The organism is Ruminococcus sp. AF37-20 (assembly GCF_003460465.1).
Classification (GTDB): Bacteria; Bacillota; Clostridia; order Oscillospirales; family Ruminococcaceae; genus Hominimerdicola; species Hominimerdicola aceti.
Genome location: NZ_QTVE01000003.1, coordinates 1 through 57,671, shown reverse-complemented (window position 1 = coordinate 57,671; position 57,671 = coordinate 1). Strand labels below are relative to the sequence as shown.

At 43.2% G+C, this 57,671-nt stretch carries 52 protein-coding genes and 4 tRNA genes (1 of these 56 running past the window's edge); 43 read left to right on the top strand and 13 right to left on the bottom strand.

The genetic code is table 11. The features are described from left to right. Nucleotides 1-870, bottom strand: the beginning of a protein-coding gene (locus DW015_RS02605) for an Ig-like domain-containing protein (protein WP_117903984.1). It extends 1,287 nt beyond the left edge of the window; the window shows 870 of its 2,157 coding nt (coding positions 1-870); its start codon is at nt 868-870; the stop codon falls past the left edge of the window. A 495-nt stretch (nt 871-1,365) separates the two neighbouring features. On the opposite strand from DW015_RS02605, the gene DW015_RS02600 reads away from it, so the two are divergent. Then, nucleotides 1,366-2,883, top strand: a complete 1,518-nt coding sequence (locus DW015_RS02600) for a glycoside hydrolase family 43 protein (protein WP_117903982.1) — start codon at nt 1,366-1,368, stop codon at nt 2,881-2,883. Nucleotides 2,884-2,933: 50 nt separating this feature from the next. Here the strand turns inward: DW015_RS02600 and putP are convergent, their stop codons facing one another. The 3 genes from putP to DW015_RS02585 form a co-directional block, all read right to left on the bottom strand. Next, nucleotides 2,934-4,484 carry a sodium/proline symporter PutP gene (gene putP / locus DW015_RS02595; RefSeq protein ID WP_117903980.1) on the bottom strand — a complete coding sequence of 517 codons (1,551 nt, stop codon included), beginning with the start codon at nt 4,482-4,484 and terminating at the stop codon, nt 2,934-2,936. Between the two features lie 123 nt (nt 4,485-4,607). After that, nucleotides 4,608-6,554, bottom strand: a complete 1,947-nt coding sequence (gene thrS, locus DW015_RS02590; RefSeq protein WP_117876308.1) for a threonine--tRNA ligase — start codon at nt 6,552-6,554, stop codon at nt 4,608-4,610. A 133-nt stretch (nt 6,555-6,687) separates the two neighbouring features. After that, entirely contained in the window at nt 6,688-7,044 is a 357-nt protein-coding gene (locus tag DW015_RS02585; RefSeq protein ID WP_051706305.1) for a hypothetical protein, read from the bottom strand. Between the two features lie 615 nt (nt 7,045-7,659). Here DW015_RS02585 and rny point away from each other — a divergent pair. From rny to rpiB, 13 genes are all read left to right on the top strand, one after another. Further along, a complete protein-coding gene (gene rny, locus DW015_RS02580) occupies nt 7,660-9,225 on the top strand; it encodes a ribonuclease Y (RefSeq protein ID WP_022288004.1) in 1,566 nt (521 codons plus the stop codon). A gap of 180 nt (nt 9,226-9,405) precedes the next feature. After that, a complete protein-coding gene (locus DW015_RS02575) occupies nt 9,406-10,905 on the top strand; it encodes a hypothetical protein (protein ID WP_117903977.1) in 1,500 nt (499 codons plus the stop codon). 407 nt (nt 10,906-11,312) lie between these two features. Then, the gene (locus DW015_RS02570) at nt 11,313-12,182 is read left to right on the top strand and encodes a prohibitin family protein (RefSeq protein WP_051706308.1); all 870 of its coding nucleotides are present in this window, start codon (nt 11,313-11,315) and stop codon (nt 12,180-12,182) included. Nucleotides 12,183-12,380: 198 nt separating this feature from the next. Beyond that, nucleotides 12,381-12,665 (top strand): hypothetical protein, encoded by a 285-nt coding sequence (locus tag DW015_RS02565; protein WP_117903975.1) that lies wholly within the window; start codon nt 12,381-12,383, stop codon nt 12,663-12,665. A 15-nt stretch (nt 12,666-12,680) separates the two neighbouring features. Then, the gene (locus DW015_RS02560; protein ID WP_117903973.1) at nt 12,681-13,781 is read left to right on the top strand and encodes a hypothetical protein; all 1,101 of its coding nucleotides are present in this window, start codon (nt 12,681-12,683) and stop codon (nt 13,779-13,781) included. Between the two features lie 17 nt (nt 13,782-13,798). Next, nucleotides 13,799-14,518, top strand: coding sequence for a hypothetical protein (locus DW015_RS02555; protein ID WP_117903971.1), 720 nt, complete (start codon nt 13,799-13,801; stop codon nt 14,516-14,518). 55 nt (nt 14,519-14,573) lie between these two features. Further along, a complete protein-coding gene (locus DW015_RS02550) occupies nt 14,574-16,034 on the top strand; it encodes an SPFH domain-containing protein (protein WP_117903969.1) in 1,461 nt (486 codons plus the stop codon). 205 nt (nt 16,035-16,239) lie between these two features. Next, nucleotides 16,240-17,910: a formate--tetrahydrofolate ligase gene (locus DW015_RS02545; protein ID WP_117903968.1), complete on the top strand. Its 1,671-nt coding sequence runs from the start codon at nt 16,240-16,242 to the stop codon at nt 17,908-17,910. Nucleotides 17,911-18,213: 303 nt separating this feature from the next. Further along, the gene (locus tag DW015_RS02540) at nt 18,214-19,392 is read left to right on the top strand and encodes a DUF3810 domain-containing protein (protein ID WP_242993200.1); all 1,179 of its coding nucleotides are present in this window, start codon (nt 18,214-18,216) and stop codon (nt 19,390-19,392) included. Continuing rightward, complete coding sequence (locus tag DW015_RS02535) at nt 19,392-20,189, top strand: hypothetical protein (protein ID WP_117903966.1); 798 nt, start codon at nt 19,392-19,394, stop codon at nt 20,187-20,189. The genes DW015_RS02540 and DW015_RS02535 overlap by 1 nt, the downstream gene beginning before the upstream one ends. 4 nt (nt 20,190-20,193) lie before the next feature. Beyond that, a complete protein-coding gene (gene tsaE, locus DW015_RS02530; RefSeq protein ID WP_022287994.1) occupies nt 20,194-20,649 on the top strand; it encodes a tRNA (adenosine(37)-N6)-threonylcarbamoyltransferase complex ATPase subunit type 1 TsaE in 456 nt (151 codons plus the stop codon). Continuing rightward, nucleotides 20,630-21,319, top strand: coding sequence for a tRNA (adenosine(37)-N6)-threonylcarbamoyltransferase complex dimerization subunit type 1 TsaB (tsaB, locus tag DW015_RS02525; protein ID WP_117903964.1), 690 nt, complete (start codon nt 20,630-20,632; stop codon nt 21,317-21,319). Before tsaE ends, tsaB begins: the two co-directional genes overlap by 20 nt. Before the next feature lie 12 nt (nt 21,320-21,331). Next, a complete protein-coding gene (gene rpiB / locus DW015_RS02520) occupies nt 21,332-21,769 on the top strand; it encodes a ribose 5-phosphate isomerase B (protein ID WP_022287992.1) in 438 nt (145 codons plus the stop codon). A 209-nt stretch (nt 21,770-21,978) separates the two neighbouring features. Here rpiB and DW015_RS02515 read toward each other — a convergent pair whose 3' ends face one another. Next, nucleotides 21,979-23,277 (bottom strand): O-acetylhomoserine aminocarboxypropyltransferase/cysteine synthase family protein, encoded by a 1,299-nt coding sequence (locus DW015_RS02515; protein ID WP_117903962.1) that lies wholly within the window; start codon nt 23,275-23,277, stop codon nt 21,979-21,981. A gap of 644 nt (nt 23,278-23,921) precedes the next feature. Here DW015_RS02515 and DW015_RS02510 point away from each other — a divergent pair. Both DW015_RS02510 and DW015_RS02505 read left to right on the top strand, forming a co-directional pair. Continuing rightward, nucleotides 23,922-24,497 carry a biotin transporter BioY gene (locus DW015_RS02510; RefSeq protein WP_117903960.1) on the top strand — a complete coding sequence of 192 codons (576 nt, stop codon included), beginning with the start codon at nt 23,922-23,924 and terminating at the stop codon, nt 24,495-24,497. Continuing rightward, nucleotides 24,478-24,909, top strand: coding sequence for a DUF1284 domain-containing protein (locus DW015_RS02505; RefSeq protein ID WP_117903958.1), 432 nt, complete (start codon nt 24,478-24,480; stop codon nt 24,907-24,909). Before DW015_RS02510 ends, DW015_RS02505 begins: the two co-directional genes overlap by 20 nt. A gap of 74 nt (nt 24,910-24,983) precedes the next feature. Here DW015_RS02505 and DW015_RS02500 read toward each other — a convergent pair whose 3' ends face one another. The 7 genes from DW015_RS02500 to DW015_RS02470 all read right to left on the bottom strand — a co-directional run bounded on the left by DW015_RS02500 (nt 24,984) and on the right by DW015_RS02470 (nt 31,177). Next, nucleotides 24,984-25,412 carry a thioesterase family protein gene (locus DW015_RS02500; RefSeq protein WP_117903956.1) on the bottom strand — a complete coding sequence of 143 codons (429 nt, stop codon included), beginning with the start codon at nt 25,410-25,412 and terminating at the stop codon, nt 24,984-24,986. A 95-nt stretch (nt 25,413-25,507) separates the two neighbouring features. Then, nucleotides 25,508-26,641, bottom strand: coding sequence for a DHHW family protein (locus DW015_RS02495; RefSeq protein WP_117903954.1), 1,134 nt, complete (start codon nt 26,639-26,641; stop codon nt 25,508-25,510). A 15-nt stretch (nt 26,642-26,656) separates the two neighbouring features. Next, nucleotides 26,657-28,072: an MBOAT family protein gene (locus tag DW015_RS02490; RefSeq protein WP_117903952.1), complete on the bottom strand. Its 1,416-nt coding sequence runs from the start codon at nt 28,070-28,072 to the stop codon at nt 26,657-26,659. Between the two features lie 13 nt (nt 28,073-28,085). Then, nucleotides 28,086-28,601, bottom strand: a complete 516-nt coding sequence (locus tag DW015_RS02485; protein WP_117903950.1) for a DUF4358 domain-containing protein — start codon at nt 28,599-28,601, stop codon at nt 28,086-28,088. A gap of 17 nt (nt 28,602-28,618) precedes the next feature. Continuing rightward, nucleotides 28,619-29,458 (bottom strand): GDSL-type esterase/lipase family protein, encoded by an 840-nt coding sequence (locus DW015_RS02480; protein ID WP_207659346.1) that lies wholly within the window; start codon nt 29,456-29,458, stop codon nt 28,619-28,621. 237 nt (nt 29,459-29,695) lie between these two features. Beyond that, on the bottom strand, nt 29,696-30,604 hold the full coding sequence (locus DW015_RS02475; protein ID WP_117903946.1) for a nucleotidyltransferase: 909 nt from the start codon (nt 30,602-30,604) through the stop codon (nt 29,696-29,698). 45 nt (nt 30,605-30,649) lie between these two features. Next, complete coding sequence (locus DW015_RS02470) at nt 30,650-31,177, bottom strand: hypothetical protein (protein WP_117903944.1); 528 nt, start codon at nt 31,175-31,177, stop codon at nt 30,650-30,652. Nucleotides 31,178-31,410: 233 nt separating this feature from the next. Between DW015_RS02470 and DW015_RS02465 the strand changes: the two genes are divergently transcribed. The 23 genes from DW015_RS02465 (at nt 31,411) to DW015_RS02355 (ending at nt 53,735) form a co-directional block, all read left to right on the top strand. After that, the gene (locus tag DW015_RS02465; RefSeq protein WP_117903942.1) at nt 31,411-32,175 is read left to right on the top strand and encodes an SDR family oxidoreductase; all 765 of its coding nucleotides are present in this window, start codon (nt 31,411-31,413) and stop codon (nt 32,173-32,175) included. Nucleotides 32,176-32,370: 195 nt separating this feature from the next. Then, a complete protein-coding gene (locus tag DW015_RS02460) occupies nt 32,371-33,306 on the top strand; it encodes an NPXTG-anchored protein (RefSeq protein WP_117903940.1) in 936 nt (311 codons plus the stop codon). A gap of 176 nt (nt 33,307-33,482) precedes the next feature. Continuing rightward, complete coding sequence (gene rsmD / locus DW015_RS02455; protein ID WP_038670722.1) at nt 33,483-34,037, top strand: 16S rRNA (guanine(966)-N(2))-methyltransferase RsmD; 555 nt, start codon at nt 33,483-33,485, stop codon at nt 34,035-34,037. Next, complete coding sequence (gene coaD, locus DW015_RS02450; RefSeq protein WP_022288083.1) at nt 34,037-34,540, top strand: pantetheine-phosphate adenylyltransferase; 504 nt, start codon at nt 34,037-34,039, stop codon at nt 34,538-34,540. Before rsmD ends, coaD begins: the two co-directional genes overlap by 1 nt. 16 nt (nt 34,541-34,556) lie before the next feature. Beyond that, nucleotides 34,557-35,048: a hypothetical protein gene (locus tag DW015_RS02445; protein ID WP_022288084.1), complete on the top strand. Its 492-nt coding sequence runs from the start codon at nt 34,557-34,559 to the stop codon at nt 35,046-35,048. 197 nt (nt 35,049-35,245) lie between these two features. Continuing rightward, nucleotides 35,246-36,604, top strand: a complete 1,359-nt coding sequence (locus DW015_RS02440) for a hemolysin family protein (protein ID WP_117903938.1) — start codon at nt 35,246-35,248, stop codon at nt 36,602-36,604. Nucleotides 36,605-36,652: 48 nt separating this feature from the next. After that, nucleotides 36,653-37,906, top strand: coding sequence for a transglutaminase domain-containing protein (locus DW015_RS02435; protein ID WP_117903936.1), 1,254 nt, complete (start codon nt 36,653-36,655; stop codon nt 37,904-37,906). 127 nt (nt 37,907-38,033) lie between these two features. After that, the gene (locus DW015_RS02430; protein ID WP_117903934.1) at nt 38,034-39,056 is read left to right on the top strand and encodes a hypothetical protein; all 1,023 of its coding nucleotides are present in this window, start codon (nt 38,034-38,036) and stop codon (nt 39,054-39,056) included. A gap of 273 nt (nt 39,057-39,329) precedes the next feature. After that, a tRNA-Val gene (locus tag DW015_RS02425) sits at nt 39,330-39,405 on the top strand. Between the two features lie 101 nt (nt 39,406-39,506). Next, a tRNA-Asp gene (locus DW015_RS02420) sits at nt 39,507-39,583 on the top strand. A 7-nt stretch (nt 39,584-39,590) separates the two neighbouring features. Further along, nucleotides 39,591-39,666, top strand: a tRNA-Phe gene (locus tag DW015_RS02415). Nucleotides 39,667-39,669: 3 nt separating this feature from the next. Next, a tRNA-Gly gene (locus tag DW015_RS02410) sits at nt 39,670-39,745 on the top strand. Nucleotides 39,746-40,068: 323 nt separating this feature from the next. Then, nucleotides 40,069-41,082 carry a helix-turn-helix transcriptional regulator gene (locus DW015_RS02405; RefSeq protein ID WP_117903932.1) on the top strand — a complete coding sequence of 338 codons (1,014 nt, stop codon included), beginning with the start codon at nt 40,069-40,071 and terminating at the stop codon, nt 41,080-41,082. A gap of 278 nt (nt 41,083-41,360) precedes the next feature. Beyond that, nucleotides 41,361-42,029, top strand: a complete 669-nt coding sequence (locus DW015_RS02400) for a M23 family metallopeptidase (protein WP_117904220.1) — start codon at nt 41,361-41,363, stop codon at nt 42,027-42,029. Nucleotides 42,030-42,285: 256 nt separating this feature from the next. Next, nucleotides 42,286-43,512 (top strand): class I SAM-dependent rRNA methyltransferase, encoded by a 1,227-nt coding sequence (locus tag DW015_RS02395; RefSeq protein ID WP_117903930.1) that lies wholly within the window; start codon nt 42,286-42,288, stop codon nt 43,510-43,512. A gap of 759 nt (nt 43,513-44,271) precedes the next feature. Next, complete coding sequence (ppdK, locus tag DW015_RS02390) at nt 44,272-46,899, top strand: pyruvate, phosphate dikinase (RefSeq protein WP_117903928.1); 2,628 nt, start codon at nt 44,272-44,274, stop codon at nt 46,897-46,899. 334 nt (nt 46,900-47,233) lie between these two features. After that, entirely contained in the window at nt 47,234-47,650 is a 417-nt protein-coding gene (locus tag DW015_RS02385) for a very short patch repair endonuclease (protein WP_278305893.1), read from the top strand. Next, on the top strand, nt 47,643-48,593 hold the full coding sequence (dcm, locus tag DW015_RS02380; protein ID WP_117903924.1) for a DNA (cytosine-5-)-methyltransferase: 951 nt from the start codon (nt 47,643-47,645) through the stop codon (nt 48,591-48,593). Before DW015_RS02385 ends, dcm (DW015_RS02380) begins: the two co-directional genes overlap by 8 nt. Before the next feature lie 6 nt (nt 48,594-48,599). Further along, nucleotides 48,600-49,721: a DNA (cytosine-5-)-methyltransferase gene (gene dcm, locus DW015_RS02375; protein ID WP_117903922.1), complete on the top strand. Its 1,122-nt coding sequence runs from the start codon at nt 48,600-48,602 to the stop codon at nt 49,719-49,721. A 23-nt stretch (nt 49,722-49,744) separates the two neighbouring features. Beyond that, on the top strand, nt 49,745-50,359 hold the full coding sequence (locus DW015_RS02370; protein WP_117903920.1) for a hypothetical protein: 615 nt from the start codon (nt 49,745-49,747) through the stop codon (nt 50,357-50,359). A gap of 15 nt (nt 50,360-50,374) precedes the next feature. Beyond that, complete coding sequence (locus DW015_RS02365) at nt 50,375-51,448, top strand: HpaII family restriction endonuclease (RefSeq protein ID WP_117903918.1); 1,074 nt, start codon at nt 50,375-50,377, stop codon at nt 51,446-51,448. 27 nt (nt 51,449-51,475) lie between these two features. Further along, nucleotides 51,476-52,915 carry an ATP-binding protein gene (locus tag DW015_RS02360; RefSeq protein ID WP_117903916.1) on the top strand — a complete coding sequence of 480 codons (1,440 nt, stop codon included), beginning with the start codon at nt 51,476-51,478 and terminating at the stop codon, nt 52,913-52,915. Between the two features lie 88 nt (nt 52,916-53,003). Further along, a complete protein-coding gene (locus DW015_RS02355; RefSeq protein ID WP_117903914.1) occupies nt 53,004-53,735 on the top strand; it encodes an HNH endonuclease in 732 nt (243 codons plus the stop codon). 239 nt (nt 53,736-53,974) lie between these two features. Here DW015_RS02355 and DW015_RS02350 read toward each other — a convergent pair whose 3' ends face one another. Next, a complete protein-coding gene (locus DW015_RS02350) occupies nt 53,975-55,093 on the bottom strand; it encodes a DUF6076 domain-containing protein (protein WP_117903912.1) in 1,119 nt (372 codons plus the stop codon). Nucleotides 55,094-55,362: 269 nt separating this feature from the next. Between DW015_RS02350 and DW015_RS02345 the strand changes: the two genes are divergently transcribed. From DW015_RS02345 to DW015_RS02335, 4 genes are all read left to right on the top strand, one after another. Then, entirely contained in the window at nt 55,363-55,806 is a 444-nt protein-coding gene (locus DW015_RS02345) for a hypothetical protein (protein WP_117903910.1), read from the top strand. Nucleotides 55,807-56,464: 658 nt separating this feature from the next. After that, a complete protein-coding gene (locus DW015_RS02340) occupies nt 56,465-56,860 on the top strand; it encodes a hypothetical protein (protein WP_117903908.1) in 396 nt (131 codons plus the stop codon). Between the two features lie 130 nt (nt 56,861-56,990). Next, nucleotides 56,991-57,119: a hypothetical protein gene (locus tag DW015_RS13840; RefSeq protein ID WP_256320378.1), complete on the top strand. Its 129-nt coding sequence runs from the start codon at nt 56,991-56,993 to the stop codon at nt 57,117-57,119. A 22-nt stretch (nt 57,120-57,141) separates the two neighbouring features. Next, on the top strand, nt 57,142-57,671 hold a 530-nt coding region (locus tag DW015_RS02335; RefSeq protein WP_147338130.1), incomplete at its 3' end, for a recombinase family protein.

Below are 57,671 nucleotides of genomic sequence, written 5' to 3'. Positions count from 1 at the left end.
CTTTGCCCCTGATATGGTCGGCGCAGTTGTGTCAACATAAGTCTTTATGACTTGCTCAGAGCTGTTCCCAGCCTCGTCAGTAGCCGTTATGGTTGTAATATAATATCCGTCCTTGCTCCCAAGGTCAGTTACCTTTACTGGGTGTGAAAGCGAGTTCACCGCCGATGTGTAAACACGGCTTATAGTCTTTGCCTTGTTGCCCTCAAAATAAGTGGACACCTTTACCGAAGCCACAGCCCTGTTGTCAGAAATATCCGCTTTAACAGTGTAGCCTTTTCCAGTGATGTTCTCACAGCCTGCGTTTGCGATAACAGGTCTTGTTGTGTCGATGTCAAGGCTTTGCGCAACGCCGTTTATGTAAAGTCTGTAGAAATAGTGATTGTTAGTAAGTACCTTTCTGTTTTTCACAGTGTAAACAGTGTCGTTCCAAGTCCATTTGTAGTTCTGCTCGATAAGAGTAGCCGTCGTACCCTGACAGTCCTTTACAATGGCAACATGAGAGTAATCCTTGTCCTGCATTATGTCCCCGGCCTGCGGAGTTTTCACTTCACGAAGCTCCGCCCTTTTGCCGTAGCAGTACACGCTAGGCTTGTCGTCCGCCATGTTTATGTTGTATACTGTAACGCCGAACTTTTCTTCATAAAAACGTGAAACATATCCTGCACAGCAGTAATAACCGGTGTCGGAATAGCCGAGAACGTATTTAGCGTCAACGCCCTCAAAAGAGTCTATGACCTGATAATCATAGTCCACAGTAACGGTCTGTTCGCTGTAGCTCACCGCATTTGTCACCTGACAAAGCATTATCATCATAACAGCACAAAATACTGCGCCCATAGCCGAAAAAACTTTTTTCAGCCCCTTTTCCATTCCAAACGCCCCCTAACTGACAGAATTATCTTATACGTTTTCGTATATCAACTTCATAATATCATAAAGGTTACAATTTGGCAACAGATTTTATCGTTTTTTGCCGAAATGACTAAAATATTTGTTTGTTTTCACAGGGAACACAAGTTCTATATTCAAATATATCCCCAAAATATAGACTGTTATATGCCATACGAACAAATGTCGGAGCAAAAATTACAATTTGTAACTTTTATACTGAACACGCTATCAATAACGTTTAAATTAACATATATCCCCACAAAAAACTGTAGGGGCGAACATCGTTCGCCCGTCAAAGCTACTATCCCACTTAGATATCCGTATCAATTGATCGCTTTACCCCAACGCAAAGATCGTAAACTGAAATTTGTTTTTCATTTGCACAAAAATTCACCGATCCTGCACGAGAAGATATTGAAAAGCCTTCTGAAATAGATTATAATGGCTGTAAAATAAAAAAACGGAGGTCACAATATGAAGTACATAAATCCGGTCATATCAGGCTTTTATCCTGACCCTAGCATCTGTAAGGCTGAGGGCAAATATTATCTTGTTTGCAGCTCTTTTCAGTTCTTCCCGGGCGTTCCCCTCTATGAAAGCGACGACCTTGTGAACTGGAAGCAGATAGGTCATGTTCTCACAAGAAAAAGTCAGCTCCCATTGGAGGGCGCAGGCTCTTGGGGCGGCATCTATGCCCCAACTATCAGATACAATAACGGCAGATTTTACATGGTAACGACTAACGTCACAAATGGCGGAAACTTCTATGTCTATACTGACGATATCCACGGTGAATGGTCTGAGCCTGTTTATGTTCAGCAGGGCGGTATCGACCCGTCACTGTATTTTGAGAACGGCAAAGCCTACTTTATGTCCAATGGTGAAGACGATGAGGGCAACCATGGCGTTACACAGTGCGAAATAGATATCGAAACAGGCAAAAAGCTCACGCCAAGCAAGACCATATGGACAGGTGCAGGCGGACGTTTCCTTGAAAGCCCGCACCTCTACAAAATAAAGGGCGAATACTATCTTATGGCGGCTGAGGGCGGTACGGAATACGGTCATATGATAGTCTACGCCAAGGGCAAGACCCCTTACGGTCCTTTTGAGAATTATCCTCACAACCCAGTCCTCACAAACAGAAATCTCGGTGGATACGAGATACAAGGGTGCGGTCATGGTGACCTTGTGGAGGACGAAAACGGCAGATTCTGGTGTGTTCATCTTGCTTTCAGAATGATAAATATGTGGGTGATGCACCACATTACAGGCAGAGAAGTCTATCTCGTACCGGTGACGTTCGACGAGAACGGCTGGTTCACAATGGGTGATAACGGCACAACTCGAAAGGAAGTCGAAACTGACAAACTCAGGGATATCAGGCAGGAGTTTTGGAAGGAATACACTTTTGAGAATACCAAAGTCGGACGTGAGTGGTGCTTTATGCAGAATCCCGATATGACCCTCTATAAACTCGATAAAAACCGCTTTGAACTTACCCCTAACGAGCATACGATCTTTGAGGCGGACGGTTCGCCAGCTTTTGTCTGCATAAGACAGAAAGAAATGAATTTATCAGTGGAGTGCAAAGTCGAGATAACCGAGGGCGAAGCAGGATTGGTGTTCTACATGACACCCGAACAGCATTATGAGATAGCATTAAGACGCACGGATAAAGGTGTCGAGCTGTTCCGCAGACTTTGCATAGGCGATATTCGCCATGAGGATCATGTCATAGCATTGCCGCAGGGAGAAAGCTCGGCTATGCTTTGCTGTAATGCCTCCAACTTTACATACAATTTCTCGGCGAAAACGCATTCGGCAGATATAGACTTGGGCGGAGCACAAACGAAGTTTTTGTCTACTGAGCTTGCAGGTAATTTCACGGGAGTTGTTATTGGTCTTTATGCTCAGAAATATGAGGATAAAGGCAATAAAGCGGTGTTTACGGATTTCAGATGCGAAAATAAGGAAAAGTATGATAGCTAAAAGATAAAAAACAAAAGGTCCGTGGGCGTATCCATGGACCTTTTACTTTGTTATGCTTTTTCATCACAGCCGCAATTTATACCATTTTTAACATCATCAAATGCCTTCAGCATTTCCTCGGACGGCTTCTTTGTGCAAAGGCTCACAATAATGATAAGTATAAGACTTACTGCAAAACCTACTACCAATGAGTAAAGCCCCGTCTTATCACCTAAAGTCTGTCCACCTGCAAGAGGTATGTAATCCCATATTATTACCGATAATGCACCGCTGGCAACGCCTGCCGCCGCACCTGCGAGGTTTGTTCTTCTCCAATAAAGGGACATAAGTATTATCGGACCAAACGAAGCTCCAAGACCTGCCCATGCGTTTGAAACAAGACCCATTATACTGCTGTTAGGGTCAAGTGCTATTATGTATGCCACTACCGCTACAGCAAGAACTGTTATCCTGCTCACAAGCAGTACCTTCTTGCTCTCCGCTTTAGGTGCAATACATGAGTGGTAAATATCCTCCGATACCGATGAGGCAGTTACAAGCAACTGCGAATCAGCCGTTGACATTATGGCGGCAAGTATTCCGCAAAGGAAAATTCCGCCGACGAATGGCAGACCGATATCGGAGTTGAATACCTTCTGTATCATCTCGATGAAAACATTCTCAGACTTGTTGTTTGCAAGTGCAGGCACAAGATAAGCCCTGCCCACGATAGCTATAAAGCAAGCGAAGCAAAGTGATATAGCACACCATACACAGCCTATAACTCTTGACTTTTTTACCTCTTTTTCAGAGCTTATAGCCATAAATCTTACCAGAATGTGCGGCATACCGAAATAACCAAGCGCCCAGCCGAGCTGAGAGATTATGTCGATGGCTGAAAGGGTCTGACCTTTTTCATCGTTGAGTATGTTAAGATAATGATGAGCGTCAACACCGCTTGCAGTGATGTTGTCCATAACGTTTCCTGCTCCAACAAGGAAAAACGCAATGATAGGTATAGTCACAACTCCTGCCAGCATGAGCAGACCCTGAACAAAGTCCGTTACACATACTGCCATGAATCCACCCATGAAAGTGTATCCCAAAATTACTACCGCACCGATAGTAAGACATATCTTGTAGTCGATACCGAATATAGAGTTGAAAAGCTTTCCGCCTGCCGAAAGTGCAGACGCTGTGTAAACAAGGAAGAATATGACGATTGCCACCGACGATACAAGAAGCATTATCTTGTGCTTGTCCTCAAATCTGTTTTCAAGATACTTAGGAAGCGTCATTGAGTTGTTCGCTCTTATAGTGTATCTTCTCAGCCTGCCCGAAACTATCGCCCAGTTAAGTATAGTTCCGATAAGCAGACCTACAGCTATCCATATCTGCCCAGTTCCGAATGCGTAAACAGCGCCAGGCAGACCCATGAGCATCCAGCCTGACATATCAGAAGCCTGAGCAGAAAGTGCCGCTACCCAGCCGTTAAGTCCTCTGCCACCAAGGAAAAAGTCCTCGGAGCTTTTTGTTTTCTTCATATATGCAGCACCTATGAGAAGCATTCCTGCCAAATAGAATGCAAATGCCACAAGCGTCCAGATCATATCTGATTTCATCTATTACCTCTTTCCCGAAGCGGATTTTATCCTGTCCGCCCCATATTTTTATAAACGGCAATGCCGCACAAGAGAAACTCCCCCTGTGCGGTATCGCATAAAACGTCTGTATAACAAAGCCGATTACTTCGCCTTAGTCTTTATCTCCTCATCAAGCTTAGCGATAAGCTCGTCAACAGGCATTGCAGGAAGCTCGCCCTCTTTTCTTGAACGAACTGTAACAGTGTTGCTGCTTACCTCGTTGTCGCCAATGATGAGCATATAAGGAATCCTCTCAAGTCTTGCAGCCTTGATCTTAGTACCAATGTTCTCATCTCTGTTGTCAACAGTTACTCTCATGCCCATAGCAGTCATTCTATCAGCTATCTTCTGAGCGTATTCAGCATGACCCTCCTTGATAGGAAGAAGTCTTACCTGCTCAGGAGCGAGCCACAGAGGAAGAACGCCGTTGAAATGCTCAAGCATATAAGCAAGTGTTCTTTCAAAGCAGCCAAGTGAAGTTCTGTGAATGATGTAAGGAAGCTTCTTCTGACCGTCCTTGTCAACATAGTACATACCAAATCTTTCAGCCAAAAGCATATCTATCTGGATAGTAACAAGCGTGTCTTCCTTGCCGTAAACGTTCTTGTACTGAATGTCGAGCTTTGGACCATAGAATGCAGCCTCGTCGATACCGATATCGTAATCAACGCCAAGGTCGTCAAGGATAGTCTTCATTGCAGCCTGTGCGTGCTCCCACTGCTCAGCCGTACCCTCGTACTTGTTCTTAGGGTTAGCAGGATCCCACTGTGAGAATCTGAATGTGCAATCATCAAGCAGACCAACAGTGTCAAGGAAATACTTGGCAAGCTCCAAACAGCCCTTGAACTCCTCTTCAAGCTGGTCAGGTCTGAGAATGTAGTGGCCCTCAGAGATAGTGAACTGTCTTACTCTGATAAGACCGTGCATCTCACCGCTGTCCTCGTTTCTGAACAGCGTAGAAGTCTCTGTCAATCTCATTGGAAGCTCTCTGTATGAACGCTGTCTGTTAAGAAATACCTGATACTGGAATGGGCAAGTCATAGGACGAAGTGCGAAGCACTCTTTTTCCTCGTCATATGGGTCGCCAAGAATGAACATTCCGTCAAGATAGTGATCCCAGTGACCTGATATCTTATAAAGATCTCTCTTTGCGAAAAGCGGAGTCTTTGTAAGCAGACAGCCCTTTGCCTGCTCAACATCTTCTACCCAACGCTGAAGAAGCTGGATAACTCTTGCGCCCTTTGGAAGCATAACAGGAAGTCCCTGACCGATACAATCAACAGTTGTGAAATATTCAAGCTCTCTGCCTATCTTGTTGTGGTCACGAAGCTTAGCTTCCTCCTGCTGTTTAAGGAACTCATCGAGCATTGAAGCCTTAGGGAATGCAGTTCCGTAAATTCTTGAAAGCTGCTTGCCGTCCTCTGCCTTGCCCCAGTATGCACCTGTGCATGAAAGAAGCTTAACAGCCTTGATAGGTGCAACGCTCATTATGTGCGGACCTGCGCAAAGGTCAACGAAATCACCCTGCTTGTAGAATGAAAGCTTTTCGCCCTTATCGTCATGCTTGTGGATAAGCTCTACCTTGTAATCTTCGTGTCTTTCCTCCATGAGCTTTATAGCCTCGTCAGCAGAAAGCTCAAAACGCTCCAAAGCATAGCCCTCTTTTGCAAGCTTCTTCATTTCAGCCTGTATCTTTTCAAGGTCAGCAGGCGTAAAAGGCTTTTCTACCTCAAAATCATAGTAGAAGCCTGTGTCTGTAGCAGGGCCTCTTGCAAGCTTTGCCTCAGGATAAAGATTTTTTACAGCCTGCGCCATAAGGTGAGAAGCTGTGTGCCAGAAAGTTTCCTTACCAGCCTTTGAGTCAAAAGTCATGACCTCAAAATGGCAGTCATGGTCAACGACAGTTCTCATGTCGAAAACTTCACCGTCCAGCTTTACACAGCAGGCAGCCTTGTAAAGTCCCATGCCGATATCCTTGATTATCTCGCTTGCAGGCATTGCCTTTTCGATCTCACGGACAGAGCCGTCTTTTAATTTCAGCTTGATCATTTTTGATTCCTCCGATTTATATAATATTGTAATTCTTTATTATAACGTGCATAAACACGTTGTTTCTTTTTGTAATGCGTCACATATCACACGCTTTTTTTGCGGGCGACCTCAGGTCGCCCCTACAGGCATATTATTTGAAGTTCAGCAGTTCAGTATACTGCGAAACATACACATATATCCAGAAGCAAAGAAGCACTACGCTCAGCACCGTTGAAATGTCGCTCAGAACGTGCCTTGCCCTTTTTTTGATAGCCCATTGCCTGGAGCCGTCTTTTTTCACCCTGCAAACAAGCTGAGAGAAAAATGTGTTGAACCAGTATGATACTATCCATATGGGCAGAAAGGTGAGAAACCCTTGCTTGTCGGATATAGTTCCGTTCCATGATAACCAGCAAACATATCCCGCTGCACCATAAGCGCAAAACCCAATGGTATAGCAAATGATCGCAAGGATACGCCTTGTTTTCATGGCTTTCCTGTCTTTCATAGTATCATCACCCTCTTACATGACAAAAAAGTCCCATAGGATACAAATATCCTATGGGACGATGATATCGTGGTTCCACCCAACTTCATGCGCAGTTTCCTGCACAACTCATTAGCCGCTCCTTTAACGCTGAGCCTGCGGCGTGTATTAAACGCACTCAGGGGCGGTATCCTCACTCTGCATAGTCATGCACCGCTCACAGCCCGTATAAAAACGTGCGGCGCTCTCTGAAAAGACCTTTCGCCGAGGGGCTTCCCCGTCAAAGCTTTCAAGTATAACTGCAAAAGACTTTATCTTTTGCTTCGACTAACATTTTAACACCTCTTCACCCGCTTGTCAAGGGGTTTGTTAGAAAATATATAATTTTGTGGATTTAACTAAAAAAATTCTTGACAACAGAGAAGTTTTATTATACAATAATATTATGCATTATAATTTTTATATAACTGAAAGATGAAGTATAGTTTTTTTGTATTATTCTGATGTTTTTTATAAAATAAATTTTGCAATTTTGTATCTTTACAATTTAATATCAGGTGGATATCTTTTTTTCATGCGTTTTTTTACGCACAAAATATGGATATCCATACTTTCTAAGAAGGAGGAAAGCTATACATGGAACCAGGTATTGCTATTCTACTATGTGTAGTTGCTCTTGTTCTTGGTGCCGGTGTGAGCGGATTTATCTGCTTCAAACAGGGTATAAGCTATCGCAAAAAAACAGCCGAAGCTGCTGTAGGCTCTGCGGAAAAGGAAGCGGAGCGTATCGTTGACGACGCAAAGAAAAACGCTGAAACTCTGAAAAAAGAGGCATTGATCGAGGCGAAAGACGAGATCCACAAGTCACGCCAGGAAACGGAAAAAGAGCTTAAAGAGAGAAGGATCGAAGTTTCCAGACAGGAAAGACGTGTTCAGCAGAAAGAGGAGTCTATCGACAGAAAGCTCGATAATTTGGAGAAAAAGGAAGAAACTCTCCAGAACAAGCTGAAAAATGCTGACGAAAAGGTGGCTGAGGCTGACAGGATCAAGAAGTCACAGCTGGATATGCTTGAAAAGATATCTCAGTTCACTGTTGATCAGGCTAAGGATTATCTGCTTTCAAAGCTGGACGAGGATTTGGTGCATGAAAAGGCTGTTAGGGTCACAAACTTTGAAAATCAGGTGAAGGAGGACTGTGAGGCTAAGGCTAGACAGTATATCTCGCTTGCTATCTCAAGGTGTGCCGCTGATCAGGTGTCTGAATCAGCAGTGTCAGTCGTTGCATTGCCTAATGATGAGATGAAGGGCAGGATAATCGGACGTGAGGGAAGAAATATCAGAACTATCGAAACTCTCACAGGCGTTGATCTTATCATTGACGATACCCCTGAGGCTATCACCATCTCGTGCTTCGATCAGGTAAGAAGAGAGGTCGCAAGGATCGCACTTGAAAAGCTTATCCAGGACGGACGTATACACCCTACACGCATTGAAGAAATGGTAGAAAAGGCTAAGCGTGAAGTCGAGCTGAAGATCAAGCAGGAGGGCGAGAGAGCTATTCTCGAAACCAATGTTCACGGCGTGAACCACGAGCTTGTTAAGCTTCTTGGCCGTCTGCGCTATAGAACGAGCTATAGACAGAACGTGCTTAACCACTCTATTGAAGTCGCTCACCTTGCAGGAATGATGGCGTCAGAGCTTGGCGTTGACGCAAATCTGGCAAGAAGAGCAGGACTGCTCCACGATATAGGAAAGGCTCTCAGCTATGAGATAGAAGGCTCGCACGTTCAGATAGGTGTTGACGTATGTAAGAAGTACAAGGAAAGCCCTGAAGTTATTCATGCTATCGAGGCTCACCATGGCGACGTTGAAACAAGAACTGTTGTTGCGGCACTTGTTCAGGCGGCAGACGCAATAAGCGCCGCTAGACCGGGAGCAAGAAGCGAGAACTATGAGAACTATATCAAGAGGCTCCAGAAGCTTGAGGAGATCTGCACGTCCTACGAGGGCGTTGAGAAATCCTTTGCTATACAGGCAGGCCGTGAGGTTCGTATCATGGTACAGCCTGAGAAGATCAACGATGAAAAAATGGTGCTCGTTGCTCGTGAGATCGCTAAGAGGATCGAAACTGAAATGGATTATCCGGGACAGATCAAGGTCAATCTTATCCGTGAGAGCAGAGCTATCGAATACGCAAAGTAAATTGTGTAAACAGCGGGCAGACTTTAGGGTTTGCCTGCTTTTTTATTTCCCCGCCACACTCCGCTTCGCTTTTAGTGAGGAATTAGGAATGAGGAATGAGGAATTAAGGTATCGCCTGCGGCGATGATTTTTTTAATTATATAAAATAATAAAATATCTATGCTTTTTGGGGGATTTTTTATGTCAAAAGCAAAAGAGAAAAAAGAGGTCACTACCAATCAAGGTAAAAAGCACCTTTTCGGCAGTTCGGAAAAGTCGGATTTTATTCTGAATATGTCTGCCGAGTCTGCACAAAAGCTGTGCGGAGTTTACAGCATTATTGCTGTGCTTGTTCTGTGCGTTATCACAATTCCGTATTATTTCACACAGAATATCAAATACGGTATGGACGAAAGCGTCAATCGTACTCTTTATCTAAACGAAAAATTTATATTCTTTATATCTGCCGCTGTGCTTGCGGTCGGCTTTGTGGGATTTATCATTTTCCTTATTGCCAACATGAAAAAGCAGGTGGAGCTTAAAGACAACAAGAGCCTTATCGTACCACTTGCGGTGGTGCTTCTGTCGGTGATATCTTGCTTGCTTTCAGCGGATATCTTCACATCTTTCTACGGCTATCTCGACCGCTCCGAGGGTATGCTCACCATACTTGGCTATTGGGGACTTTTTGCCGCAGGAATGACAGTTACGGCTGACGACCGCAGGATAAAGCTTTCAGACTTTATCGTAGGAATAGGCGCATTTGAAGCTATCGTGGGAATTTTGCAGGCTATACCTGCTACCGCAAAAATAGTTCCAAACTATTTCAAAGAGATATTCTCGGGCTTCTCATCAGGCGGTATGACCTATACAAAGGAATATATCGCAACAGGCTTTTTGTGTACACCTTTTGCATTGGCGGCAGTGCTTACAGTGATATCTGCCTTTGCACTTAATGGTATGCTCTATGATGATAAAAAGGCAAGAAAGATATTCTATGCTATCTCCCTTGCCCTTATGACAGCGGCTGATATCCTCGCCTGCGTTGTCCCTGCTATCTTGGGACTTGGTGCGGTTTATGTTATATCTCTTATTATTGCCGCTGTAAAGTCGGGCTTTGCAAAGGATAAGAAGCCTTTTATAGCCTGCCTTGTGGCTTTTATAGTCGCAGGAGGGATCTTTGCTGGACTTTTCGCCTCAAACGAGTTCAGACTTATGGACGAGAAAATAATCTTCCATGACAGCTTCGACAGACTTTCTATCACAGGCACAGGCAGAGGCGATGATACCGAACAGTGGATATATCCTTATCTGTGGGACGACGGAATGTATACTGCCGAGCAAAACCTTATCTGGGGAACCGGTCCAGACAACTGGGGAACGATATTCGAGTCGGGTGCTATAATAGACCGCTCTTATAATGAGTATATCGACCTTTTGCAGTCAAGAGGACTCATCATTTTCGCACTTACAATAGTATTTCTTATTATGACTATTGTAAAAATGTGCAAGCTCGTAGCAGGCTTTATGAAAGACAAAAACAGCTGGACGGGCTGTGCAGTATCAGCGGCAGTTCTTTGCTATCTGATACAGGCGTTTTTCAACATAAGTTCTGTTACATCATCACCATACTTCTGGATCGCGGCTGGACTTGTGTGGAGTTTCACAGCGGTAAAATCCAGTGCAAAGAAAAAGAGTTAACAAACCTATCTGTAGGGGCGACCTTGGGTCGCCCGCTCTTTCATCAATACATTATAAAAAATTCGGACGCAGTAAAATGAGTCCGATTTTTTTATGCCTTTTTGCAGACAATGATATAAACATATTAACTTTTACATATATTGAAATATGGCTATAGACCTGTGCCGAATTTTTTCACCCATAAATAACGAGCGGATTTGAACGGGCGAGAATAGGTGAGATTGCAAGAGATACAGTGAGCTAAATCAAAAAATCTGTTCACTGCTGACTTCCGCTGACTTCCCCGAACTTTGTCGGACTTTGCTAATTTGTAAGGCTTATGATATAATCATATTAAACCAAAGGACAGAAAGCCTTTGGTTAAACGGCAAGTCGAAAGACTTTGTTTTATACGAAAGGAAAAAATCATGAGCAAAGAAAAGGTCATTGACATTTCAACAAGAAAAACAGGAAAGATCGTTGGCATTTGTGCGGCGGCAGTTGCGGCTATAATAGTGGTCGTATCCTCTGTATCCATAGTTCCGGCAGGCTGTACGGGCGTTGTGACGACCTTCGGCAAGGTATCAGACACTGCACTCAACGAGGGATTGCATCTGAAAGTGCCTTTTGCACAGCGTGTAACAACAGTGTCAAACAAGATACAAGTTTATCAGGCTGACGCTGACGCAGTTTCAAAGGACTTGCAGACTGTGAACTCTACCATAGCGGTGAACTTCCGAATAAAGTCGGCTTCTTCTGCAAGCATTTTCAAGAATATCGGCTCAGATTACGAGAACGTTATCCTTATGCCAACAGTGCAGGAATGTATGAAGTCGGTATGTGCAAAATATACGGCTGAACAGCTTATCACTGACAGAGCGCAGGTGGGCGAGGAAATAAAGGCACAGCTCGTTTCAAAGGTGGATGAATATGGTATCGAGATAGAGAAATTCAACATTGTGAATTTTGATTTCTCATCTGAATTTAATGAAGCCATAGAGGCAAAGCAGGTAGCAGAGCAGAATCTTTTGAAAACAAAGACCGAGCAGGAGCAGGCTATAGTTGTAGCTGAGGCGGAGGCTAAGAAAAAGGTTATTGCCGCAGACGCTGAGGCAACTTCCATAAAGACCAAGGCTGAAGCTCAGGCAGAAGCCAACAAGACTATCTCTGAATCTCTTTCAAACGAGCTTATAAAGTATCAGACCATCGATAAGTGGGACGGTGTTTTGCCTAAGGTGGCTAATGACGCAAACCCTCTGATATCTCTTGACCTTGACGAGCAGAAAACCGCTGAATAACGCTGATTCCTGACAGAACGGCTGTCAATCGTTAAAAACACCAATGAAAGGTATAAAAATATGTTCAAATGGACAAAAAAGAACTTTTTTTGAACGTTGTATGACATATTTCTTGACATGAAAAGCGTTTTCTGCTATCATAAATATATGTGAACATATTTTAGTTTTATGTAAAATATGGAGTTGGGAGGAGAAAAAATGTTGAAAAAGCTATACCGCACATTAGGCTTTGCACTTATTTCCTGCAATTTGTTTTTCACCCCTGTCATGGCATATGCCGACAGCAGTGTGAGCGTGGGAACAAGTATGTGCTTTGCTGTACCGGGAGGACTTATAACAGGCTTTGTGCTTGTTTCAATGAGCCGCACAAAACAGAAAGCTACCAAGGCAGATAAATACATAAAGAGTAATCTTAAACTCAATGGGCGTAACGACACCTATCTGCGTACCACCACTGATAAGACTAAGATAAAAGACGATTGATAGGGGGTACGGAAAATGGCTGTTAATATTTCTTATAAATGCCCTAACTGCGGAGCGGAGCTTTTCTGGAGTGCTGACAAAAACTGCTGGGCATGTGAATACTGCGACGGACAGTTTACTTTAAAAGACCTTGAAGAAGCAGGCGGTGACGCTAAAAAGGCTGAAGAGCTGAACAAGGATAACGTTGAAAAGCATGAAGAGGTCGATAAGGACGAGTATAAGACTTCTAATGATGGCACAGTAGGAAGCGACCTTGTAAAATACACCTGCTCGCACTGCGGAGCGGAGATAATCACCGACCGCTCAACTGCAGCAACAGTTTGCGTTTACTGTGGAAATGCGGTAATAATGGGAGAGCAGATAATAGACAATTTCTCCCCTGACTATGTTATACCTTTCAAAGTGCCGAAAACTCAGGTAATGGACGCTTTTAAAAAATTCAGCAATAAGCCTCTTACACCGAAAGATTTCAACTGCGATAGGGTAGTGGACAAGATGCAGGGCGTTTATATCCCGTTTTGGCTCTATTCAGGAAACTGCGAAGGCTCTATTACTGCGGAGGGTATAAACACAAGAACATGGACTTCGGGAAATTACAGATACACTGAGAAAAAGTATTATTCAGTTTACAGAAACGGAAACCTCGATTTCAAAGCTGTTCCTGTGGACGCTTCTTCAAAGACTGACGATGACGCTATGGACTCTATCGAGCCTTTTGATTACTCGGAAATGACAGCGTTCAACCCGGGTTATCTTTCGGGATATCTTGCAGAAAGATATGATGATGATAAGGATAAGTGCCTGCCCAGGGCTAAAGAACGTATCGAGAACACAACTCGTGACGAACTTAGAAATACTTGTAACTACAACAGCGTAAACGTTCAGTCATATGAAAAGCACACCGAGATAAAGGACGTTAAATACGCTATGCTTCCAACATGGCTTTTGTATACAACCTATCAGGATAAGCCTTATTTCTTTGCAATGAATGGTCAGACAGGTAAATTTATCGGAAATCTGCCTATAAGCAAGGGAAAGCTTGTGGCTTACTCGCTTCTTGGGGGCGTGGGCGGATATATTATCGGAGCTATACTTCAGATAATGGGAATATTCTAGTAGGGGGTATCAGCTAAATGCCTGAAATATCAACGGCACTTATAATAAAAATAATAGTTATAGCGGTCGCCATAGGCGGTGGTATAGCGGTGATATATTCTGTGAAAAAAGCGGTATCGAACACCATTGGCAGACAACTGAGCCGTGCCAACGACCTGCTAAGGACCATAAATGACGCAACTGAGGAAAGACAGAACAATGCCATGCAGTTTACTTATGTTGATCCTAATGTGGTGAACAACATAAAGAGAGATTTTCCTGACTATGATGAAAATATAGCAAGGAGCATAGTGGAAAACACTGTGATGAAATATTTTCTTGTTATAAACGGAGAAGCAAGCGAGAATCAGCTTGAATACTGTACTGAAGCGTTCAAGCAGAGAGCAGCCACGATGGCAAAAGACAACTTGTCAACGGTTACGCCAAAGCATTATGACGATATACATATCCACAAGTCGCAGGTGGCGTCTTATCATAGAGATCATGACGCTGCAACGGCAAAGTTTCAGGTATCTCTTGAATACAAGCTCAACGGGATAAAGGCACAGCACATTTATGAGGCGGATTATTCATACTATCTTTCAATGGGGATAGAGGGCGAAAACGCCAGCCTTATATGTCAGTTCTGCGGAGCGCCTGTGGACACCGCAGGCTCGGTTTGTCCTTACTGCGGTTCTGAGATACACAGCTCTGTAGAGCGCACATGGAAAGTCAGCAGGATATCCATGCTGAGATAGACAAGTTTAAAACCCCTTGGGGTGAAATAATACAGACAACGAAAGGAATTTAACTATGGGACTTATTAAGATGTTTACATCAGCAGTCGGCTCAACATTTGCCGATCAGGTAGTAGAGTACTTCAGATGTGAGGATATGTCAACCAAGATACTCTGCCAGCCGGCTACTCTTGTTAAGAGAGGAAAGACTGTGAACAACGGCACAGAGGGCGTTATCTCAAACGGTTCACGCTTTGACGTTGCGGTAAATCAGGCGGCTCTTCTTATCGAGAACGGCAGAGTACACGATTTTGTTATCGGTACACAGGAAACAGCTGGTCAGTATAAGTATGATTCAACTGTATCTCCGTCACTTCTTGGCGGCGGCTGGGGTGACCTTGGCGCTTCTATCAAGGAGATAGGCAGAAGATTTACAGCAGGTGGTCAGGCTATGAACACAATGCGTCTTATCTACATAAACCTCAGACCTCTGCCTGGAAACAAGATCGGTTTCGGCAAGATACCTTTCAGAGATGGCGAGATGAACCTCACTCTTAACGCACAGGGTCATGGTCAGTATGAACTTCAGATCGTAAACCCTATGAACTTCTATGAGAACGTTGTTCAGAACGTAAATAAGGTACTTACTGTTGACAGCCCTGACGGCGTGGCAGTTCTCGGCCAGCTTAAGGCTGACATGACACCTAAGTTCCAGAAGGCTCTTACAAGGATATCCGCTCAGAAAATACCATACGATCAGCTTGGTCTTTATCCTGATGAGCTTGCTGAAGCAATGAATGCAGAGCTTGAAGAAAAGTGGGCTACAAAGGGTGTTAAGGTAACAAGCCTTTCTATTGAGCTGAACGTGGACGAAGAGTCAAAGCAGAGAATCGCAAAATTCCAGGAGGCAAAAACTGTTGGAAGTGATCCTTCAATGCTCTATGCTATGGACAGAATGTCTATCAACAAGGCAAGAGAGGCAGCGGCAAGCAACTCAAACGGTGTTATGGCAGGCTTTATGGGCATGGGCATGGCAGGCGGCATGATGGGTCAGCCAATGGACGCGACTATGTATCAGCAGCAGATGCAGCAGAACATGATGAATCAGCAGGCTGCACAGGCAGCTCCACAGCAGGCAGCTCCAGCAGCTGCACCAACACAGGCTGCACCTGAGAACGGCTGGACTTGTGCTTGCGGAACAACAAACACAGGAAAATTCTGTGCTAACTGCGGACAGCCTAAGCCTGAGCCAAAGCCGGCAGCAGACAGCTGGAAGTGTTCATGCGGCACAGAGAACACAGGAAAGTTCTGTGCAAACTGCGGTTCGCCAAAGCCAGAGCAGCCGGTAGGCTGGACTTGCTCATGCGGAGCAGTGAACAAGGGCAAGTTCTGCGCTGAGTGCGGAAAGCCAAAGCCTGCATCAGAGCCGCTTTACAAGTGTGACAAGTGCGGCTGGGAACCTGAAGATCCGAAAAATCCTCCTAAGTTCTGCCCAGAATGTGGAGATCCATTTAACGATAACGATATTCAGAAATAATTCTTATAGTTATTTTGAGCCGTCCTGCGGAATGCGGGGCGGCTCTTTTTGTGGGGCGATGTTCGGAAATGTGTCGGTTTATATAGTTTGTTTACATATGAAATATTGAAATCATCACGGATATGTGATATAATATATAGCGTATGATATTTTATATGGGTCTTTACCGATATACTAAAAATTTTTCCGAAAGGACTTGATCTAAATGCTGTCAGATATCGAAATCGCAAAGCAGGCGAAAATGCTCAAAATTGGGGAGGTCGCTGCTAAGCTCGGCATCTCAGAAGATGAATATGAGCCTTATGGTCACTACAAGGCTAAGCTTTCTGAGTCGCTTTATGCTAAAACTAAAAATGATCCAGATGGTAAGCTTATTCTTGTTACCGCTATAAACCCTACGCCTGCAGGAGAGGGCAAGACCACTATTTCTGTTGGATTGGCTGAGTCTATGAACAAGATAGGCAAGAAAGCTATGCTCGCTCTGAGAGAGCCTTCACTTGGTCCTGTTTTTGGTATCAAGGGCGGTGCGGCTGGCGGCGGATACGCTCAGGTCGTTCCTATGGAAGACATCAATTTGCACTTCACAGGAGATATGCACGCTATAACTGCGGCTAACAACCTGCTCTGCGCCCTTATCGACAACCATATGCAGCAGGGAAATGAGCTTCACATTGACCAGAGAAGGATACTTTTCAAGCGTTGCCTTGACATGAATGACAGAGCACTGAGAGATATCGTTATCGGTCTTGGCTCAAAGGTGAATGGTATTCCTAGAGAGGATTCTTTCCAGATAACTGTCGCTTCTGAGATAATGGCTATTCTTTGCCTCGCTTCCGATCTGGCTGACCTTAAGGCTAGAATTGAGAAGATACTCGTTGCTTACACAACTGACGGAAAGCCTGTTTATGCTAAGGATATAGGCGGTTGCGGTGCTATGACTGCTTTGCTGAAAGACGCTTTGAAGCCTAACCTTGTTCAGACGCTTGAGAACAATCCTGCTCTTATCCATGGCGGTCCATTCGCTAACATCGCTCACGGCTGTAACTCAGTAAGAGCCACAAAGCTTGCTTTGAAGCTTGCTGACTACACTATCACTGAGGCTGGCTTCGGCTCTGACCTTGGCGCTGAGAAATTCTTTGATATCAAGTGCAGATACGCTGGTCTTAAACCAAGTTGCGTAGTTCTGGTGGCTACTGTAAGGGCATTGAAATACAATGGCGGTGTTCCGAAAACTGAGCTTACTAACGAAAATGTTGAGGCTCTCGAAAAGGGTATCGTAAACCTGAAAACTCATATTGAGAATATGCACAAGTTCGGTGTGCCTGTAGTGGTGGCTATAAATAGATTCCATACTGATACTGAGGCTGAGCTGGCTGTTATCGAGAAAGTTTGCGGTGAAATGGGTGTTGAGTTCTCACTTGCTGAGATTTTTGCAAAAGGCTCTGAGGGCGGTATCGACCTTGCGGAAAAGGTTTGCAAGACTATTGAAACAAAGCCGTCTGAGTTCAAGCCGCTTTATGACGAGAAGCTCCCTATCAAGGATAAGCTTGATATACTTGCGAAAGAGATATACCGTGCAAACGGAGTGATCTATACAAAACAGGCTGAAAAGGCTATAAAGGAGATCACTGAGCTGGGATTCGGGGATATCCCTGTTTGCGTGGCTAAGACGCAGTATTCACTGTCTGACGACCCGACAAAGCTTGGCAAGCCTGAGAATTATGAGATAACAGTAAGAGATGTAAGGCTTTCAGCCGGTGCAGGATTTGTGGTAGCTTATACGGGCGATATTATGACAATGCCCGGTCTGCCTAAGAAGCCTGCGGCTTATAATATCGATTGCGATAATGAGGGCAATATCTACGGATTGTTCTAAGCCGTTTAAGTGAGGAGTGAGGAATTGGCATAGCCGACCGAACAAGTCACTTTGATAGAGTAAATACCGAGCGGAGCGATTTTGCGGCGTGGCAAATGTAGGGGACGGCGCCCTTGACGTCCCGTTTTTGGGAGCGACGAGGTTTGAATTTATACAAACCATGTAGGCGACCAAGACGAGTGAACGCTGTTCGCCCCTACACGATTTGTGCGATAAGATAATTTGTAGGTAAGCAGATAATAAGTCGGGTAAACAGGCGTGTTGAGATAGCAGAGTAAAATACATGAACCGAGGTGAGCGGCAGTGACAGATACAGCGGTGAAAAAGAGTGCGGAAAGTGTGGAAATGCCTGAGAACGGCAAGAAAAAACATCTCTCTTGGCAGGTCATTGCCTGTGTTTGCCTTGTGGCAGTCAGCGTGGTGCTGAACGTGGTCGCCTGGAAAAGTACGGCGTTCTGCGACTGGTATACGGCTCACATTTTTCCAATTTGGAAAAATACATATGGCAGGCTCACTTCGCTGTTGCCGTTTTCTTTCGGGGAACTGCTTATTGCGGTAGCGGTTTTCGGTATTCCGCTTTCGCTGGTGGCTATGCTGGTGCTTGTGATAGTCAGAAAAGGCAAGAGAAAGAAAACTGCGAAAATTTTCGGGCTTGTTTATATGTGGATAGTCACTTTTGTGGTGACGGTGCAGACCTTTAACTGCTTCGTGCTTTATCATTGTTCAAGCTTTGCGGAACTTAACGGCATACCTACGGAACAGCACACTAGGACGGAGCTTGAAGCACTTGGCAACAAGCTTGTTACGGAGATAAATGCGCTTAGCAAAGAGGTGGAGCGTGACAGCGAGGGAAAATTCGTGCTGACTGCTGACCTTGACAAGACGGCTCAGGAGGCCATGCGTGGGCTTGGAAGCGAATTTAAAAACCTCGGGGGATTTTATGTCACTCCGAAAGCTATAAAATGCTCGTTCTTTATGAGCCAAATGGACCTTATGGGCATCTATTTCCCGTTCTCTATGGAGGCTAACTACAATCAGGATATGTATAAGGCGAAGCTTCCTGACACCATTTGTCATGAGCTTGCTCATACGAAAGGCTACATTCAGGAGGACGAGGCGAACTTTATTGCCTTTATGGCGTGCGACAGATCGGACAATGCTGATTACCGCTATTCGGGCTATCTGGCGGCGCTTGGCGAGGTTAGAAACAAGATTTTTGACTACGCTTCTGACGATAAGAAGATAGAATTTGACAGCTCTATCTGCGACGAGGTGTGGGCTGATATGGAAGCAAACTGGGACTACTGGCGGAGCGTTGACGAGGCTAAGGACACTGTTTTCGACAGCGAGGCAGTGGGGGAGATATCTGACAAGGCAATGGAAAAATCTCTGAAGCTCAACGGCGTTGAGGACGGCAAGCAGTCTTACGGCAGAATGGTGGATCTTATGCTAAACTACTTCAAGGATAAGGGTGAGCTGTGATGAAAATTCTTGCGGTCGTGCTGCTTCTCGGGATAATGCTCAGTTCATGCGGAAACAAGGCGGACAGTGAAAGGCTCAATGATTCGGCTTTTACCACTACTGCGGAAAGCTTTGTGGTGGATAGTGACAGCATGGAAGTTGACGAAAGCTCGCAGGTCGGTGATGAGAGCGGTATTCAGGGCGACAGCTCGGAGGACGATATGAAGTGGCGGCTTTTTGAGGACACTTATAAGGAAACTGACAGCGGCAGGACTGCGGAAAATTATGCTCACAACAAGGGCATAAAGATAGAGGGCTTTGTGGGGTATGGGCAGGAAAATCCCCCTGTGTGCGATCTGATGCTTGGCGAAAACAGGTTCGCAGGGGTAGGCTGTGAGGTCATTGCGGCTTATAATTATCTCACATACGAGGGCTTTGAGCCTGACATGGCAAAGCTTGCTTATGATTTTGAAAAGAATGCTCTTATTGCGGCGGACGGCTCGCTGGGGTCTAACCCTAGGAAAATAAGCGGTCTTTTTAAGGCAATGGGAGTTGGATACAAAAGATTTTATAAAGCTGAGGAGGCTCAGGCGGCTGTTGAAGAGGGCAAGCCTGTGATAGTTTCTTACCATATCGGGTTGAATATTTTCAGCGGTATCCACACGGTTTTCGCTGTTAAAGAGGAGGGCAGGCTGTATGTTTACAACTGCTACAATTCAGCGGCGGACAAGACAGAGGTGGAGAGCATTTATCAGCTTATGAATAAAAACAGCCTTTTTATTGTGGGCTACACGGAAGATGACGGTCAAATGAGGTGATAGGTTGACAAAGGTATACAAAACATCATCTGCGGCGGAAACTATCGCTTTGGGTGAGGAGATAGGTAGACGGCTGAAAGGCGGCGATCTTATCGCTTACAGCGGCGGTCTTGGTGCAGGAAAGACTACTATTACCAGGGGGATCTCCATTGGAATGGGACTTGGCGACGAGGTGACTTCGCCTACGTTCGCACTGGTGAACGAATACCGAGGTGACAGGCTCAGCCTTATACACTTTGATATGTATCGCATAAATTCAGCGGACGATCTGGAAACTACAGGCTTTTTTGACTACATGGACGAAGACACTGTGCTTGCGGTGGAATGGTCGGAGAATATTGCTGAGGAGCTTCCTGAGGACGCTTTGAGGATAGATATTCAGCGCATTGACGAGGACAGCAGGGAGATAAGCATAACTGCACCTGAGGGAGATGATAGATTTGAAGATATTAGCTATTGACACGAGCGGAAAGGTCGCTTCAGTGGCGGTGACGGACGGAGAGAAGCTTCTTTGGGAGAAATCTGTATACACAAAGCTCACTCATTCCCAGGTGATATTGCCTATGGTGAAGCAGGCACTAGAGGAAACAGGGATTACTTATACTGACCTTGATTGTGCGGCTATTGCAAAGGGTCCGGGGTCTTACACGGGACTTAGGATAGGCGTGGCGGCTGTAAAGGGAATGTGCTTTGGCTGTGAGAGCTTAAAAAGCGCAGGAGTTTCTACTCTGCTTTCGCTGGCTTACAACTGCATAGGTTTTGAGGGCAGTATAATTTCTGTTATGAGGGCAAGGCCTAAGATAGTTTACGCAGGCGAGTTTCAGTGCAAAAACGGCGTTGTCACGAGGATATCCGCTGACAGAGTTTGCCCTGAGGAGGAAGTTTTTTCGGGAGAGTTTTCTGAAAAGACAATGCTTGTGGGCGACTGTGCGGCAGAGATAAATGCGAAATATTTCGCTGACAACGAAAATGTTCAGCTTGCAAGCTATGTGAACAGGCTGCAGAGGGCTTCGTCACTGTGTCTTGCGGTGGAGGCTCAGCCTGAGATAATGGTTTCGGCGGACAGGCTGGAGGTATCATATTTGCAGGCTACAAAGGCGGAAAAGGATAAGGCACATAGGGATAAATAGGAGGAAATTAAAATGAAAATTGCTATTGGCTGCGACCATGCAGGTCCTGAGCTTAAGGCGGAGATATTGGCACATTTGGACGAAAAGGGTGTGGAATACACTGATTTTGGTATTCAGGCAGGAGAAAAAGTAGACTATCCTGACAAGGCAAAGGAAGTTTGCGAGAAAGTGGCTTCGGGCGAATACGAAATGGGAATACTCATATGCGGAACTGGTATTGGAATGTCAATGAGTGCAAACAAGATAAAGGGAATAAGAGCGGCTTGCTGTTCGGATTATTTCTCTGCTAAGTATACAAGAGCGCATAATGACGCAAACGTGCTTTGCATTGGTGCGAGAGTGCTGGGTGCAGGCTTGGCTATCGAGCTGGTGGACGTTTTCCTTGAAACGGAGTTTGAGGGTGGCAGACATCAGAGGAGAGTGGATAAGATCTCTGAGCTGGAGAAGTAGTGAGGAGTTAGGAGTGAGGAATGAGGAATTATGGTATCGCCTGCGGCGATTGACTTTTCTTTTTTCTTTACGTTAGAAGGGCAGGGCGGCTTGTTGTTGCCCTGCTTTTTTATGGGTACAGAAACGGCTGACAAGCTTTTCGCCTGTCAGCCGTTTCTATATTGAGGTCTGTATTTTTAGGTAAAAACCGTAATGGCAAAAGGTTTTTATTAGATAGCGTCGAATGCTTCGCTGAGATCGTAGATGATATCGTCGATATGCTCTGTACCGATAGAAAGTCTGATAGTGTTTGGCTTGATGCCCTGATCTGCAAGCTCTGCTTCGTTAAGCTCTGCGTGTGTTGTTGATGCCGGGTGGATAACCAGTGACTTAACGTCTGCTACGTTTGCAAGGAGTGAGAAGAGTTTCAGGTGGTCGATGAAGTTCTGAGCTGTCTTTGCGTCGCCCTTTATCTCGAATGTGAAGATAGAACCACCGCCGTTAGGGAAATACTTCTTGTAAAGTGCCTGCTGGCTTGGATCGTCTGATACTGAAGGGTGATTTACCTTTTCTACCTTTGGGTGCTTGTTAAGGAAGTCAACTACCTTAAGTGCGTTCTCAACATGACGTTCAACTCTCAGCGAAAGTGTTTCAAGACCCTGCAGGAAGATGAATGCGTGGATAGGTGAAAGTGTTGCACCTGTATCACGGAGAAGGATCGCACGGATACGAGTTACAAATGCTGCGCCAGGGGCTGCGTCTGCAAAGCTAACACCGTGGTAGCTTGGGTTTGGCTCTGTGAGCTGTGGGAACTTGCCTGACTTCTTCCAGTCAAACTTGCCGCTTTCAACGATAACGCCGCCGATTGTTGTGCCGTGACCGCCGATAAACTTTGTTGCAGAATGGATAACGATATCTGCGCCGTACTCGATAGGTCTTACGAGATATGGAGTAGCGAATGTGCTGTCAACGAGAAGTGGGATATTGTGTGCGTGTGCGATATTTGCGATAGCTTCAATATCAACTACGTCTGAGTTAGGGTTGCCAAGAGTTTCGATATAGAGAGCCTTTGTGTTCTCCTTGATAGCCTTTTCAAAGTCAGCTGGGTCAAGCGGATCGACAAATGTTGTTGTGATGCCGTAATCAACAAGAGTGTGTGCAAGCAGGTTATATGTGCCGCCATAGATGTTCTTTGCAGCTACGATATGATCGCCTGCAAGGGCTACGTTCTCGATAGCGTATGTTACTGCTGCTGCGCCTGATGCAACTGCAAGAGCTGCTGTGCCGCCCTCGAGAGCTGCGATACGTCTTTCAAAAACGTCCTCAGTTGGGTTTGTAAGTCTGCCGTAGATGTTGCCTGCGTCCTTAAGAGCGAATCTGTCAGCGGCATGCTGTGAGTTATGGAAAACGTATGATGATGTCTGATAAATAGGAACAGCTCTTGCATCTGTTACAGAGTCTGCTGTTTCCTGACCAACGTGGAGCTGGAGTGTTTCAAATTTAAGATTTCTTTCGTTTATTGCGCTCATTTTAAATTACCTCTTTCATTAAATTGATGTTTTTTAAATCCGATAAAAATTTTTGATACTGAACTTTCTGCTGATCTTAACAGCAACACATACAGCACATACACATTCGTGAATCGTACGTTGTTTTCAGTTTCAGTATTTTTACATTCATTTTCAACGCCTCATTTCAAATTCATATTAATCCTAGTCGTTTAGTATGTTTTAGCGTATCTATACTATACCACACCCATAGAGGAATGTCAATAGGTTTAAGATGATTTTTTGCATTTTTGTGAAAACTGATATTAATTCTATCGATTTAGTAGGATTTAAGGGCAAAATGCACAAGGGGAAGTGAGAAATGAGGAATGAGGAATTGGCAAAGCTGAACAGAGTTGTGCTCAAGTACGAAGTAAAAGACAGCACCGAGTGTAGCGATTTTGCGGTGGTAGGAAGTTGCCCGAAATATTGTAGGGGGCGACGCCCTCGGTGTCCCGTTCGGAAGGGAAATGCCGTGTTTTCGCTGTTTGTTATTAAATTTGTATAAAAGTATCGTTTACCGACGCTTTATAATTGTATACCGAAATAAATATTTTTGGTTGACAATAGGTTCGGTATGTGATACAATATTAATTGTCAAATAAAAAGTAAAGGATAGGTTTACAATGAATAACAATGCTAAAAACAAAACAAAACAGATAGTTGGTATCGGTCTGATGACAGCTATAATCGCTGTGCTTTCGCAGATAACTATTCCGCTTCCTACTCACGTTCCTGTTACGCTCCAGACTTTCGCTGTGGCTCTGGCAGGATATTTTCTCGGCTGGAAGGGCGGTGCTGTGTCTGCTCTGGTCTATGGTCTGCTGGGCGCTATCGGTGTGCCCGTGTTCGCAGGCTGGTCAGGCGGTTTCTCCGTTATCGTAGGATATACAGGTGGATTCATTTACGGATTTATCGTTATGGCTCTTCTTTGCGGTCTTGGCGCAAAGTTCTGCTCTGACAAGATAAGCGGTAAGGTCATCGCTATCGTGCTTGGTATCGCAGGTCTTGCTTGCGACCACCTGCTCGGTGCTATCCAGTACGCTGTCGTTGCTAATATCTCTATTGGCAAGTCTATACTTCTTGTTTCTGTTCCTTATCTTATAAAGGACATTATCTCTGTTGTTGCTGCTTACCTTATCAGCATCGAGCTTGTAAGCAGACTTGCAAAGACAGGTTGCTATGCTTACAAGAGAGCCTGAGCTTAGATTTCATCATCTGCTGTGCCTGCCGCTTTTTCAGGGAAAAGGCTACAGTGACGGTTTTTCGGTGAATATGCAGTCTGTGAAAGACAGATTGGAGAGCGAGGACACTGCGGTGCGGTTTGTGTGCAGCGGAGATATGATATGTCAGCACTGCCCAAACAGGACGGAGGACGGTTGTTTGCTTGACGGCTGTGGCGGAACGGTGGCACAGAAAGACAGCGAGGTTTGCAGACTTTCTGAGATAAAATGTCACTCAGTGGAGAATTATCGCAGTGCGCTGACAAGGCTGAGAAGCAAAATGGATAAAAAGGCATTTGATATACTATGCTCGGAATGCCGCTGGGCAAAGCTTGGTTTGTGCAGCTTTGAAAAGTGGCGTGAGGGCGTTGATGGATTGCTTTCTTCGTGACAGGTCACGTCTGTCATTTTTTACACATAAGTACAGCTCCTGAGAAGAAACTCGGGAGCTGTACATTTTTTTGCTTATTCTTCACTTGCCTGATATGCGGATAGGAATTTCTCGTAGATATCGGGATAATGTTTTTTTAGTCTTACAGGCTTAAGGTCGGAGGTGGTGAAGCAGTGGGAGGTGTGGGCAAGGCAGGCTGTTTTCTGAGTGGTAAGGTCAAAGACCTCGTAGTCAAGCTCGTAGGCACAGCCGTTGAACTTTGACAGCTTACAGCGTACTTCAAACTCATCACCGAAACGGACGGGATATTTATAGTGTGTTTCCACGGAAAGCACTGGGGAAACTATGCCACGTTTTTCTATTTCGTGGAAAGGGCAGCCAAGCTGTTCCATAAGGTCAACACGGGCTTCCTCAAGCCAACGGACGTAATTTGAATGGTGGATTATATCCATGCGGTCTGTTTCATAATAAAAGGCTTTTCTTTTGTAGGGGGTAAGTGTCATTTTATGTCCTTCTTTCTGTGGGTTTGATGTTGACGTTATATATGGGTGTGATAAAAATAGCGGGCGACCAATGGCCGCCCCTAATTGTTGCTGAATTATTCAAGCCAGATGAAGTTGTTGTCGGTGTTCACAAAGTCCATATTATAAAGGAAAATGACCTTTGTTATGCCGTTGTCTTTTACATACTCGCTGACTGTTTTATCCATGATGTGGTAATAACGCATATCTATCATTGTGATGTGCTTATACTTGTCGGCAAAGTATGGCATAACTGTGTTTGCGTAGCTGTCCTTTATAATAAGGACGTGTTCATCGCTTTCGCCGTTTGTTTCTATTTCCGTGAGGGCAAAGTTTCCGCCCATGAATGTGGAGTATTTATCCTTTTTGTTCTTGAATGAATCGTCAAAAAGGGTGTCGGTCTGTTTATTTTCTTCAACATAATTTACCTTTACGCTGTTGTCAGGGTTGGTGTAGAAGTGCATTTCGTCAGCAGCGGAGAAGTCTGTTGGGGCTTTTGAATAAAGTGTGCCATGAAAGTCCTTTACAGTTTCTATATTGTAGGATACCTGTGGGATATCTTCATTCATGGCTGTCATAAGTGCGTCAAATCCCACTTTTGCGCCCTCGGCTGTCCAGTGGTGGTCGGTCTTATAGAAAACCTGCGTGGACTTTGCGGCGTCTTTGAGCTGGTCATATGGGAAGCAGAGGTTTATCCTGTCGCTGAGGATAGAACTTATATACTTTTCGCTTTCAAGCTGATCGTCGGTCTGTGTGACCGCAGGGAGCTTGTCTGACATAACGGAAACTGCATTCGGCACAAGAAGAAAGCTTACGTCGACGGATTTATCGAGGCTGTCAGCAAAATCGTTAAGACAGCTTATGTTTTTCTCGATAAGAGGTCTGTTTTCCTGATAGTCTTGGAGATAATAGCCGTCTTTGCCGAAATAAACGCCGTTTTGATAGTTTTTGAGAAGCGTGCGGTCGGTGACTGTTTTAAGACTCACAAGCTGGTCTTTCATGAATATCTGATCGGACATATAGCTTTCGATATCCGATGTGAACTCGCCTTTTTCAAGCTTTTTCCACGAAAACTCAGGGGCTTGCTGGAGATAGCGGTTCTCATTTTCGGAGAACTCACGGTCCTCGGAAATGAAGCTTGCCACTGCAAAGCCGAATATGAACAGCAGAAAGCACACTATCATAATATAGTTTTTAAGTTGTTTTTTCATATCTGCCGTCCTCCTTTAAAATCTGAAATACAGGAACGGATTGAATGAATTACCTGCAAGGTAGGCGGTGGAAACTGCCAAAAGTGTTAATGCGAACAGCGGTTGGAGTATACAGCCGCATATCTCAGGACATTTGGTTTGAAGTTTCAGGCAGAGCTTTTTTGGAAGCTGTGTTGAAGCTAACACAAGTATCACTATTGTTACTGCATACTGTGCGAGCCAGAACACTGTTTGGTGATTTATGAGAGGAAGTCCCCCTGCACCGAACATATTTTTGAAGTTCTGTGTGAGCTTGCCGAAATCTTCATAGGAGAATATTCCCCAGCCTATGACTATAAAAAGAAGTGCGTAGATATGCTGGAAAAATGCAGGTATCTTTTTCAGGGCTTTGCCCAAGAAAAGCTTTTCACATAGGAGTATCACACCGAAGTACACGCCCCATAGCATAAAGTTCCAGTTTGCACCGTGCCAGAAGCCTGTGAGAAACCACACTATCATGATGTTAAGGCACTGTCTTGCTTTGCCCTTGCGGTTACCGCCAAGTGGGATATAGACATAATCTCTGAACCAGCTTGAAAGGGACATATGCCAGCGTCTCCAGAAGTCTGTGATAGAGGTGGAGATGTAAGGGTAGTTGAAGTTCTCGAGAAAGTCGAAGCCGAACATTTTGCCAAGACCTATCGCCATATCGGAATAGCCTGAGAAGTCAAAGTATATTTGGAATGTATAGGCTATTATGCCCAGCCAGCTTGCGGCAACGCTCAGTTCGGATTGTGCCGAGTTTGAGATAGTGTCGAAAAGCTCGCCGATAGTATTTGCGAGAATGACTTTTTTGCCAAGACCTATGGAAAATCTCCACACACCTTGTGCAAAATGCTCTATGCTCTCGTTACGCTTTTTGAGCTGTTCCGCAACGTCGATGTATCTTACGATAGGACCTGCGATAAGCTGTGGGAAAAGGGCAACATAGGTGGCAAGGTCAAGGAAGTTCTTCTGACTTCTTACTTCGCCTTTATAAACGTCGATAACGTAGGAAAGGGTCTGGAAGCTGTAGAATGAGATACCGATAGGGAGGGCAAGACCCAAGGTCTTTATCTGCGTGCCGAAAATGCTGTTTGCCGCACCAATGAAAAAGTCGGTATATTTAAAAAACAGAAGAAGCCCGATGTTCCACACAACCGCTCCTATCATTGCGATGAGCGGAGTGTATTTTTTTGCGTTTTTACGCTGTTTGTCTGCCAATAGTCCTGTTATATATGCAACGATAGTGGAAGCTATCATGAGGACGATATAAACAGGTTCGCCCCATGCGTAAAACACAAGGCTGAAGATAAACAGCACCAGATTGCGTGTTATGCGTGGGACGATATAATACGTTATCAGTACAATAGGCAGGAAAGCGAACAGAAATGTTGTACTTGAAAAAAGCATATATTTATTACTCCTAGCCTATTATCTCTTTTGCTTTATCGTTGTCGTTTGAAAGACAGAGGTAAACATAATTGCCGTTGGTTACAAGAACAGGGTCACCCAGCTTTGTCATTTCCTCCGGAACATAGTTTTCAAAAACCCTTTTCTGGCTTTCGACTCTTGCTGTAAGTGTATCTGCGATAGCCTTTGCACTGTCTGCGTCCTTGGCTTCAAAGCAGTCTATCTCCTCGGCTGTTCCTCCTGATGAGCTTACATAGACCTTAGCCTTTGTATAGCTGTCTGCTGATATTCCGATTATCTTTTCTATCTTTGCTTCGTCAAGCTCTGCAAGCTCGTCCTTGAACTCTATGCCGTCCTTGAGCTTGTCCGCAACGGCTGTTACGTCAACGCTTTCGTTTGTCTGAGCGGCTGCCGCTGAGTTTGCGGAGTTTGCTGTGCTGCTGTCGGAGCCTGAGCCGCAGCCTGTGAGTGCCGCTGTGCCAATGCACATAACTGCCATAAGAGTGCAGAGTATTTTCTTTGTTTTCATAATTCTTCTTTCCTTTCTTATGTGTTGTCGATTATATAGTTGAGCCACTTGTCGCAGTATTCGCTCATAAGGTGTATTCCGTCTGAGGAGGCTTCCTCCGGAAGAGTGCCGTCTGCGCCTGCTACAGCGGAGGTACAGTCAAGATAATTTATACCTGTCTGCTGTGCCACCTCTGAGATAGCCTGATTGAATGTGGCTACATTTGTGTTATTTATGGCGTCGCCCTGTAAGCTTCTTGAAGCTGTTACAGGGAGGATAGATTCAGCATAGATAACAGCGTCAGGCTGTATCTCCTGAATTTTTGTGATAAGCTGTGTATAATAATCCTTGAAGGTGTCGATATAAGGCCAGCCAAGCTCGTTAGTGCCGAGGTTTATATACACTCTGCCATATTGTCTTTCTCCAAGAGCGTCGATAACAGTGCCTGCATTGCCGTTTGAAAGGGTGATGTTCTGTTCTGTCATAACGGTGTCGATGTGCATTCCCACAGAGCAAAGGAATGTTGCTTTTGGTTTATCGCAGTTGTTTTGCAGACCAACTGTTCGTGAGTCGCCTATGAAAACTGCGTCGGAAAGGTCGTCGGCATCATCATGGTCAACTGAGCTGTCAGTAAGGCTTTCGTCTATGCCACTCTCATCGATCATGCTTTCTGCCTGAGAAGAGTTGTCTGCATTGCTCTCGGAGCTTTCGTTCTCTGCCACAGAGCTTGAAGCTGACATCTTCTTTGCTTCCACAGCCCTGCTGTTGCCGCTTCCTGCATGGAAGCCCCATATTGCCGCAAATGCTATGCACACAAGACAACTCAATGACACTATGCTTTGCTGTGCTGTGGCTCTCTTTTTTCTTATATTTTTCAAATTGCTACCGTGTTGGCTCTCCATTATACTACCTCTTATATTATCTCTCTTGACCTGCAAAAATGCAGATCTGTTTCAAAGATTATCATAACACATTTTACAGCCTTTTTCAAGTGCTTTTTAGTCGAATTAAGGATTTTCTTCACTTTTTACAAACAGACGCAAAAAAGTCGGGAGAATTTGTTCTGCCCGACTTATTGTTGACAATTTATTCTGTATTATTTGTTTGTTTGAGTTTTATTTCCAAAGCTTTTCAGGATAAACGCCAGCCTCTATAAGCTTTGCGATATCGGCTTTAACGGTTGGCTTATCCTCTTTATATGTAACGCCGAACCACTTATCGTGAGTTTCCAGAAGCTTGCAGTCTGCAACACCTGTTTTTATCATTGTATCGATACCCGCAGGGAGGAGAAACTCCGCTGTCAGGCTGTCTTTATTTTCTTTCATAAAGTCTGTGAACATACCATTGAGCTTATCTATAAAGCCGTCAGGGCAAGCCCACATATTCATTGACACATAGCAGTTCTCGTCAAGCTCGGCTGTTTCTTCCTTGCCTGAATAGACCTTGCCGTCATTATCACGGCGGATATTGTAGGTTTCAACAACGTCTGTGAGCATAGAGTCTTTCACTTCACAGACGCCTCTGTTCACTGCACCGAAGTCGCTTAGAGTGTTTTTCAGTATGAAGCCTGCCATGCCGAGATGAAGCTTTTTGCGATCTGAGTTTTCATTGCAGAGAAAATCGTGGAGCTTCACAAAAGCTTCCTTGCCGTAAAAATCATCAGCGTTTATTACTGCGAAAGGCTCATTTATAACGCCCTTGCAACAGCAGACTGCGTGACCGTGACCCCACGGCTTAACACGTCCCTCAGGTACGGAATAGCCCTCCGGAAGGCAGTCAAGCTCTTGATAAACGTAATCTATCTTGACGTATTTTGAGATACGGTCGCCTATCATTTTATCAAAGGCATCACGGATATCCTTTCTTATAATGAATACGACCTTGTCAAAGCCTGCCTCAACGGCGTCATAGATAGAATAATCCATTATTATTTCACCGTTTGGTCCGAAAGGTTCAAGCTGTTTTATGCCGCCTTTGAAGCGACTTCCAAGACCTGCGGCAAGTATGCAAAGGGTACAACTCATAATTTTTTATCTCCTTGTTCTCTGGTTTATATTTTTTGATTTTTATCAGAATAAGTGCATACGGTTATCTTCAAATTTTATCCCGCACTTTTTCACCCAAGCTATAAAAAGCTCGGAGTTATCCTTTTCCCATGGAAAAGTCAGGACTTTTTTGCCTGATGAATACACTTCGACTCTCTCTAACCATTTTGTGCATTTAACATGAGATATCTCATCGCTTGACCAACAGTTTCCGTTATAGAACAGTTTTTTGCCCATAACTGAAATAATGGGACTATTCTTTTCCTTGACCGTTGTCACAACTACAAGGACGATTATCAAGCCTATAAAGCACCAAAAAACGATATCTCCGGCAGACATCGACCCATTCGGGTTTCCGACATAGCGGCGTAAGAAAAATCTTATGCCATATATCAGCGCGAAAGCTGCTATGGCGGCAAATATTTTAACTGTGCTGCTGCTTTTGCCTATCTCAAAGTTTACGTCAGACATATCAGGCTGACAGTTTTGAAAAGCTGAATTTTCTTTTGCGAGCTTTTCGAGCTTTATATTGCCCATTTGATAGTTATTCATAAATTCTCCCTACAACTTTCAAGTTTAATTTTATTCTATTTCTTAAAATTATATTAACATTATGCCATACTTTAAAGTAAATGTCAAGAGATTTTGACATTTTTATTCAGTTTTTTGCGATGCTTTTCTGCGTATTTTACATCTTTCTTACACTTGACAGGGTGATACTAATGTGATATACTGATATGACAAAAATCAAATAATATCCCTGAAAAGGGCGGAGGATGATATAAATGGCTAAGACGGCTTTGGTAACAGGCGCAAGCTCGGGAATTGGCAGAGAGATAGCGAGAGATCTATCTGCAAGGGGCTTTCGTGTGATACTCAGCGCAAGACGTGAGGAAAGACTCAGAGAGCTTGCGAAGGAGCTTGGTGACAATACAAGGGTGATAGTTTGCGACGTTTCCGACAGGGAAGAATGTCTGCGGCTTTATGAGGAAACAAAGAGCGAGAAGATATCAGTGCTTGTGAACTGCGCAGGCTTTGGTGCAGTGGGCAGCTTTGACAAGCTCCCTCTGGACACTGAGCTTAAAATGATAGACACCAACGTTACGGCGGTGCATATGCTTACAAAGCTGTTTTTGAAAGACTTTGTTGCCGCTGACAGGGGTTATATAATGAATATAGCTTCCTCAGCAGGTCTTATGTATGGCGGTCCTATGATGGCAACGTACTATGCTTCAAAGGCTTATGTTGTGAGCCTTACCAGCGCAATATATGAGGAGTTGAGGGTGAGAAACAGCAGGGTACACGTTTGTGCGGTATGCCCGGGTCCTGTGGATACGGAGTTCAATGACGTTGCAAACTGCAAGTTCGGCGTAAGCTCCATAACACCGCAGTTTTGTGCAAAAAAGGCTCTTGAGGGAATGTTCGGCAGAAAACTCATCATTATCCCTGAGAAGTCTATAAAGGCACTTTATGCAGGGTCTAAATTTGCTCCTAGAGGTATCGTGCTGAAAGTGACCGGAAAGGTGCAGAAGAAAAAGCTTGATAAATGACGGTTTAGTATTTTTACATAAGATAAAAAAGTTTTGTAAAGTGCGGAAATTGGGCTATACTTCTAAAAATCAATAGTACAAATTGTTGTGATTGCATAAGAAAACGTTATCATATTTGGTAAATCGGCCGATTGAATTTTTTCGGAAAATAAAGTACAATGTAAGTAAAGTTATTTAAGAAAGGAAGTTTTAGAAATGAAACTTACAAAGATTTTCGCAGGCATGGCTGCAGCAGCTATAGCTGCAACAGCTATGGCAGTAACAGCTTTCGCTGCTGATTCAACAGCTTACAACTATCTGTTCATCGCTACAGATATCCCATGTGAGTACAACGATAACGATGAGGCTCTTGTAAATGGTCAGGTCGTTACTTGTAAGGATCTTAAGGTAAAGATCGGTTCACAGGAGTTTAACGTAAGTGCTGCTCCTGGCAAGTCTGATTCAGACAAGCTCTGCTTCCAGATCATCAACAAGTGGAACAGCAAGTTCACATCAGAGATCACTGACTACACTGTAGCAGGCGCTGGTGAGTACATCACTATTGACTTCACAATTGAAGGTCTTGGTGACACAACAGGCAATGCTGGTGTATCTTTCCAAGCTGACGGCACTTGGGATTTCAGAAATCCAGATGACAAAGAAAAGGATAAGGTTGCACAGCCAGCTTACTTCCCTAACAAGTGCGTAGGTATCGCAGGCGGCGCAGGTGGATTCGACACAAACGTTGACTGCCAGGATACTGCTATCAACGGCGACGGCTCTTACACAATTTCTATCGCTCAGTCAGGTACTGTAAACGCTGAGGCTCAGAAGTTCGATGACGGCTCAACAAATGAGGGCTGGATATGGGCTGCTAACGCTGTTCCTGTTGCTCCTGCTACTTCTGGCACAGATTCAAACAGCAAAAAGGATGATTCCAAGACAGATTCTAAGTCTGACAGCAAGACTGATTCAAAGGCTAACAGCACAGCCGCAACAACTTCTTCAAAGACTGGTACAACAGGCACAACAACTGCTACATCTTCAAGCGCAGCTTCTGACAAAACAGCAGCTACAGGCGCAACAGCAGGTATCGCTCTTGCAGGTATCGCTCTCGCAGGTGCAGCTATCGTAGTTTCTAAGAGAAAGTAATCTTAACTGAGGACTTGTTTCTTAGGGTACATAATTAAAATAACTAAAGGGACTTCCGCTGTGAAGTCCCTTTTTGTGTGCGGTATAAAAAATAAAAAAATATCGGCGAATAGTCTAGACAAATGGTAATTAATATAGTATAATGATTGTATACTTTTATTTTGGAGTTATTTTTTATGAGAGTTATTACAGGTTCATGCAGAGGAAAAAAGCTTAAAACTTTGGAGTCGTTGGACACAAGACCAACTACAGATATGGTAAAAGAGGCTGTTTTTTCCATTATTCAGTTTGATGTACCAGCAAGCTCGGTGCTTGACCTTTTTGCAGGCAGCGGTCAAATGGGTATAGAGGCTCTCAGCCGTGGGGCTAGTCACTGCGTTTTCGTAGACAGCAATCCTGAGGCTGTGGCTATCGTCAAGGATAATGTGGATTCATGCGGTTTCAATAAGGAATCCCGTGTGCTTTGCATGGATAGTCTGGAATATCTTAAAGTTGCCAAAGCCGGGCTTGATATAGTTTTTATCGACCCGCCTTACAGAATGGGCATAGTTGAAAAGGCCTTGGAGCTTGTGGAGAGCAAGCTCAATGATGGTGCTATCATTGTGTGCGAGCATGAAAAGGAGCTTGAGCTTGGAGAAAGCTACGGCAGACTTAAGCTTCATAAGAGATATAAATACGGTAAGACCGCTTTGACGGTCTATAAGATACCAATGAAAGAAGTGGACTATTGATGCGTATCGCTGTTTGCCCGGGAAGCTTTGACCCTGTTACGCTGGGTCATCTGGATATAATCGACAGAGCTTCAAAGCTTTTCGATAAGGTGATAGTGTTGGTGTCCTTTAACGCTAATAAATCAAGGGCTGCTTTCACACCTACAGAAAGAATGGAAATGATAATCGAGGTCACAAAGCACCTTGATAATGTGGTGGTGGATTGTTATAACGGTCTGCTGGCGGATTATCTGCAAAAGACGGGAGCTAATGCTATCGTAAAGGGACTTAGGGCTGTGTCTGACTTTGAGTATGAGTTCCAGATGGCTCTTGCAAATAAAAAGCTTTACAATGACGCTGAAACGGTGTTTCTCACCACTACGGGAGAGAATATGTTCCTTTCGTCAAGCGTTGTAAAGGAGATCGCAAGCTTCGGCGGAGATATCACAGGCTTTGTGCCGAAACAGATACAGAGCAAGATCACTGACAGGCTCTATAAGCCTGCCAATAATATAGATCAGTAATGAAAGGGTGTTTAAAATGACGGTAGAGGAAATACTTGAACTTATGGACGAACTGCTTGACAAGTCTTCAAGCGTGCCGTTTTCACAGAAAAAAATGATCGATGTTGAGCAGATGCGTGAATACATCGACAGCATAAGACTTAACCTTCCGGGTGAGATAAAGCGTGCAAAGGATATGACAAGAGATAAGAAAAATATCCTTACTGAGGCCAACAAGGAAGCCGAGGAGATCGTAAAGAAGGCTAAGGACGAGGCTAAGAAGCTTGTGGCTCAGGAGGAGATCATCAAGCAGGCGGCTGACTATGCAAAGCAGATAGCTGCGGAGGCTAACAAACAGGCTGCGGATATCGTTGAGCAGGCTAAGGCTAAGGACAAGGCTATCCGTGAGGCACTTTCTGAAAATCTTAACAAGTCGCTTTCTGAGGCGGCTGAGGTGCTTACAAAGAGCCTTAAGGACGTAAACACTACTAGGGACGCAGTTTCCAAGATAGGTGCGGCAGAGAAATAATATTGTTTGATGTAAGCAGATGGGCTTTGCGGCTCGTCTGCTTTTTTCATAACTAAAATTGCCCATATGAAATTCAGGCAGAATGTGAAAAATTGTGACAATATCTATTGACAAAGAAGCATATGTTGCCTATAATAAATAGTATATGATAAAAAGGCGAGCTTTTTCGCCTATGTGAAAGGGACGGTATTTTTTTTATGGACGATGTCGGGCGACTGTGGACGGGAATAGGTGTTTGTGCGGCGGTAATATTGCTTATGGCTTTTCTTACCTTGTGCGAAAATGCGGCTGTGGAGTTCAATGACGCAAAGCTAAAGAAAATGGCTGAGGAGGACAAAGACCCGAAGGCAATAAGGCTTGCGGCTTTGCTTGGCAGGACGGGCAGGGTAGTTGCGACAAACCTCATCGCACGTTCTATTATGATAATCGCAGTTTCGGTGGTGGGAGCGATCTACTTTTATGCACCGCTTTCAAATAAGCTTCACAAGCTTTTTGATGTATATACTCAGGCTTCGTATTATATTATCGGCATATGTTCATTTGTTATAATAAGCTGTCTGCTTGCTCTTGTTATATGCACTTTTGGCGTAGGCATACCAAAAAAGCTTTGCATTTCAGGCAAGGTGGGCGAGAGATTTATTCTAAATAGCTGTGTGGCTTACAAGGCACTTTTGGCGGTGTTCAGCCCGTTGGCAATAGTGAGCGGAGCGGTATCCGCAGGGATATTAAGGCTGTTCGGCGTTAAGTCAACAAACAAGGCGGATTCTGTCACTGAGGAAGAGATCCTCATGATGGTGGACGCTGTAAACGAAACGGGCGGTATCGAGGAAAGTCAGGCGGAAATGATAAGCAACATTTTTGATTTTGACGATATTGAAGTTCGTGAAGTTATGACGCACAGGACTGAAATGGTGGCTATCGAAGAAAATTCCACGCTGGCGGAGGCTGTGAAGCTTGTTATAGGCGAGGGCTTTTCGAGAATACCTGTTTACTGCGACAATGCCGACAACATAAGTGGTGTTATATTCGCAAAGGACTTGCTCAGGCTGGTGTTTGAAGAGGATAAGAAAGAACGTCCCGTAAAGGAGTTCATGAGAGATATAACCTTTGTGCCTGAAAGCAACAAGTGTGGTGAGCTTTTCAAAGAGTTCACTGAAGATAAGACACAGATAGCAGTTGTGGTGGACGATTACGGCGGAACAGCCGGTATCATTACTATGGAGGATCTGCTTGAAACTATCGTGGGTAGTATTCAGGACGAATATGATGACGAAACGGAGGAGATACAGAAGGTATCTTCTGATTGCTATGATATGGTAGGCACAGCGGCGTTTGACGACGTTATGGAGGCTCTTGGCAAGGAATATCACGGCGAGGTGGATTATGACACTATAGGCGGATTCGTTATGGACCTGCTGGGTCATGTGCCAGAGGATAACGAAAAGGTGACGGTGCATTGGGAAAACGTGGAGTTCAAGGTGCTGTCGATACATGAAAAGAAAATAGAACGGCTCAGGGCTGTGATAAAAAGAGATAATGAAGAGATCACGGACTAAGGGCTGAAAGATACAGACAGAATTTTGTGTAAAAATCGAGGACAAAAATTGAAAAAAAAGAAAATGGTCGCCGCGCTCACAGCGGCAGTGCTTATCTGCACATCGGGGTGCAGCTTAGGCGGAACGGGAGAGAAAAATAAAAACCGTTCAAAAAATACTTTTGTGAACACTCATGCGTATGTTGAAGCCGGTTCGGAAAGACATACTGAAACAGGGCTTGACAGCAGAAACGAGAGCTTTACGGCACTTGAGATACCTGACACGGCAGAGTATATCGCCGATTTTCTTTGTGCTGACGAAAAACGTGTGTTTTCACAGCTTTACAAAGGGCTGAGCGGATTTGAAAGCTCTGTGGAGCTGGCTGAGGGAGTTATAAGCAAGGACGATATCGGTGCGTTTATCTCCATGCTTACCTCGGCGTGTCCTTATATCGATTATATAGGTTCGCAGTATACTATCTGTATTGACGGAGATGGATATGTGACATCTGTGGAGGTCACATATGACAAGACCGCTGAGGAAGCGCAGGCTGAGAAAGAAAAGCTGGATAAAAAGGTCGGGGAGATACTTGCAGGCATTGAGCAGGGCTGGTCGGATTATGACAAGGTGCTGTATTTCCATGACAGCATAATTCTTGAGTGTAACTATGACGATACAGCAAAAAATTGCTATTCTGCATACGGCTGTCTTGTAGAGGGCAAGGCTGTGTGCGAGGGGTATGCAAAGGCTATGCAGATACTTTGCACCAAGGCAGGTATAAAGTGCATACCTGTGGCAGGCAAAGCCTATGACGGCGGAGCTGTTCAGCCACATTTATGGAACAAGGTCATGATAGACGGTGAATGGACGAACGTTGACCTCACTTGGGACGATCCTGTGACAGATGCAGGGGAGTACTATATCCGCTATGACTATTTTGGCATCACTGACGCCGAGTGTGCAAAAGACCATACAGCGGACGATAACAAGTTTTTGAACTATCCTGAGGCATTTTCCTCGGGGGCAAATTATTACAGAAGAAACGGTCTGTATGCTCAAAACGGTGATGATGTCGTTCAGATGATGTGCCGTTCTGTGGCGGAAGCAATGGCTGACAGTGGATATGCAAGGCTAAAATGTGCTGACAGTGAAATGTATGACAAGGCTGTGGATACTCTCTTTGATGAGAATAGCGGTGTTATCTTTGACGTGCTGCGGCGTGCATACAGTCAGGCTGGGGGAGATTGGTCTACCTCAAAATATGCGGTCATAAAAAATGACGAACTGTGTACTGTCACGATAATACTTTACAAAAATGAATAATTCTCTCAAAAGCAAAAAATATGCTCAAATGTGTTGAAATTTGCGGCGCTTTGTGATATAATAAATGTATTAGTGCGATAAAATATGATATTTTGGATATATCTTGGAAAGGAATGTTATTTTTAGTATGAGCAGTGCTACTAAGCAGAAGTCATCAGCAGGCAAGAACGTGCTGATATTCTTTATTGTTTTTATTATTCTGGAAATGCTTATAGTTGTGGGAGTGGGACGTGTTTTCAAAAACAAGAATGTTACACCGAGCATTGCAGGCTATAGCCTGTACATAATGAACGGTGACGGCATGGGTGACAGAGTTCCTGACGGCTCACTTGTTATCACATCGAACATGACCCCTAGCACAGACAAGATAGGCGAGGCAGTTGTGTGCGAGAACGTGCCTGATATTGGAACAAGCGTGTTCTGGCTTTATGACATCACTTCAACTGACGATAACAACGGCGTTGTTTACACTGTTTATCAGGAAAAAGACCCTGCAAAGCTTTATGAGATAAGCTCAAAGAACGTTGTGGGCGTAGCTTCTACATATTACATGACAGCAGGCAAGGTGCTTACGTTCATGTCGTCAACATTCGGCATGATAGTGTGCGCTGTTGTTCCTATATTCCTGCTGGTTGTTATCGAGCTTATAATTGCTATCGCTACTCATTCTTCAGATGATGAGGAAGAGGACGATGACGAGGAAGAACCTGCAGAGAGCGTTACTCTTGACGATTTCCTGTTCGGCGGCGAGAACGAGGGCGAGCAGATCGCAAAACATCGTAAGCACGTTGACGACGAGATAGCTTCTCACCACAAGGCTGAGCCTGAGGGTGAAGAGAAGGCTGAAACGGAGGAAGTTATCGAGGAAGTAGAAGAGGCTGAGGAAACTATATTTGAAAGACCTGCGGAAAAGGAAGAGCGTGCTGAGATAGACCGTTCTTACTACGAGAGAGCTTCACAGCTTCTTGACGAGGCGGCTTCAACTGAGGGTACTGTAGCCCCTGAGCCTGAGAAAAAGCCTGTGCCAAAGGCAAAACCTGCGGCAAAGCCTGCACAGCAGACAAAGACAGCGTCAGCTTCCTTGGAGGAACTTATGAAGCTTATGGAGCAGGAGCAGGAAAAGCTCAAAAAACAGCTTGATAAAAAATAATTCTTGAAAAAATTTTATCCGTCGGGCGTGTGGCTCGGCGGATTTTTTTGTGAGAAAGCCTGATGAAAAAAGCGCATTTCAAGGCAAAAAATGCGGCTTTGATGTTGCAAATGCACATAAGTTTTTAAAAATATTGAACTAGCATTGTAAAATGATACAAAACATAAAAAATATCAAAAAAAGTGTTGACAAACAGGGTGGGATAGTGTATAATAGATACTGTTGTGAGGGACACAACAAAACAAAGTCCTGAAAACAACAAACCAGCTAAAAGGGAGCATAGCTCAGCTGGGAGAGCATCTGCCTTACAAGCAGAGGGTCACAGGTTCGAGCCCTGTTGTTCCCACCAATTATTTCGTGACAGGTAAAGAGATTTGCCTGTCAACGATAATAATTATTCTTCATTCTCGGAGAGCTGAACTCGAAAAGTTTGAAGTTATTTTTTTCAATGGCCGGGTAGTTCAGCTGGTTAGAACGCTAGCCTGTCACGCTAGAGGTCGTGGGTTCGAGCCCCATTCCGGTCGCCATTGTTTTGCTTCTGTAGCTCAGTCGGTAGAGCAGAGGACTGAAAATCCTCGTGTCGATGGTTCGATTCCGTCCGGAAGCACCAAATGCGGATTTAGCTCATCTGGTAGAGCGCCACCTTGCCAAGGTGGAGGTAGCGAGTTCGAGCCTCGTAATCCGCTCCAAAAAAGTCCTTACGATCAGTAAGGACTTAATATTTTTTGCGGGTTTATTTCAATTACCAGAATACTTTTCTTCCTGAAAGGAGATGGAGGTGCGACCCCTCTGACCCGCTCCAGTAACGCCTTGCTTTTTAGCAGGGCGATTTTTTGTGCTGTTTTGTGGGTGTGGATAGGGCAGTGATAAGATGAAAAAGATGCGAAAAAGTGCGTAGATAGGCGGCTTGACTGACAGTCCAGCCCGATTTTATTGACATTTTCAAAGCCTTGGGCTATAATGTTGACCATAGAGAGCGCACTCTGAATTATGCTGAAAGGTGACGATGAAAATGGAAGATAAATCTACACTGGGAAAATTTATTCAGACAAAAAGAAAAGAACTTGGCTTATCACAGAAAGAGCTTGCAAAGGCGCTTTATGTTACAGAGTCGGCTGTGTCAAAGTGGGAACGTGGTATATCTTATCCTGACATAACCATGATATCAGGCATATGCGAGGTCTTGCACATTTCTGAGCATGAGCTTTGCACTGCAAGCGAGGATCGTCAGCAGAGGGAAGCCGACCTTATGGTGAAAAGCTATAAACGCTTCGTTCGTGGGTATACTATCATAACAGGACTTTGCTACCTTGGAGCGATAATACCGAGCTTCATTTATAATGTGGCACATGGGGGCATTGGTTGGTTTATGGTGCTTATCACGTCGCTTATGCTGACGTTTTCTATTATAAATGTGCCTGTGCTTGTGAGGGAGAATAGGGCATTGTGGACGCTTGGGGCTTCAACAGTTTCGCTTATGCTTCTTTACGCCGCAGGGTGCGTTTATTCACATGGGGATTGGTTTGTTATGGCGGTTCTTGGAACTCTTCTGGGGGAAGCTGTCGTGTTTCTGCCTTTCGTACTGAGGAGTGATGTGTTTGAAAAGTATGCAGGAAACTGCAAGGGGCTTATCTGCATGGCAGCGGATTCGGTGCTGACCTTTGCTTGCGTTATTTATGGTACTCTGAAATATGGTGACGTGGCAGACCTTCGTGAAGGCATGGCCGCTACGGTAGCTTGCGTGGCGTTGGTGTGGTCAGTGTTCCTTATTATAAGGTATCTGAAAGTGAACGGCTTTTTCAAGGGGGCACTTTGCTTTGTGGCATCTGCGGTATGGGTAGCGGCGATGACGGTGCTGAGTAATGCGTGGAACGGAATGAAACTGTCTGACATAATTTCACTGAAGGGTGCTGATAACGATCGCTATGATGTTATAGTCTGCATTTGTCTGATAGGAGTTGCGGCGGTGTTTGGTATCGCAGGGGTAGTGTTTAAGTTTGCGAGAAAGAGGTCGCAGGATAGATAAGTATAATAGAATAAGAGATATACAAAACGGATAGGGATAATTGGAACTATACAGAGATATTGGGACGTCGAGGGCACCGTCCCCTACATAAATGTGATCGGAAATAGGAAATACCGCACTTGGGTGAAAGCTTGGGTGCGGTATTTTTTATTTTGCTGTGAATATTTTACCCGTATATGTCAAAAATAATGCCAGAGGACTTATGCCGCCGATAGCATAAGACTGCCGTGGGCGCAACAGTGGCTGCGGAAATCATATCGGAGAAAGGTTTTGTGTGTATGAAAAAATTCAGTATCAGAAATTCACACGCAGGCAAGGCTCTGGGAGCGAAGGGTGTTTACATTACACTTGCGGCGTGTCTGCTGGCTCTTGGCGGTGCGGGTATAGCTGCATATAACAAGGCTATGGAGGATATCACCGACAATCTGACTATTTCGAGCGTTGACAGCACTGCGCCAAAGCAGGCTGATAACAAGAAAACGGACGTTAAAAAGGACGAAAGCTCCAAGCCGGATGTGGACATTCAGACGCAGCCAAATGTTATGCCTGTGAACGGTGAGATATTAGAGCCGTTTTCTAATGGCGAGCTTGTGAAGTCGGAAACTCTCGGCTACTGGAAAACCCATGACGGCGTTGATATCAAAGCTGACCTTGGCGAGCCTGTCAAGGCGATGAACAAGGGTGCTGTCACAAAGATATGGGACGACCCTCTGTGGGGCAACTGCATGACTATCGACCATGGAAACGGCATTGTAGGGCATTACTACAATCTGTCAAAGGAAATGTCCGTCAAGGAGGGCGACGAGGTGAATGCAGGGGAGGTCATAGGTGCTGTGGGCGACACTGCTCAGGCGGAAGTGGCAGAGCTTTCTCATCTGCACTTTGGCTTGAAAAAGAACGGTCAGTGGATAGACCCTATCGAGTTTATTGACCCTGCTGATAAATAAGCTTTCTTCATTTTGGCGCTTTGTAATACAAAGTGCTGATGTTATAATCCCCCATATAACGCCGCATCTGAAAATTTTCGGGTGCGGCGATACATATGTATTGCAGAATAGAGAGAATTGTGCTATAATTATACTTTAAGGCAATATTGCTGATGTTTTTACACAGAACATAGAGTGGTGGGACGCCGAGGGCGTCGTCCTCTACGGTCTGTTTTATATTGTGTGGATAATGTATAAATTATTGTGAGGTATAATAATGAAAAGCAAAAGAATCTATCCTGCGTTCACTATATCGAAAAAAGGGGAAATGTCCCTGAAAAACGGTCACCCATGGGTGTATTGTGACGAACTGAGAAACGAGCCTGAGGGCTTGAAAAACGGCGAGCTTTGCGATGTTTTCTCTGAAAAAGGTTCTTATCTTGGAACTGGTTTTCTCAGCCTTAACAGCAAGATAAGGATAAGGATCTTATCTGACAACGCAAATGAAAATTTCTCGGAAAACTTTTTCCGCAGACGTATCCGCTATGCTATAGATTACAGAAAAACTGTTATGGGAGACGATTTTTCGGCTTGCAGGCTTATTTTTGGTGAGGCTGACGGCATGCCGGGGCTTACTATCGACAAGTATGGAGATATACTTGTTTCGCAGGTGCTTTCCTACGGCATGGATATGATAAAGGATATGATATTCATGCTTCTTGTTGAAGAGCTTGAAAAGGACGGAGTTAAAGTTTTGGGCATAATGGAGCGTAACGATGTCGCTATCAGAAAGCTGGAGGGCTTGGAGCAGTACAAAGGCTGGTATAGGGCTGAATTTCTCCCTGAACCACCATCAAATATCACTGAGATAACGGAGAATGGCATACGCTATGAGGTCGATGTTGAGAACGGTCAGAAAACGGGATTTTTCCTTGACCAGAAATATAACCGACTTGCGGTATCGAAGATAGCAAAGGGCAAGAAGGTCCTTGACTGCTTTACCCACACAGGTTCGTTCGCACTCAATGCGGCAATGGGCGGTGCAAGGCACGTTACGGCGGTGGACGTTTCACAGTTCGCTGTTGATACGGCTAGGGAGAATGCTGAGAGAAACGGCTTGACGGACAGAATGGATTTTCTTTGCGCAGACGTTTTCGACCTGCTCCCGAAGCTTCTTGAGGAAAAGGCTGATTATGACATGATAATCCTCGACCCGCCCGCTTTCACAAAGAGCAGAAAGACAGTTGGAAGCGCTGAGAGGGGATATAAGGAGATAAACTACAGGGCGATGAGACTTCTGCCAAGGGGCGGATATCTTGCCACTTGCTCATGTTCGCATTTTATGGAGAACAGGCTGTTTGTGAAAATGGTAATGAGTGCTGCAAAGGACGCAGGCGTTCAGCTCAAGCTTATTGAAGCAAGACAGCAAGCCCCTGACCACCCGATACTTCTCAATGTGCCTGAAACGGATTATCTGAAATTTTATCTTTTTCAGGTGGTATAGGGTTGACAAATAAGCCGTAATGTGGTATAATATAGTTGTCGAAAGACCAGATATATCACAGTTGGTCTGCTGTGTTCGGACATAAGTCACAGGTATCTTGGGTATCTTGGCTTCCAGCCGACGAAATAGACTTTTCAGCCCTGCTGTTTTCAGCAGGGCTTTTTATTTTGCATTTTGGTGTTGACAAATGCAAGCAGATGTGTTACAATGAAAGTGTCGAAAGACCGCATATATCACAGTTTGTCTGCTGTGTTCGGACATAAGTCACAGGTATCTTGGGTATCTTGGCTTCCAGCCGACGAAATAGACTTTTCAGCCCTGCTTTTTTCAGCAGGGCTTTTTATTTGCATTTTGCTATTGACAAATGCTTGCGGATATGGTATGATATAGGTGGCTTAGAAATAAGCGTGGCGCACCCCGTTCAGCGCATTATAAATGTACGGCATATCATAAATTGCCGTTTGTCTGCGGTATCGGACATAAGTAGGTATTTTCTGCAGAGGCAGCTGCTTCCACCGACAAAATAGACGTTTTAGCCCTGTTGATTTCAGCAGGGCTTTTTTATGTGTTGATATTTAAAAACTGTCATATTGCACATAAAAAGTGAGCAAATATTGTATAAGATTTTATGTATAAAAGTGAGAAAAACCTATGGTAATTTGGCTTTAAATCTGTTATAATATATATGTAACCGTGGGCGACGGGATAATTGTGTCCGCACGCTTCGGAATTCAAAAAATTTTTGGAGGTAAAAAACCAATGGCAAAGAAGTATTGTTATCTTTTCTCTGAGGGTAATGCCAACATGAGAGAGCTTCTCGGCGGTAAGGGTGCTAACCTTGCTGAGATGACAAATATCGGTCTCCCTGTTCCTCAGGGCTTTACGATCACAACGGAAGCTTGTACTCAGTATTATGAGGACAACCGTGAGATCAATCCTGAGATCATGGCAGAGATCAACGAGTACATTGTAAAGATGGAAGAGATCACAGGCAAGAAGTTCGGTGACAAGGAGAACCCACTCCTCGTTTCTGTACGTTCAGGTGCTAGAGCATCAATGCCTGGTATGATGGATACAATCCTTAACCTCGGTCTTAACGAAGAAGTTGTTGAGACTATCGCTGCTCAGTCTGGTAATCCAAGATGGGCTTGGGACTGCTACAGAAGATTCATTCAGATGTATTCTGACGTAGTTATGGAAGTTGGTAAGAAGTATTTTGAAGAGCTTATCGACGAAATGAAGGCTAAGAAGGGCGTTAAGCAGGACGTTGAGCTGAACGCTGAGGATCTTAAGGAGCTGGCTAACCAGTTCAAGGCTGAGTACAAGTCTAAGATCGGTTCTGACTTCCCAACTGATCCTAAGGAGCAGCTCATGGGCGCTATCAAGGCTGTATTCCGTTCATGGGATAACCCAAGAGCTAACGTATACAGAAGAGATAACGATATCCCTTATTCATGGGGTACAGCAGTAAACGTTCAGTCCATGGCATTCGGTAACATGGGTGACGACTGCGGTACAGGTGTTGCATTCACAAGAGACCCAGCTACAGGTGCTAAGGGTCTGTTCGGTGAGTTCCTTACAAACGCACAGGGCGAGGACGTTGTTGCCGGTGTTCGTACACCAATGCACATCTCTGAAATGGAGCAGAAGTTCCCAGAGGCATTCGCTGAGTTCAACAAGGTTTGTAAGACACTTGAAGATCACTACAGAGATATGCAGGATATGGAGTTCACTGTTGAGCACGGTAAGCTTTATATGCTTCAGACAAGAAATGGTAAGAGAACTGCACAGGCTGCTCTTAAGATCGCTTGTGACCTCGTTGATGAGGGCATGAGAACTGAGGAAGAGGCTGTTGCAATGATCGACCCAAGAAACCTCGATACACTTCTTCACCCACAGTTCGACGCAAAGGCACTCAAGGCTGCTACTCCTATGGGCAAGGGTCTTGGCGCTTCTCCAGGAGCTGCTTGTGGTAAGATCGTATTCACAGCTGATGACGCTGAGGCTTGGAACGAGAGAGGCGAGAAGGTCGTTCTCGTAAGACTTGAGACATCACCTGAGGACATCACAGGTATGAAGGCTTCACAGGGTATCCTTACAGTTAGAGGCGGTATGACATCACACGCTGCCGTTGTTGCTCGTGGTATGGGTACATGCTGCGTATCTGGCTGCTCAGATATCGTTATGGACGAGGCTAACAAGAAGTTCACACTCGCAGGCAAGGAGTTCCACGAGGGTGACTACATTTCTATCGACGGTTCAACAGGTAACATCTACGATGGTATTATCCCAACTGTTGACGCTACAATCGCTGGCGAGTTCGGCAGGATCATGGGCTGGGCTGACAAGTTCAGAACAATGAAGGTTAGAACAAACGCAGATACTCCTGCTGACGCTAAGAAGGCAAGAGAGCTGGGTGCTGAGGGTATCGGTCTTTGCCGTACAGAGCACATGTTCTTTGATCCTGAGAGAATCGCTGCATTCAGAGAGATGATCTGCTCAGACGCAGTTGAAGAGAGAGAAGCTGCTCTTGCTAAGATCGAGCCAATGCAGCAGGCTGACTTCGAGGCTCTTTATGAGGCACTTGAGGGTAACCCTGTTACTATCAGATTCCTTGACCCACCACTTCACGAGTTCGTACCAACAGAAGAGGCTGATATTGAGGCTCTTGCTAAGGCACAGAACAAGCCTGTTGAGACTATCAAGGCTATCATCGCTTCACTCCACGAGTTCAACCCAATGATGGGTCACCGTGGCTGCCGTCTTGCAGTAACATATCCTGAGATCGCTAAGATGCAGACAAAGGCTGTTATCAAGGCTGCAATCAACGTTAAGAAGAATCACCCAGACTGGACAGTTAAGCCTGAGATCATGATCCCACTGGTAAATGATATCAAGGAGCTTAAGTATGTTAAGAAGTTCGTTGTTGAGACTGCTGACGCTGAGATCAAGGCTGCTGGCTCTGACCTTGAGTACGAGGTTGGTACAATGATTGAGATCCCAAGAGCTGCTCTTACAGCTGACGAGATCGCTAAGGAAGCTGACTTCTTCTGCTTCGGTACAAACGACCTTACACAGATGACATTCGGTTTCTCAAGAGATGACGCTGGTAAGTTCCTCAATGCTTACTATGATGCAAAGATCTACGAGAACGATCCATTTGCTAAGCTCGACCAGAACGGCGTAGGCAAGCTTATGGAAATGGCTCTTGAACTTGGTAAGCCAGTTAATCCAAAGCTCCACTGCGGTATCTGCGGCGAACACGGCGGCGACCCAACATCTGTTGAGTTCTGCAACAAGATCGGTCTTGACTATGTATCTTGCTCACCATTCAGAGTTCCAATTGCTAGACTTGCTGCTGCTCAGGCTGCTATTGCACAGAAATAAGCGAAATTTACAACTGCCCTTATATGAGTACACCTTTGGCTTTGAGGAAGCTCAGCACTACCGAAAAGCACAGGGATCGTATCTCAGACGAAACCAATGGGAAGATTTGACCGTTAAGGTTTGGGCGAATGTATAAATATGCTGATAAAACCTCCGTAGTTTTAATACTGCGGAGGTTTTTGTGTTGTGATAAAAGCAAAAACAATCATCAATTGTATAAGTCCTATCATTTTCAATAAGACCTTTAAATTTGCCGTTTGAGAGGATTTTTGAGTTGACTTGCGGTATTTTTGGTTGTATAATATAAATATATATCATAAAAGCGGTGATGTTTGTGAGCAAGAAAACACCCGAGCAAATCAGCTACAATATGAAACAAGTAAAAAGTAAAGGCTCGAAAATAGAAGTTATGCTGATGAAAGAACTGTGGTCGAGAGGATTGCGTTACCGTAAGAATGTCAAATCGGTTTATGGTAAACCCGACATTGCTTTTATTTGCAAGAAAGTAGCTGTGTTTTGCGACAGCGAATTTTGGCACGGATATAATTGGGAAGAACGCAAGCACGATTTCAAATCACATCAAGAGTTCTGGATTCCAAAGATTGAGAGAAATATTGAACGTGACCGTGAGGTGACAGCAAAACTTGAGTTGGACGGCTGGACGGTCTTGCGATTTTGGGGCAAAGATATAAAAAAGAACTTGTCCGAGTGTGCGGACATTATAGAAAAAACGGTAAGAAATAATGGGTAAACCTACGGTAGTAAGTTTGTTTTCGGGTATCGGCGGGATAGACCTTGCCTTTAAGCAGGTAGGGTTTGAAATAATTTGGGCGAACGATATTGACAAGTTTGCCTGCATCACATACCGAAACAACTTTGCCGATACCGATGTTGTCTGTGCCGATATTTCACAAATCAGTGCAGAAAGAATTCCTAAAGCTGATGTTTTGGTTGCGGGGTTCCCCTGCCAAAGTTTTTCCCTTATGGGATATCAGCGTGGTTTTAAAGACCCAAGAGGTAATCTGTTCTTTGAAATTGCACGTGTTGCTGATGCAATAAAACCGAAAGTGATTTTCCTTGAAAATGTTCGTAACTTGATTTACCATGACAATGGTCGGACGTTTATAACGATTTTCAATACGCTTGCCGAACTCGGATATGAAGTCAAATATGATGTAGAAAATGCCTGCACGCATGGCAACATTCCGCAGGAACGCAGACGAACATTTATAGTTGCTTTTCTCAATCTTGAAATGCTTGATAGGTTTTCATTCCCCAAAGAAATAGAATTAACCAAAAGCATAGATAGTATTATCAACCGTTCAATTAAGCATAATGATATTTATTACTATAGTTTGGACAGCAAGTATTACACTTTGCTAAACAGCCGAATTATTGATAAAACAGGAATATACCGCATTGATGACAGCGGTGTGGCCAAAAAGAAATATGATATATCACCCACGCTCAAAGCAAATATGGGGACATATCATGACAGAGTTCCGATTATCAGAGATGACTACGGAATAAGAAAGTTGACACCATATGAATGTTTGGCATTACAAGGTTTCTCGGATGATTTTAAGTTTTCGGGTATTCCGATAGAGCAAGCATATAAGCAGTGCGGAAATACGGTATGTGTTCCCGTTGTAAAAAGGATTGTCGACCATATTTACAAAGCATTAAAGGAGTAATTTAAAATGAGCAGAAAATACAAAACAATAGATTTATGTGCCGGTATCGGAGGTATTCGCAGAGGCTTCGAACTGGCAGGATGTTTTAAAAATGTATTGTCTGCTGAGATAGATAAGAATGCTTGCCTTACATACGAGCATCTGTATGGCGAAAATCCTATGCATGATATTACAACCGAAGAATTCAAGCAAAAGGTTGTCAACACGTCTTATGATGTGCTCCTCGCAGGATTTCCTTGTCAAGCATTCAGCCGTGCCGGTAAGCAGGAAGGTTTCCTTGATAAGACAAGAGGAACTCTTTTCTTTGATATTGCCGAAATAATAAAGCGTTCCAACCCAAAAGCTTTTATGCTTGAGAATGTGGATAACCTCATAACTCATCAAAAAGGACAGACATTTGCAACGATTATTGATGTTCTCGTAAACGGTTTGAATTATAAAGTTATCGGAGTGGTTAAGGACGAGCAGACAGGAAAGCTTGTATATGTTCCAAAAAATTTTGTTAGGAACTCAAGAAATTTCGGAGTTCCACAAAACAGACCTAGAGTTTACATAATGGGATTCAGCAGAGATTATTATGGAGATGCCGTTGATAATCTTCCAAACGAACTTCCGATTTGCAGAAAAAAACCTATATATGAAGACCTTCGCAACTTACTGGAAATGGATGCCGATGACAAGTATTTTCTGTCTTCGGGTTATGTGGAAACACTTGAACGTCATAAGGCAAGACACGAAAGCAAGGGAAACGGCTTCGGATATAAAATCGTAAACCTTCCCGAGATTGAACACCCTGTTTCCAATGCTATTCTTGCGACAGGCGGCTCTGGTAAAGAACGAAATCTCGTTATTGACCCCAAAGAAGGTGTTGCAGGTAAGGTTGTTACTTCAAAGCAGACTCCACTCAATGACAAAGGTATCAGAGCTATGACACCGAGAGAATGGGGAAAGTTGCAAGGCTTTGTAAATTACGCTTTCATTGACAAAAAAACGGGAGAAGATAAGTTCAGTTTCCCCGAGAAACTTGCCGACGGTCCAAAATACAAGCAGTTTGGCAATGCTGTTACAATTCCGGCTGTCGAGGAAATGGCTAAGTTTATGAAGAAGTGTTTGAAACAGCTGGAATAAATTCAATAAGGGAGATAAGTTTTATGGCAACCAAAAACAAATTACGAGAATATCATATAGTAAAAGCAAAATCTAAATCAAGTGTCATATTTACTGAACATATTTCTGATGATTTTACAACAATATCGGCAGCAAGCCCATCAAAGTATGTTAAATATTGTTGGGCGAAATATGAGTCATACGCTTCGACTCAAAAGCAGAATAATGCCATGAACGGAAAGGTATTTGAATTAATTATCGAAACTTGTCTCTTTAGAGAAAAGATTACACCAATGTTTTTGCAAGCAAAGGTTACTTTTGTTCCAAATGTCGATTTTGATGTGATATGTTTTACAGAAGAACAATATCCTATTGCAATAAGTTTGAAAACAAGTTTAAGAGAAAGATATAAACAAGCCGACTTGGAGGCTATAGCACTGAAATATGTACACAGAAATGCCAAAAATTACTTGATTATGTTAAAATCGGATGAAACAGCATCTTTGAAACAAAAGCTTAAAAAAGGGGAACTTTTGGGAATCAATGAGGTAATTGCCGCCGATGATGTTGAATTTGATGAATTTGTTGATAATATGAAGAAAAACAAATATATCAATCCCGGGAAAGTAGATATCATCACTGGGAATCTTGTGAAATAATGGAGGTGACAACGGATGACAGGAAATATCGGCGAATGGAGCGAACTTTACACTTTGTTTAAACTGCTTGCGGACGGAAAGTTATATGCTGCAGATGCAAATACAAATAAGATACCCGAAATATATTATGATGTTCTGAAAGTAATACGTGCGCAGAAAAGCGACAAACTTGAATATTGTCGTGAATCTGAAGTAAAGATTGTTAACGCTGAAAATGGCAAAGTCATTTGTTCTGTTCCTATTGAAAAATTCATTGAACAGACGGATATTCTGCTAAATGGATTAAAGGGTCAAAAGAAAGCCAAAGGAGCATTTGAATTACCCGAGGTATGGAGTTTTGCGGAGTCGATAAATTGCAAAACATTAAAGGCAAAGTCGCAGGATAAAGCGGATATTGTGCTTATGGTTCACGATATTATGTGTGGCAGAGATGATACTTTTGGATTTAGCATTAAATCACAGCTTGGAAGTCCGTCAACCTTGTTCAATGCTTCGAGAGCTACAAACTTTATATTTAAATTGAATGGACATATGATGACCGAAAGGGAAAAATCTATTTTCCACGAATATAAGTTCTTTAAGGATAAATTTGATTATCTTAAATCATTGGGCGGCAGTATTAAATTTATCAATACGGAAAATGAAATCCTTAACTTTAATTTGAAAATGGTTATGCCGGAAATGCCAAACGTTTTTGCTGAAATGATGCGAGTTTACTTTGAAGGCAAGTCAAGTTCCATTTCCGAGTTAACCGATATTGTGGCGGAATCTGATGTTGTTCACACTCTTGACAACAAGGTTTTTCTGCGTCACAAAGTAAAAGAATTACTCACAAATATAGCACTCGGAATGGTACCAAATACCCTGTGGACTGGAGATTATGAGGCTACAGGAGGATATATCATTGTTAAAGAAGACGGAGATGTTGTATGTTACCACATTTACAATCATAATGCCTTTAAAAATTATCTTTACGCCAATACTAGATTTGATACGCCGAGCAAAAGCAAACATGGATTCGGTACGATTTATGAGAAGAACGGAGAACAGTATTTAAAGCTAAATGTGCAGATTAGATTTTTGAAATAGATAATATGATTCTTGGGAGGTATAAAAATGTTCAATTCGATTGAAATCAATTCTGATAGTCAATATAAACTATTAAACATAGAAGAAAGTCAATATTGTGATGTTAAATCAGAAATGATAGACCCCTCAAAATTATCTCAAACTATATCCGCATTTGCGAATGCAAGCGGAGGAGATATTTATGTTGGAATAAACGAAAACACTCGTACCAAGGAACGTTATTTCGGTGGATTTATTAGTATAGAAGAAACTAATAAATATATACAAGTTATGGAGTCACTTGAGGGATTAAACGCAAATTATGACATAACATATCTGCATATCAAAAACAATCATTATCTTATGCAGATAACAGTATTTAAGACAAATTCAATAGTAAAATCCTCGGATAGTACAATCTATATAAGAAAAGGTGCACAAAACATTAAAATAAATGACCCTGATAAAATTAAACGATTGGAAATTGATAAGGGAATATTTCCTTATGAAAATGAGACAGTCCCAGAATCGGATATCCAAGATGCTATAGGTTCAAAGATATATGACGTATTTTATCATGCTGTTATTCCTAATATAGAAAAATACACTTGGTTAAGAACACAAAAATTATGTATAGATTCTAATTTAAACATAGCTGGTGTTATGTTATTTACCGACGAACCACAAATCGTGTTACCAAAACGTTCAGCCATAAAAATATTTAGATATAAAACAACTAAAACAGGTAGCAGAGATACACTTGATGGCAATCCAATAACAATTGAAGGAAGTGCATATGATCAAATATACGCTTCGGTACAAAAAGTTAAATCAATTATTGAATCAATAAAGAAGTTTGATACTACTTTTAGTGATATATCATATCCTGAAACTACTATTCACGAAATCATAACCAATGCTGTTCTTCACAGAGATTACAGCATTGCCAAAGATATTCAAGTCAGAATATATGATAACAGAGTCGAAGTGGAAAGCCCTGGAAAGTTAGCAGGTCATATCACATTAAAGAATATATTGTTTGAGCAATTTGCAAGAAATCCAAAAATTGTAAGACTCATAAACAAATTTCCTAATCCGCCAAACAAAGATGTTGGAGAAGGTCTCAATACGGCTTTTAAAGCAATGAAGGAATTAAGACTAAAGCAGCCGGAAATCATTGAAACCGAAACATCTGTTATTGTAATAATAAAACACGAAAAGCTTTCTTCGCCAGAAGAAACAATTATGAATTACATGAAAAGTCATAGTGAAATCACCAATAAAATTGGCAGAGAAATAACAGGAATTGAATCTGAAAACGTTATGAAACGGGTTTTCTGGAAATTGAGAGATGCCCAAATGTTAGAAATGATACCAAATCGAAAAGGAAGTAAGTCAGCTTGGCAATTAGTTCAAGGAGCTAATGTAGATGAGTATATAGAACGAGAGCAATTGGGGTATGAACAATTGTCATTATTCGAAGAATGATTATTGTGATTTTTAGGTAAATGCATTTTATATAACTCAAATTAATTGGTAGATTCACTATAAAAACATAAACTAAGAAGGTGTTTTTTTGTATAAGCAAAGTGATTTTTCCCATTGGATGAAGCAAACGACAAAGTTATCCGATGCTTCAATATACAAATACATGCTTGCAGTCGGAAACATTTCCAAGGATATGCAATCAGAAAATGTTATAACAAAAGAATTGATTGAAATGAATCTTGCAGAACTTGATACAGTTATACCGATAATTCTGAACAATAAATATTTTATCGAGAAAAATACTCGTGGAAATAATATGTATAGCAACGCTTTAAAGCAATTTAGAGGTTTTGTTGCAACAATTGATGACAGAGAAATCAGCTATAAATCAATTATAGACAGCATAGAAAAGGATAACCGTTTGTCTGTTACCGAACGTGATTCATTGATACATTCAAGAATTGGACAGGGTCAATTTCGTGACAACCTTTTGAAAAAGTATTCTTCTTCGTGTATTGTAACAGGAATTAACCTTAAGAGAGTGCTCGTTGCAAGTCATATTAAACCGTGGGCAGTCAGTAACAATCAAGAACGTTTGAGCTGTGAAAACGGATTTCTATTGAGTGCAACGTTTGACCGTCTTTTGGATAGTGGATTTATTTCGTTTAAAGATGATGGTACTATGATTATTTCTCATTATGTCGATTATTCAAATAGGTCACGACTGCATATTTCAAATGATACTAAGGTGAATTTATTGGCTTCATCTGAATTGTTACATAATCTTGAATATCATAGAGATGTAATTTTTATAAAGTAGCCATAAAACAAGGTTTTATAAGCCAAAGCTACTTTTGTCAATAAAAAACTGAGCGCTTGTCTGTTAACTGCATCTAATATGAAGTTTCAATGATAGCATATTTAAATTAATAGGAGAGGTTTGCATATGTAACTACAAGGGACTGCTGCAGCTGTAACAGTCCCTGTTTTTAAATCCGTATAATTGAGATTTGACTAATTCGGATTATAATATTAGTTTTCTTGTAATGAAACTGTTCATCACTTCCCCTCAAAACTGTTATCCAACCATATTTTAAACTCTTCAAAAGTAATCTGACCATCAATGCACTCGTCACGTTTCAGCATAGCTTGATATTTCCACTTTTTAAAAGCAGCCGGTTTCATACTTCCGGTTTTGCTTCTTGCATAAAACCTTTTGTAATACCTTGAGTAAAGCTTAACAGCATCGTTACTGTGAGTTTTCTCAAGGTATTTTTTTCGTGACGCAAGCGTCTGACAATTAAACGTTTCTCCGTCGGGAATTCTGTTACAATACTGTGTGTTGTAATTGCCTTTGATAATAAAAAATTTTCCGCAGTAACCGCATCGTTTGATTTTAGCATTTGCCACCAGCATTTCCTTGAAGGCGAGCATTAACAAATCCTCTACTGTACTGCAAAGATAGACAACCTCAACACCTCGTCCTATGACATCGGGTAACAGCGATGTTAATGCATCAAGGCCGTAATCTTTTTCAAACGGACTTGCAAATTCATTTGTGATTTTCATTATTACAGAATTGTCTCCATGCTCCTTCGCCAGTACTATTGCATCGCTTACTTCCTCGGAACTGTATTTTGCATAAACTTGTTCACCGATTCTTCTTGCCATAGCTACTGTATGTTTTGACAGCGTATCTAAATAATTATTCTTGATATGTTCAAAAGCAAATTTTTGTGTAAGCGTTTGTGGGAACGGTCTTTCAGGATAGATTTCATTGAAAAGCATCAGTCTTTGTGCCGCAGTATACTGACTGAATTCATCGGGATAAAAATCCTTGTCAAAGCAAAACATTGATAACTTTTGAAACTGCCGCTGAACGTCATACAGATATGTATGATATTGAACAGAACCTTGTTCGTCAAATATACTGGGCTCTGTCATCTTGCAGTAAGTGTGACTTTCAAGTTTGTCAACAGGCATTTCTATAAACTTCAAAAACTCTTCTACATATTCACTTTTTCTCTGATCATCAATCGTGAACTTAATATTAAACTGCAGCTCGTCTGTATTAACGCTCACTTCAAGTTTTTGTTCACTGAAAGCAATACTGCGATTGCTTTTGCGAATGCCATAATATTTATCCGCATTTTCAAAATCAAATTCTTCGTATTTCATAGCGTGCCTCGATAAATCCTTTTTATTTATTATATATCCGCATTCAGGTTTTGTCAACTATATTTTAGAAAATCAATATTTTCTAAAATCAGATAATTAACATCATTCGACAGAAAATGCGACCAAAGTCTTTACAAACATATTTCGAGGTGTTATTATATATATGCATCAATAGAAAATATTCGGTTTAAGAATAACATTTTCTATAGTATCTTGAAAATTAAATCCCACGCAGGAGAGATACCGAGCGGCGAAGTACAGCGAAGATCGTGCAGGAGGAACAGAAACGTATCAAGCTTGGAAAAACGTCCTTAAGTCAAACAAGACTTTCTGACAGAAACTGTACTGTTGTGGGGCAGAAGAAAAAAATAAAAATGAAAAACGAAAGGAAGATGCATATGAAAACCGTCAACGAGAAATTCTACAGAAGATATATTGAACCGACATTCCCGGCAGCAATATATGATGACATCACACCGCAGGAGTTCATGGTGATGACTGTACTTTACAGCGACTACGATTACGATGAAAAGTGTGCGACGGTAAGTCGCAGAGATATTGCCCAGACCTGTAATATGTCCGTGAGAAACATCGACCGCATACTTAGTCAGCTTGTAAAGAAAGATCTCATAAGAGTGCAGAAACGTTATGCACCAAGCGGCAGGCAGATAGAAAATTCCTACAAGCTGATTTATCGTGATTACAGATCATGAATTGCGATACCCTCTGTGTCACAGCGCAATACCTTTAAGGATTAATACTAACTAATATTATTAATAGCAGAAGAAAGAATATCTATACTTGCTAAGAGGTGAGTAACAAAACAGAATTGGCAGATAGGTTCGCTGATTGACAGTCCGCCTTTTCTCTTCTGCGAATAAGAATGGGGATGTTCAGCAGTCAAAACAGTATTCATAAATGTCATCGCAACACAACGGCGATATTTGCCCTTTTCACTCGTAGTAGGGTAAACCATACCACCTTAGGCGGTACAAGCCCACACACGCCGATTGTGCGCGTTGTACGAGGTGATAAACGCGAAGTTCGGAAATCAGTTAAAAAGCACATCGGAAACCGGATATGTTGGTTATGAACAAATTTCCGATTTGCCGCATGACGATGAAAGTGAAATATTTCATTGCAGGTTAAAGTCATGGCGTCTGAAGCCGCCATGACTCTCACAGCGGACAGCAAAGCTGACCGCAAATATGCCGTAAAGACGCAGTTTTTGCCTTGGTCTTGTGTATATTTTAGGCAGTCGCCTCATGGAGTCAAAATACGGCTTTTTACGAAAATCAGGGGTCGTAAGTGCAGAAATGTGCGTAAAAGCAGCATATTTTCAGGAGTCGTGAGAAAAAAGGGAGCGGATTTATGGCAAAAGAAAAAATGGCTGTGTATTTTCAGCCGGAAACAATTAAAAAGATCGAACAGGAGTATAAAGAGGATAATTGTGCCTCGAAAACAGAATTTATTGAGAAAGCCGTGAAGTTTTACATCGGCTACCTTCGTCAGCAGGAAGAGGTAAACTACCTCTCCCCACTGATTACGGAAACGGTCAAGGCACAGATAAAAGGTACAGAACAGCGGCTTGCCCGTCTGCTTTTCAAAGTCGCAGTGGAGCTTGGAAAGCTGTCGCATATGACTGCGGCGATAAATGATGTTGATGATGAAACATTGCAAAGTCTGCACGTTATGTGCGTAAACGAAGTACGGAAGATCAATGGAATTATCGATTACGAGGATGCTGTGCAGTATCAAAGAGATTAAATCAGAGGTGCCAAGAAAACAGTATGTGATTTTTATTGATAATGCTACAAGTAAAGAGAAAAATTTGGTTGCAGTTGGTGATTACATTGTGGCTGAAAAAATAGTAAAATTGTAGTACGGAGGTAACTTATTGAAGATCGAATTTGAGTATGAGGTAAGGCTGATGATCGAAATTCTCTTTGAAAAAGGCTTGATAAATCAGCCTACATACCTCAACATTATCAGAAATTTTGACAATCAAAAGCAAAAGAGTGCATGACTTTGAAAGGACAGGTGACTGAATGTACACAACATTAAAGCCAGACAGGAACAGACAACGAACGGTTGTGTTTTACGGACGAGTATCCACCGAGCACGAGGCTCAGATCTCCGCTCTGGAAAATCAGCTTCAATGGTATGACGATCAAGCAAAACAGCATAATAACTGGAACGTTATCGACAAATACATTGACGAAGGAATTACGGGAACGCAGGCTAAGAAAAGACCGTCGTTCCTGCAAATGATCGAGGACGCACGGCAAGGAAAATTCGATCTTATAGTTACAAGAGAGGTATGTCGATTCGCACGAAATACGGTTGACACGCTGACGTTTACTCGTGAGCTAAAAAACTTGGGTATTGAGGTTTACTTTGTTGAGGACAACATCTGGACAATGGACGGTGACGGAGAACTCAGACTTACGCTTATGGCTACTCTTGCACAGGACGAGAGTAGAAAAATTTCTGAGCGAGTTCGTGCGGGACAATATATCAGCCGCGAGAACTGGTTTTGTCAATATCACTTGACACATTTTATTCGAACAAGAATTAT

Coding starts and splice junctions, on each gene's coding strand:
- DW015_RS02430 (WP_117903934.1), top strand. CDS start 38,034: ATGAGCAGTGCTACTAAGCAGAAGTCATCAGCAGGCAAGAACGTGCTG.
- DW015_RS02500 (WP_117903956.1), bottom strand. CDS start 25,412: ATGACACTTACCCCCTACAAAAGAAAAGCCTTTTATTATGAAACAGAC.
- DW015_RS02555 (WP_117903971.1), top strand. CDS start 13,799: ATGCCTGAAATATCAACGGCACTTATAATAAAAATAATAGTTATAGCG.
- DW015_RS02565 (WP_117903975.1), top strand. CDS start 12,381: ATGTTGAAAAAGCTATACCGCACATTAGGCTTTGCACTTATTTCCTGC.
- DW015_RS02515 (WP_117903962.1), bottom strand. CDS start 23,277: ATGAGCGCAATAAACGAAAGAAATCTTAAATTTGAAACACTCCAGCTC.
- DW015_RS02395 (WP_117903930.1), top strand. CDS start 42,286: ATGAAAAGCAAAAGAATCTATCCTGCGTTCACTATATCGAAAAAAGGG.
- DW015_RS02570 (WP_051706308.1), top strand. CDS start 11,313: ATGAGCAAAGAAAAGGTCATTGACATTTCAACAAGAAAAACAGGAAAG.
- DW015_RS02560 (WP_117903973.1), top strand. CDS start 12,681: ATGGCTGTTAATATTTCTTATAAATGCCCTAACTGCGGAGCGGAGCTT.
- DW015_RS02360 (WP_117903916.1), top strand. CDS start 51,476: ATGTTCAATTCGATTGAAATCAATTCTGATAGTCAATATAAACTATTA.
- DW015_RS02575 (WP_117903977.1), top strand. CDS start 9,406: ATGTCAAAAGCAAAAGAGAAAAAAGAGGTCACTACCAATCAAGGTAAA.
- DW015_RS02405 (WP_117903932.1), top strand. CDS start 40,069: ATGGAAGATAAATCTACACTGGGAAAATTTATTCAGACAAAAAGAAAA.
- DW015_RS02510 (WP_117903960.1), top strand. CDS start 23,922: ATGAATAACAATGCTAAAAACAAAACAAAACAGATAGTTGGTATCGGT.
- DW015_RS02550 (WP_117903969.1), top strand. CDS start 14,574: ATGGGACTTATTAAGATGTTTACATCAGCAGTCGGCTCAACATTTGCC.
- DW015_RS02495 (WP_117903954.1), bottom strand. CDS start 26,641: ATGAAAAAACAACTTAAAAACTATATTATGATAGTGTGCTTTCTGCTG.
- DW015_RS02505 (WP_117903958.1), top strand. CDS start 24,478: ATGCTTACAAGAGAGCCTGAGCTTAGATTTCATCATCTGCTGTGCCTG.
- DW015_RS02600 (WP_117903982.1), top strand. CDS start 1,366: ATGAAGTACATAAATCCGGTCATATCAGGCTTTTATCCTGACCCTAGC.
- rny (WP_022288004.1), top strand. CDS start 7,660: ATGGAACCAGGTATTGCTATTCTACTATGTGTAGTTGCTCTTGTTCTT.
- DW015_RS02470 (WP_117903944.1), bottom strand. CDS start 31,177: ATGAATAACTATCAAATGGGCAATATAAAGCTCGAAAAGCTCGCAAAA.
- DW015_RS02340 (WP_117903908.1), top strand. CDS start 56,465: ATGGCAAAAGAAAAAATGGCTGTGTATTTTCAGCCGGAAACAATTAAA.
- DW015_RS02485 (WP_117903950.1), bottom strand. CDS start 28,601: ATGAAAACAAAGAAAATACTCTGCACTCTTATGGCAGTTATGTGCATT.
- putP (WP_117903980.1), bottom strand. CDS start 4,484: ATGAAATCAGATATGATCTGGACGCTTGTGGCATTTGCATTCTATTTG.
- rpiB (WP_022287992.1), top strand. CDS start 21,332: ATGAAAATTGCTATTGGCTGCGACCATGCAGGTCCTGAGCTTAAGGCG.
- DW015_RS02475 (WP_117903946.1), bottom strand. CDS start 30,604: ATGAGTTGTACCCTTTGCATACTTGCCGCAGGTCTTGGAAGTCGCTTC.
- DW015_RS02535 (WP_117903966.1), top strand. CDS start 19,392: ATGAAAATTCTTGCGGTCGTGCTGCTTCTCGGGATAATGCTCAGTTCA.
- thrS (WP_117876308.1), bottom strand. CDS start 6,554: ATGATCAAGCTGAAATTAAAAGACGGCTCTGTCCGTGAGATCGAAAAG.
- DW015_RS02400 (WP_117904220.1), top strand. CDS start 41,361: ATGAAAAAATTCAGTATCAGAAATTCACACGCAGGCAAGGCTCTGGGA.
- DW015_RS02465 (WP_117903942.1), top strand. CDS start 31,411: ATGGCTAAGACGGCTTTGGTAACAGGCGCAAGCTCGGGAATTGGCAGA.
- ppdK (WP_117903928.1), top strand. CDS start 44,272: ATGGCAAAGAAGTATTGTTATCTTTTCTCTGAGGGTAATGCCAACATG.
- coaD (WP_022288083.1), top strand. CDS start 34,037: ATGCGTATCGCTGTTTGCCCGGGAAGCTTTGACCCTGTTACGCTGGGT.
- dcm (WP_117903922.1), top strand. CDS start 48,600: ATGAGCAGAAAATACAAAACAATAGATTTATGTGCCGGTATCGGAGGT.
- DW015_RS02370 (WP_117903920.1), top strand. CDS start 49,745: ATGGCAACCAAAAACAAATTACGAGAATATCATATAGTAAAAGCAAAA.
- DW015_RS02460 (WP_117903940.1), top strand. CDS start 32,371: ATGAAACTTACAAAGATTTTCGCAGGCATGGCTGCAGCAGCTATAGCT.
- DW015_RS02440 (WP_117903938.1), top strand. CDS start 35,246: ATGGACGATGTCGGGCGACTGTGGACGGGAATAGGTGTTTGTGCGGCG.
- rsmD (WP_038670722.1), top strand. CDS start 33,483: ATGAGAGTTATTACAGGTTCATGCAGAGGAAAAAAGCTTAAAACTTTG.
- DW015_RS02365 (WP_117903918.1), top strand. CDS start 50,375: ATGACAGGAAATATCGGCGAATGGAGCGAACTTTACACTTTGTTTAAA.
- DW015_RS02445 (WP_022288084.1), top strand. CDS start 34,557: ATGACGGTAGAGGAAATACTTGAACTTATGGACGAACTGCTTGACAAG.
- DW015_RS02545 (WP_117903968.1), top strand. CDS start 16,240: ATGCTGTCAGATATCGAAATCGCAAAGCAGGCGAAAATGCTCAAAATT.
- DW015_RS02585 (WP_051706305.1), bottom strand. CDS start 7,044: ATGAAAGACAGGAAAGCCATGAAAACAAGGCGTATCCTTGCGATCATT.
- dcm (WP_117903924.1), top strand. CDS start 47,643: ATGGGTAAACCTACGGTAGTAAGTTTGTTTTCGGGTATCGGCGGGATA.
- DW015_RS02490 (WP_117903952.1), bottom strand. CDS start 28,072: ATGCTTTTTTCAAGTACAACATTTCTGTTCGCTTTCCTGCCTATTGTA.
- DW015_RS02350 (WP_117903912.1), bottom strand. CDS start 55,093: ATGAAATACGAAGAATTTGATTTTGAAAATGCGGATAAATATTATGGC.